The sequence below is a fragment of the Streptomyces sp. NPDC028368 genome (assembly GCF_055565615.1).
In genome coordinates this window covers 1-57,671 of sequence record NZ_JBVHTY010000021.1, presented here as the reverse complement: position 1 = coordinate 57,671, position 57,671 = coordinate 1, and the positions used below count along the sequence as shown (strand labels likewise).

The 57,671-nt window shown below is 72.3% G+C and carries 45 protein-coding genes (1 of these 45 running past the window's edge); 26 read left to right on the top strand and 19 right to left on the bottom strand.

Features of this window, described 5'->3' with window-relative positions:
• Together ACZ4S3_RS35160 and ACZ4S3_RS35155 are read left to right on the top strand one after the other, a co-directional pair.
• Positions 1–148, top strand: partial view of a methyltransferase gene (locus tag ACZ4S3_RS35160; RefSeq protein WP_467941938.1) — the 3' end only. It extends 893 nt beyond the left edge of the window; 148 of the gene's 1,041 nt are visible here — the last part of the coding sequence; the start codon falls outside the window, past its left edge; it ends in the stop codon at positions 146–148.
• Positions 149–331: 183 nt separating this feature from the next.
• The gene (locus ACZ4S3_RS35155) at positions 332–2,158 is read left to right on the top strand and encodes an alkyl/aryl-sulfatase (RefSeq protein ID WP_467941936.1); all 1,827 of its coding nucleotides are present in this window, start codon (positions 332–334) and stop codon (positions 2,156–2,158) included.
• Here ACZ4S3_RS35155 and ACZ4S3_RS35150 read toward each other — a convergent pair.
• On the bottom strand, positions 2,148–3,344 hold the full coding sequence (locus tag ACZ4S3_RS35150; RefSeq protein ID WP_467941933.1) for an MFS transporter: 1,197 nt from the start codon (positions 3,342–3,344) through the stop codon (positions 2,148–2,150). The two genes, ACZ4S3_RS35155 and ACZ4S3_RS35150, sit on opposite strands and share 11 nt — an antisense overlap.
• A gap of 59 nt (positions 3,345–3,403) precedes the next feature.
• Here ACZ4S3_RS35150 and ACZ4S3_RS35145 point away from each other — a divergent pair, with 59 nt between their 5' ends.
• From ACZ4S3_RS35145 to ACZ4S3_RS35125, 5 genes are all read left to right on the top strand, one after another.
• Positions 3,404–4,399 carry an ArsR/SmtB family transcription factor gene (locus ACZ4S3_RS35145; RefSeq protein ID WP_467941931.1) on the top strand — a complete coding sequence of 332 codons (996 nt, stop codon included), beginning with the start codon at positions 3,404–3,406 and terminating at the stop codon, positions 4,397–4,399.
• Positions 4,400–4,440: 41 nt separating this feature from the next.
• Complete coding sequence (locus ACZ4S3_RS35140; RefSeq protein ID WP_467941929.1) at positions 4,441–5,163, top strand: SDR family NAD(P)-dependent oxidoreductase; 723 nt, start codon at positions 4,441–4,443, stop codon at positions 5,161–5,163.
• An 83-nt stretch (positions 5,164–5,246) separates the two neighbouring features.
• Positions 5,247–6,587: a condensation domain-containing protein gene (locus ACZ4S3_RS35135; protein WP_467941927.1), complete on the top strand. Its 1,341-nt coding sequence runs from the start codon at positions 5,247–5,249 to the stop codon at positions 6,585–6,587.
• 50 nt (positions 6,588–6,637) lie between these two features.
• Positions 6,638–7,723 (top strand): enoyl-CoA hydratase/isomerase family protein, encoded by a 1,086-nt coding sequence (locus ACZ4S3_RS35130; protein ID WP_467941925.1) that lies wholly within the window; start codon positions 6,638–6,640, stop codon positions 7,721–7,723.
• Between the two features lie 120 nt (positions 7,724–7,843).
• Entirely contained in the window at positions 7,844–9,874 is a 2,031-nt protein-coding gene (locus ACZ4S3_RS35125) for an ATP-binding protein (RefSeq protein WP_467941923.1), read from the top strand.
• Here the strand turns inward: ACZ4S3_RS35125 and ACZ4S3_RS35120 are convergent.
• From ACZ4S3_RS35120 to ACZ4S3_RS35100, 5 genes are read right to left on the bottom strand one after another with little or no spacing between them, the layout of a single operon-like run.
• Entirely contained in the window at positions 9,871–10,923 is a 1,053-nt protein-coding gene (locus ACZ4S3_RS35120; protein WP_467941921.1) for a serine hydrolase domain-containing protein, read from the bottom strand. The two genes, ACZ4S3_RS35125 and ACZ4S3_RS35120, sit on opposite strands and share 4 nt — an antisense overlap.
• Complete coding sequence (locus ACZ4S3_RS35115) at positions 10,920–11,846, bottom strand: DUF6895 family protein (protein ID WP_467941919.1); 927 nt, start codon at positions 11,844–11,846, stop codon at positions 10,920–10,922. Before ACZ4S3_RS35115 ends, ACZ4S3_RS35120 begins: the two co-directional genes overlap by 4 nt.
• Positions 11,846–12,802 carry a DUF6895 family protein gene (locus ACZ4S3_RS35110; RefSeq protein WP_467941917.1) on the bottom strand — a complete coding sequence of 319 codons (957 nt, stop codon included), beginning with the start codon at positions 12,800–12,802 and terminating at the stop codon, positions 11,846–11,848. The genes ACZ4S3_RS35115 and ACZ4S3_RS35110 overlap by 1 nt, the downstream gene beginning before the upstream one ends.
• Positions 12,799–13,497, bottom strand: coding sequence for a hypothetical protein (locus ACZ4S3_RS35105; RefSeq protein WP_467941915.1), 699 nt, complete (start codon positions 13,495–13,497; stop codon positions 12,799–12,801). Before ACZ4S3_RS35105 ends, ACZ4S3_RS35110 begins: the two co-directional genes overlap by 4 nt.
• Before the next feature lie 12 nt (positions 13,498–13,509).
• Positions 13,510–13,695 (bottom strand): hypothetical protein, encoded by a 186-nt coding sequence (locus ACZ4S3_RS35100; RefSeq protein ID WP_467941913.1) that lies wholly within the window; start codon positions 13,693–13,695, stop codon positions 13,510–13,512.
• A 703-nt stretch (positions 13,696–14,398) separates the two neighbouring features.
• Between ACZ4S3_RS35100 and ACZ4S3_RS35095 the strand changes: the two genes are divergently transcribed.
• Positions 14,399–14,806, top strand: coding sequence for a TOBE domain-containing protein (locus ACZ4S3_RS35095; protein WP_467941911.1), 408 nt, complete (start codon positions 14,399–14,401; stop codon positions 14,804–14,806).
• A 78-nt stretch (positions 14,807–14,884) separates the two neighbouring features.
• Here the strand turns inward: ACZ4S3_RS35095 and ACZ4S3_RS35090 are convergent, their stop codons facing one another.
• Positions 14,885–16,405: a PucR family transcriptional regulator gene (locus ACZ4S3_RS35090; RefSeq protein WP_467941909.1), complete on the bottom strand. Its 1,521-nt coding sequence runs from the start codon at positions 16,403–16,405 to the stop codon at positions 14,885–14,887.
• 214 nt (positions 16,406–16,619) lie between these two features.
• Here ACZ4S3_RS35090 and ACZ4S3_RS35085 point away from each other — a divergent pair, with 214 nt between their 5' ends.
• The 3 genes from ACZ4S3_RS35085 (at position 16,620) to ACZ4S3_RS35075 (ending at position 21,044) form a co-directional block, all read left to right on the top strand.
• Positions 16,620–17,444: an FAD binding domain-containing protein gene (locus tag ACZ4S3_RS35085; protein ID WP_467941907.1), complete on the top strand. Its 825-nt coding sequence runs from the start codon at positions 16,620–16,622 to the stop codon at positions 17,442–17,444.
• Positions 17,441–20,320: a molybdopterin-dependent oxidoreductase gene (locus ACZ4S3_RS35080; protein ID WP_467941905.1), complete on the top strand. Its 2,880-nt coding sequence runs from the start codon at positions 17,441–17,443 to the stop codon at positions 20,318–20,320. Before ACZ4S3_RS35085 ends, ACZ4S3_RS35080 begins: the two co-directional genes overlap by 4 nt.
• Positions 20,321–20,507: 187 nt before the next feature.
• Positions 20,508–21,044, top strand: a complete 537-nt coding sequence (locus ACZ4S3_RS35075; protein ID WP_467941903.1) for a molybdopterin-dependent oxidoreductase — start codon at positions 20,508–20,510, stop codon at positions 21,042–21,044.
• A 46-nt stretch (positions 21,045–21,090) separates the two neighbouring features.
• On the opposite strand, the gene ACZ4S3_RS35070 is transcribed toward ACZ4S3_RS35075, so the two are convergent.
• Complete coding sequence (locus ACZ4S3_RS35070) at positions 21,091–21,510, bottom strand: TOBE domain-containing protein (protein WP_467941901.1); 420 nt, start codon at positions 21,508–21,510, stop codon at positions 21,091–21,093.
• 266 nt (positions 21,511–21,776) lie between these two features.
• Between ACZ4S3_RS35070 and ACZ4S3_RS35065 the strand changes: the two genes are divergently transcribed.
• The 3 genes from ACZ4S3_RS35065 (at position 21,777) to ACZ4S3_RS35055 (ending at position 25,261) form a co-directional block, all read left to right on the top strand.
• Positions 21,777–22,172 (top strand): TOBE domain-containing protein, encoded by a 396-nt coding sequence (locus tag ACZ4S3_RS35065; RefSeq protein ID WP_083109474.1) that lies wholly within the window; start codon positions 21,777–21,779, stop codon positions 22,170–22,172.
• A 195-nt stretch (positions 22,173–22,367) separates the two neighbouring features.
• Positions 22,368–23,168 (top strand): molybdate ABC transporter substrate-binding protein, encoded by an 801-nt coding sequence (modA, locus tag ACZ4S3_RS35060; protein WP_467941899.1) that lies wholly within the window; start codon positions 22,368–22,370, stop codon positions 23,166–23,168.
• 107 nt (positions 23,169–23,275) lie between these two features.
• On the top strand, positions 23,276–25,261 hold the full coding sequence (locus tag ACZ4S3_RS35055) for an ABC transporter permease (protein ID WP_467941897.1): 1,986 nt from the start codon (positions 23,276–23,278) through the stop codon (positions 25,259–25,261).
• Between the two features lie 48 nt (positions 25,262–25,309).
• Here the strand turns inward: ACZ4S3_RS35055 and ACZ4S3_RS35050 are convergent, their stop codons facing one another.
• The 4 genes from ACZ4S3_RS35050 to ACZ4S3_RS35035 all read right to left on the bottom strand — a co-directional run bounded on the left by ACZ4S3_RS35050 (position 25,310) and on the right by ACZ4S3_RS35035 (position 28,635).
• Positions 25,310–25,756 carry a nitroreductase family deazaflavin-dependent oxidoreductase gene (locus tag ACZ4S3_RS35050; RefSeq protein ID WP_467941895.1) on the bottom strand — a complete coding sequence of 149 codons (447 nt, stop codon included), beginning with the start codon at positions 25,754–25,756 and terminating at the stop codon, positions 25,310–25,312.
• Positions 25,757–26,019: 263 nt separating this feature from the next.
• Positions 26,020–27,477: a SulP family inorganic anion transporter gene (locus ACZ4S3_RS35045; RefSeq protein WP_467941893.1), complete on the bottom strand. Its 1,458-nt coding sequence runs from the start codon at positions 27,475–27,477 to the stop codon at positions 26,020–26,022.
• Between the two features lie 14 nt (positions 27,478–27,491).
• Positions 27,492–28,094: a carbonic anhydrase gene (locus ACZ4S3_RS35040; protein ID WP_467941891.1), complete on the bottom strand. Its 603-nt coding sequence runs from the start codon at positions 28,092–28,094 to the stop codon at positions 27,492–27,494.
• Positions 28,095–28,182: 88 nt separating this feature from the next.
• Positions 28,183–28,635 carry a hypothetical protein gene (locus ACZ4S3_RS35035; protein WP_467941889.1) on the bottom strand — a complete coding sequence of 151 codons (453 nt, stop codon included), beginning with the start codon at positions 28,633–28,635 and terminating at the stop codon, positions 28,183–28,185.
• A 318-nt stretch (positions 28,636–28,953) separates the two neighbouring features.
• On the opposite strand from ACZ4S3_RS35035, the gene ACZ4S3_RS35030 reads away from it, so the two are divergent.
• The gene (locus ACZ4S3_RS35030; protein ID WP_467941887.1) at positions 28,954–30,657 is read left to right on the top strand and encodes a hydrogenase maturation protein; all 1,704 of its coding nucleotides are present in this window, start codon (positions 28,954–28,956) and stop codon (positions 30,655–30,657) included.
• Positions 30,658–30,908: 251 nt separating this feature from the next.
• Positions 30,909–31,088, top strand: coding sequence for a hypothetical protein (locus tag ACZ4S3_RS35025; protein WP_467941886.1), 180 nt, complete (start codon positions 30,909–30,911; stop codon positions 31,086–31,088).
• A gap of 136 nt (positions 31,089–31,224) precedes the next feature.
• Here ACZ4S3_RS35025 and ACZ4S3_RS35020 read toward each other — a convergent pair whose 3' ends face one another.
• Positions 31,225–31,764: a winged helix-turn-helix domain-containing protein gene (locus ACZ4S3_RS35020; RefSeq protein ID WP_467941884.1), complete on the bottom strand. Its 540-nt coding sequence runs from the start codon at positions 31,762–31,764 to the stop codon at positions 31,225–31,227.
• A 1,006-nt stretch (positions 31,765–32,770) separates the two neighbouring features.
• Between ACZ4S3_RS35020 and ACZ4S3_RS35015 the strand changes: the two genes are divergently transcribed.
• Together ACZ4S3_RS35015 and ACZ4S3_RS35010 are read left to right on the top strand one after the other, a co-directional pair.
• A complete protein-coding gene (locus ACZ4S3_RS35015; RefSeq protein ID WP_467941882.1) occupies positions 32,771–33,775 on the top strand; it encodes an alpha/beta hydrolase in 1,005 nt (334 codons plus the stop codon).
• A 68-nt stretch (positions 33,776–33,843) separates the two neighbouring features.
• Positions 33,844–34,860: a helix-turn-helix domain-containing protein gene (locus ACZ4S3_RS35010; protein WP_467941880.1), complete on the top strand. Its 1,017-nt coding sequence runs from the start codon at positions 33,844–33,846 to the stop codon at positions 34,858–34,860.
• A 96-nt stretch (positions 34,861–34,956) separates the two neighbouring features.
• On the opposite strand, the gene ACZ4S3_RS35005 is transcribed toward ACZ4S3_RS35010, so the two are convergent.
• From ACZ4S3_RS35005 to ACZ4S3_RS34990, 4 genes are all read right to left on the bottom strand, one after another.
• Positions 34,957–35,232, bottom strand: coding sequence for a hypothetical protein (locus tag ACZ4S3_RS35005; protein ID WP_467941878.1), 276 nt, complete (start codon positions 35,230–35,232; stop codon positions 34,957–34,959).
• A gap of 564 nt (positions 35,233–35,796) precedes the next feature.
• The gene (locus ACZ4S3_RS35000) at positions 35,797–36,303 is read right to left on the bottom strand and encodes a DinB family protein (protein ID WP_467941876.1); all 507 of its coding nucleotides are present in this window, start codon (positions 36,301–36,303) and stop codon (positions 35,797–35,799) included.
• A 135-nt stretch (positions 36,304–36,438) separates the two neighbouring features.
• Complete coding sequence (locus ACZ4S3_RS34995; protein ID WP_467941874.1) at positions 36,439–36,630, bottom strand: hypothetical protein; 192 nt, start codon at positions 36,628–36,630, stop codon at positions 36,439–36,441.
• Between the two features lie 110 nt (positions 36,631–36,740).
• Positions 36,741–39,149, bottom strand: coding sequence for a SpoIIE family protein phosphatase (locus ACZ4S3_RS34990; protein WP_467941872.1), 2,409 nt, complete (start codon positions 39,147–39,149; stop codon positions 36,741–36,743).
• A 285-nt stretch (positions 39,150–39,434) separates the two neighbouring features.
• Between ACZ4S3_RS34990 and ACZ4S3_RS34985 the strand changes: the two genes are divergently transcribed.
• Positions 39,435–40,229, top strand: a complete 795-nt coding sequence (locus ACZ4S3_RS34985) for a VOC family protein (RefSeq protein ID WP_467941870.1) — start codon at positions 39,435–39,437, stop codon at positions 40,227–40,229.
• A 45-nt stretch (positions 40,230–40,274) separates the two neighbouring features.
• Here the strand turns inward: ACZ4S3_RS34985 and ACZ4S3_RS34980 are convergent, their stop codons facing one another.
• Positions 40,275–43,076 carry an ABC transporter substrate-binding protein gene (locus ACZ4S3_RS34980; RefSeq protein WP_467941868.1) on the bottom strand — a complete coding sequence of 934 codons (2,802 nt, stop codon included), beginning with the start codon at positions 43,074–43,076 and terminating at the stop codon, positions 40,275–40,277.
• 127 nt (positions 43,077–43,203) lie between these two features.
• On the opposite strand from ACZ4S3_RS34980, the gene hemC reads away from it, so the two are divergent.
• Positions 43,204–44,139, top strand: a complete 936-nt coding sequence (gene hemC / locus ACZ4S3_RS34975) for a hydroxymethylbilane synthase (RefSeq protein WP_467941866.1) — start codon at positions 43,204–43,206, stop codon at positions 44,137–44,139.
• 105 nt (positions 44,140–44,244) lie between these two features.
• Here hemC and ACZ4S3_RS34970 read toward each other — a convergent pair whose 3' ends face one another.
• Positions 44,245–45,801 (bottom strand): S1 family peptidase, encoded by a 1,557-nt coding sequence (locus ACZ4S3_RS34970; protein WP_467941864.1) that lies wholly within the window; start codon positions 45,799–45,801, stop codon positions 44,245–44,247.
• Between the two features lie 180 nt (positions 45,802–45,981).
• Here ACZ4S3_RS34970 and ACZ4S3_RS34965 point away from each other — a divergent pair, with 180 nt between their 5' ends.
• The 6 genes from ACZ4S3_RS34965 (at position 45,982) to ACZ4S3_RS34940 (ending at position 56,845) form a co-directional block, all read left to right on the top strand.
• Entirely contained in the window at positions 45,982–50,649 is a 4,668-nt protein-coding gene (locus ACZ4S3_RS34965; protein WP_467941862.1) for a hypothetical protein, read from the top strand.
• A 164-nt stretch (positions 50,650–50,813) separates the two neighbouring features.
• Positions 50,814–51,785, top strand: a complete 972-nt coding sequence (locus tag ACZ4S3_RS34960; RefSeq protein WP_467941860.1) for a nucleoside hydrolase — start codon at positions 50,814–50,816, stop codon at positions 51,783–51,785.
• Between the two features lie 189 nt (positions 51,786–51,974).
• Complete coding sequence (gene tdh, locus ACZ4S3_RS34955) at positions 51,975–53,003, top strand: L-threonine 3-dehydrogenase (protein ID WP_467941858.1); 1,029 nt, start codon at positions 51,975–51,977, stop codon at positions 53,001–53,003.
• Positions 53,004–53,058: 55 nt separating this feature from the next.
• Positions 53,059–54,297: a glycine C-acetyltransferase gene (locus ACZ4S3_RS34950; RefSeq protein ID WP_467941856.1), complete on the top strand. Its 1,239-nt coding sequence runs from the start codon at positions 53,059–53,061 to the stop codon at positions 54,295–54,297.
• A gap of 35 nt (positions 54,298–54,332) precedes the next feature.
• Positions 54,333–55,241 (top strand): LysR family transcriptional regulator, encoded by a 909-nt coding sequence (locus tag ACZ4S3_RS34945; protein ID WP_467941854.1) that lies wholly within the window; start codon positions 54,333–54,335, stop codon positions 55,239–55,241.
• 263 nt (positions 55,242–55,504) lie between these two features.
• The gene (locus tag ACZ4S3_RS34940; RefSeq protein WP_467941852.1) at positions 55,505–56,845 is read left to right on the top strand and encodes a chloride channel protein; all 1,341 of its coding nucleotides are present in this window, start codon (positions 55,505–55,507) and stop codon (positions 56,843–56,845) included.
• Positions 56,846–57,671 lie beyond the last annotated feature (826 nt).

Here is a 57,671-nt window from a genome sequence, read left to right as displayed (position 1 = left end):
CCTCAACATGCTGGTCAATGTCGGGGGCCGGGAGCGCACCCACGAAGACTTCGAGCGGCTGTTGCGGGGTGCGGGCTTCGCCCTGCGGTCCGTGACGCCGCTACCGAAGCCCAACCGCTTCTCCCTGATAGCGGCCGAGCCGGTGTGATGTCCGGGCGGGCGGGGCGTGGGGGCGGTCGCCGTCGGCGGGCACCCTCGCATATGCGGCATGCGGGCGGATTGGGTTAAATCGATACTGTGGGTCGCGGATTCCCAGGGCCGCGGATTCCCTGGGGCGCGGCCCGCCGGACGACCGTCCCGCCGTCCCGCCCGCCCGGAGAGGGAGTGCACGGTGACCGTTCCGCCCGTCGATGACCACGAAGACTTCGCCGATGCCGACCGTGGCTTCATCGCCGCCCTCTACCCGCCCCAGGTCGCCACGGAGGACGGCCGCGTGGTCTGGGACGCCGAGGCGTACGGCTTCCTGGCCGGCAACTGCCCCGACACGGCGAACGAGAGCCTGTGGCGGCAGGGCCGGCTGGTCAGCCGCCAGGGCCTGTACGAGGTCACGGAGGGCATCTACCAGGTCCGAGGTCTGGACCTGTCCACCATGACGCTGGTCGAGGGCGACCACGGGGTTCTCGTGATCGACCCGCTTCTCTCCGCCGAGACCGCGGCCGCGGCGCTGGAGCTCTACCGCAAGCACCGCGGCGACCGGCCGGTCACCGGGATGATCTACACCCACTCGCACACGGACCACTTCGGCGGCGGGCGCGGCGTGCTGCCGCACGGCCACGACACCGTGCCGGTCCTCGCGCCCGCCGGCTTCCTGGAGCACGCCGTCAGCGAGATCGTCTACGCGGGTACGGCGATGACCCGGCGCGCCGTCTACATGTACGGCTCCGCCCTCCCCAAGGGTCCGGCCGGCCAGATCGGCTGCGGCCTCGGCGCCGCCGCCTCCACGGGCACCGTCACCCTCATCCCGCCGACCGTGGACATCACCCGCACCGGGCAGGAGGAGATCGTCGACGGGGTGCGGATCGTCTTCCAGCTCACCCCGGGGACCGAAGCACCCGCCGAGATGAACTTCTACCTCCCGGCCCACGAGGCACTGTGCATGGCCGAGAACGCCACCCACACGATGCACAACATCCTGACCCTGCGCGGCGCGGCCGTCCGCGACGCCCGCACCTGGGCGCGCCATCTCAACGAGGCGCTCGCCCTGTTCGGTGCCGACGCGGCCATCGCCTTCGCCTCCCACCACTGGCCGACCTGGGGCAACGACCGGGTCCGCAGCCTGCTGGCGAACCAGCGCGACCTCTACGCGTATCTGCACGACCAGACGCTGCGGCTGCTCAACCGGGGCCTGACCGGCATCGAGATCGCCGAGGAGCTGCGGCTGCCCCCGAGCCTGGAGCGGGTCTGGGCCGGACACGGCTACTACGGCTCGGTCAGCCACAACGTCAAGGCGATCTATCAGCGCTATCTGGGCTGGTTCGACGGGAACCCCGCGCACCTGTGGGAGCATCCGCCGGCCGAGCAGGCGAAGCGGTACGTCGATGCCCTGGGCGGCGTGGACGCGACGATCGAGAAGGCCAAGCGGTACGCGGAGGACGGCGACCTCCGCTTCGCCGCCACCCTCCTCAACCACGCCGTCTTCGCCGAACCCGGCCACACCGCCGCCCGGCAGGAGCTGGCCGCCGTCTACGACCGGCTGGGCCACGGCTGCGAGAACGCCACCTGGCGCAACTTCTATCTGACCGGTGCCATGGAACTGCGCGGCACCCCGGCCGGGGTACGGGCGACGGCCGCCAACCCCGAGTTGACCGCGGCGCTGAGCGTCGACCGGCTCATCGACTCGCTCGCCATCCGTATCGACGGCCCCCGGGCCTGGGCGGCCGCCCTCTCCTTCGACTGGTACCTCCCCGACGAGGGCCACACCTGGCATCTGACGCTGTCCAACGGGGCGCTCACCTACCTGAGTTCGCCCGGCCCGCCGAACGCCTCCGCCGAGCGCCGCCCGGATCTGACCCTCACCCTCACCAAGCCCCAGCTGCTGGACCTCCTCGCGGGGCGGGGCGCGGCCGGGGTGACGCAGGAGGGCGAGGCCGGGGCACTGAACGAACTCCTCGGGCTGCTCGGCGACGCGGATCCCCGCTTCCCCGTCGTTACGCCCTGACCGGCGGCTGTGGCTGCCGAGACGGCAGGAGGCCGGACCGCAGCCCGGGGGCGAGCGCGAGGGTGACCGCGACCGATGCCGCCGCCATCGCCGCCATCCCCGTGGCGGGCGAGGTGCGCTCGGCGACGGCACCCGCCAGGGCGGCGCCGATGCCCTGCCAGGTCAGCATGCCGCAGGAGTGCAGACCGAGGGCGTGCCCGCTCAACTCCGGTGGGGTGAGCGCCATCAGACGCTCCTGGAGCAGCAGCCCCGCCGAGTAGCCGACGGTGGCGAGCACCACCGCCGCCATCGCCGGCGGCAGGGACGGATGCAGGGCGAAGAGCAGATACGGTGCGGCGAGCAGCAGACAGAGCGGGACGGCGAGCCTCTCGCGCCAACGCCGCGGCACGAACCGGCCGGTCACCGTGTCCCCGGCCAGCATGCCGAGCGCGCCGCAGGCGAAGAGCAGCCCCGCGTGCCGGGGCGTGTAGGGCACGTACAGGGACTCGCAGCCGACGATCAGCCCGTTGGGCACCCACAGGGCGAGGTAGACATGGCGGCGGGGGCCGGCGGACCAGAGCCGGGCGTTGGCCCGCCAGGTCTCGGTGAGCGACGGCCGCCCGGTGGCGCGGGGCGGCCGGCGGCTCAGGCCGAAGCGGGCGGCGGCCGCGGTGGCGAGGTACAGCCCGGCGCCGGTGAGCAGGGTGCCGCGCGGCGACAAGGCGGTCACCAGCACGCCGCCGGCCGCGAACCCGGCGATCTGGAGTACGCCGACGGACATGTTGAGCACCGAGCGGCCGAGCAGATACCCCTCCCTCGGGAGGATCTCGTGGAGCAGCCCGTAGCGCACCCCGCCGGCCGGCGAGGCGAGGATCCCGAGGCCCAGGAGGACGGCGAAGACGGCTCCTACGGGGAGGCCGGGGAGTGCTTGGACGGCGGTACCGAGCCCGAAGAGCAGCGCAAAGCCGGTCAGGGCGGCGCGCGGCGGCAGCCGGTCGGCCGCCGACAGCAGGGTGGCCGCGCCGATCACCTGGGAGAGGGAGGGGCCGAACATGGCGAGGGCGGAGAGAAGGGGGGAGCCGGTCGACGCGTAGACCAGCGTGCCGAGCGCCAGGCCCGTCACCGTCTGGGCCGCCACCTGCCCTGCGGATGCCAGGAACAGCGGGGTGAACTCCGGTGTTCTGAAGAGTTGTTGATAGGTGCGCATGGCCGGAGTCTCGGAGGCCGCGCGAGCCGGGCGTTAATGTTTCGCGGGGAGGCGAAACGATGGGCTGGTGGCAGGTCAGCGCGGACACCCTCGCGGGCAGCCGGTTCGTGGTCTCTCCCTTGGCGGAGGCCCTCGCGAGCCTGAAGACCCTGGAGCGGGGGACCGCCGCCCACCCGGGCGAACGCGGCTGGCTCGACGCCCACCTGCCCGCCTACCGCCGGCGCCTGGCCGACGACCCGCTCACCGCCCTCCTCATCCGTGCCGCGCTGGGCCGCACATGGAACGCGACCTACCTGACTCCCGTACCAGCCGACGATCTCCCGGGTCAACACCCGGATTTCCCGGTGGAGTTGGCGCGCATCCGGGAAACGCCGCCCGACGCCGCGCGCGCCGACCTGACCCGATCGCTGTGCGGGCCGCTTCCCGGCCGGCTGCACCGCGATGACCTGCCGGAGCGCACCGCCGACCTCCTGGAATGGGTCTGGACGCAGACGGTGCTCCCCGACTGGCCGCGGCGCCGGCGCGTTCTCGAGGCCGATGTTCTCGCGCGTACCGCGCAGTTGAGCCGGCACGGCTGGGCCGCGGCGCTGGGCGAGATGCGCCCGGGGATGCGGTGGCTGGGGGAGAACCGCCTGCAGATCACCACGTACGACCATCCCGCGCGGGAGCTGTCCGGGGCCCGGCTGATGTTCGTCCCTGTGACGCCGAGCCAGAGCTGGGTCGCGTGGGACGCGCGCCGTTACGCCGTGGTGTACCCGTGTGCGGGCGCGCTGGCCGAAGCGGGCGGCCCGGCGTCGGCGCCCTCGGCGCTGGGCAGGCTGCTCGGCCCGGCGCGGGCGGCCGTCCTTGTGCTGCTCGACACCCCGAAGAGCACCACGCAGCTGGTGGCGCTCACCGGCCAGGGTCTGGGATCGGTGGGCCGCCATATCAGGGTGCTGCTGGATGCCCGCCTGGTCGGACGGCGGCGTGCCGGGCGGTCCGTGCTCTATTACCGGACGGATGCCGGCGAGGTTGTGGTGAGGGCCCAGCGGGAGGAGACCCCCGTCGCGTCTTAGGTTAGGCTTGCCTAAGTTGAAGTGAGGCGAGGGGATACGGCGTGTGGGATTCCGAGCTTTCCGGGCGGACGGCGCTGGTCACCGGCGCCGGGCGCGGCATCGGCGAAGCCGTGGCGCGGCTGCTGGCCGAGGAAGGCGCGCGGGTGATCGCCGTGGACCAGGACGCGCAGGCCATAGCGGCGCTGGAGGCTGCGTACGGGGGCGCGCGGATCACCGCCCGCGCCGTCGACATCACCGACCGCACGGCCGTCGACGGCCTGGTGGACGAGGCCGAACGCACCGTCGGCCCGCTGGACATCCTCGTCAACGTGGCCGGTGTGCTGCGTACCGCGCCGGTCGTCGACCTCACCGATCAGGACTGGGACGACACCTTCGCCGTCAACACCACCGGCGTCTTCCGGATCTCCCGCGCCGTCGCCCGCAGAATGACCGCCCGCCGGACCGGCAGCATCATCACCGTGGGCTCCCATGCGGCGGGTGTACCGCGGGCCGGGCTGGCCGCCTATGCCGCGTCCAAGGCCGCCGCCACCCTCTTCACCAAATCCCTCGGCCTGGAACTGGCCGGCAGCGGGGTGCGCTGCAACGTGGTGTCGCCCGGCTGCACCTACGGGGACCTGCAGGCCCCGCACCTCGGCACCCCCCTCGGCCGGATCGCCGAACCCCTCGATATCGCCGAGGCCGTCGCCTTTCTCGTCTCGGACCGCGCCCGCCACATCACCATGCACGACCTCTACGTCGACGGCGGCGCGACGCAGTACGCCTGAGCGCTCTCGGCGGGCCGGTGTGTACCACCGACTGCCCTGCTCCCCGCTTCCCGTCGCCTCCCGTCCCAGCGAAAGGCCCCGTCATGGCGCGCCCCCTCCTCGCTCCGCTCACCGCCGCCCAGCTCGCCCTCTGGCACACGCAGGTCCGGGACCCGGACAGCCCCGCCCACACCACGGCCGCCTGCGTCGAGATCCACGGCCCGCTCGACCCCGTGCTCTTCGCCGAGGCGCTGCACCGGACCGTCGGCGAGAGTGACGCGCTGCGCGTACGTATCGAGGAAACACCGGACGGGCCACGTCAGTTCCCGCTCGAGATCGAGCCACCGGGGCACGGCTTCGCGCTGCACGCCGCCGACCTCCTCGACCAGGGCGATCCGGACGCGGTGGCCGGCGCCTGGATGCGCGACGACCTCACCCGCCCCTTCGGTCTCGCCACCGGACCGCTCTTCCGCAACGCCCTGTTCCAGGTCGGCGAGCGCCGCTGGCTCTGGTACCAGCGGGTGCACCACATCGTCCTGGACACCTACGGCTTCGCGCTGGTCGTCCGCCGCGTCGCCGAGGTCTACAGCACCCTCGCCGCCGGGAAGGAGGCGGGCCCCAGCCCCTTCGGACGGCTCGGCGATCTCGCGGCCGAGGAGGCGGCATACCGGGCGAGCGAGGCGTACGACGCCGACCGCACCCACTGGCGCCACACCTTCGCCGACCGCCCCCAGGCCCCCATCCTCGCCGGGCACACCGCCCCCGCCTCGCGCACCGCGCTGCGCACCACCGCCTGGATCGGCACCGAACTCACCGAGCGGATCGACGCACTGGCCGGCGCCGTCCGCGCCACCTGGCCCGAAGTCCTCATCGCCACCCAGGCGTGGCACCTCGCGCACACCACCCGCTGCAGCGACGTCGTCCTCGGCCTCCCGATGCGGGGCCGGATGGATGCCGCCGCGCTCCGGGTCCCCGGCACCGTACGCAACGTCCTGCCGCTGCGTCTGTCCGTACCGCCGAAGGCGACCTTCGCCGACCTCACCCGGCAGGTGGCCCTCGGCATCCGCGCCGCCCGCCGCCACCAGCGCTACCGCCACGAGGATCTCCGCCGCGATCTCGGCCTGCCCGATGCGGGGCGCCCGCTGTTCGGCCTCCTGGTCAACCTCATGCTCTGCGACGACGCGCCCGCGTTCGCCGGAGCGCCCTCCGCCATCCAGCACCTCGCTACCGGAGCCGTCGACGACCTGACCCTCACCCTTCACCGCCGGGACGACGACGGCGGGCTGCGCATCGACCACGACGCCAACCCCGCCCTGTACGAGGCGCGGGAACTCGCCGCCCACCAGGACCGGTTCCTGGACCTGCTGGGACGTATCGCGGACGCCGATCCGCACCGCTGCCTCGTCACCCCGGACCGCGCCGACGCGGGGGCTCGAGCCGTCTGATGGACTGGCGCCCGAGACCAGCGCCCACGCGGGAAGGGACCCACGAGACGATGCACGACAGCGACGACTCCGTACTGGTGCACACCGACGGCCGGGCCGGCTACCTCACCCTCAACCGGCCGCGGGCTCTCAACGCCCTCACCCACGCCATGGTGCGCCGGATCGACGACGCCCTCGACACCTGGGAGCGGGATCCGGCGGTGACCACCGTGGTGATCAGCGGAGCCGGCGGTCGCGGGCTGTGTGCCGGTGGCGATATCCGCGCCATCCATGACGACGCCCGCGCCGGCGGTGGCGCCGCGTCGCGGGCCTTCTGGCGGGACGAATACCGGCTCAACGTACGGATCGCCCGCTGGCCCAAGACGTATGTCGCCCTGATGGACGGCATCGTGATGGGCGGCGGCGTCGGCATCTCGGCGCACGGCGGCGTACGGATCGTCACCGAGCGCTCCCGGATCGCCATGCCGGAGACCGGAATCGGCTTCGTACCCGATGTGGGCGGGACCTTCCTGCTGTCCCGTACGCCCGGTGAGCTGGGCACCCATCTGGCGCTCACCGGCGCAGCGGTGGGCGCGGCCGACGCCCTGGTCTGCGGCCTCGCCGACCGCTTCCTGCCCGCCGACCGCCTGCCGGAATTCGCCGCCGCGACCGCCGGCACCGACGTGGCCGAGGCGCTGGCCCGGTACGCCGCCCCGGCACCCGAAGGCGAACTGGCCCGGCACCGCACCTGGATCGACACCTGCTACGCCGCCGACTCGGTCGAGGAGATCATCGAGCGGCTGGAGGACAGCGGCGAACAGGAGGCGAAGCAGGCCGCGCAGACCCTCATGAGCCGGTCACCCACCGCCCTCAAGGTCACCCTCGCCGCGCTGCGCAGGGCCCGGACGCTCGGGTCCCTGGAGCAGGTCCTGGACCAGGAGTACCGGGTCTCGTGCGCCGCGCTCGGCGGGCCCGATCTGGTCGAGGGGGTCCGTGCGCAGATCATCGACAAGGACCGCAGCCCGCGCTGGTCCCCGGCCCGGCTGGAGGAGGTGTCCGAGGGCGAAGTCGCCCGGCACTTCCGGATGTTGGGCGACGAGGAACTCGGTCTGGCCGCCAGGCGGACGTCAACCTCGTCACAACAAACCATCGGGTGACACCACGCCCCACGGGCACCACCGCACCGCACCGTGACACTACGGTCCCCGGACGGCGCGGGTGGCTGAACGGTTCTGCCACCGGCCCCGTCTTGCCGCCGGGTGGGGCAAACTGGGCCGGTGTCGAGCAATATTCCCGAAGAATCCACCAGTTTCGTCGGGCGTAGGGACGAACTGCGCAGACTGAACATCGAGTTGGCGCAGCACCGGCTGATCACCCTGACCGGCCCCGGCGGGGTCGGCAAGACCCGGATCGCGATGCGGGCGGCGAACGCTGCGGTGCCCCGCCATCCGGACGGGGTGCGCTGGGCCGATCTGTGGCCCCTGCAAGGCGACCGGCTGCTGTCGGCCACCGTCTGTGACGCCGTGGGGCTGTCCGACCACACGGCGCGCATGCCGGTGGCGGCGCTGTGCGACTGGCTCTCCGACAAGCGGATACTGCTCGTCCTGGACTCCTGTGAGCACCTCGTCGACGCCTGCCGGGACCTGATCGGTGATCTGCTGACGGCCGCCCCGCTGGTCACCGTACTGATCACCAGCCGGCAGCCGCTGGACGTGGTCGGCGAGTGGATCACCGAGGTCGAGCCGCTGCCGGTCGAGGGCGACAGCGACGCACTGACCCTCTTCCGCGAACGGGCCGGCGCCGCAGCCCCCGGCATCCGGCTCACCGACGCCCACAACGCCGCCGCCGCGACCGCCATCTGCCGGCGCCTCGAAGGCATCCCGCTGGCCCTGGAACTGGCCGGCGCCCAGCTCGCCAACAGCTCCGCCGAACGGGTCGCCGAACGGCTCAACTCCCGCTTCGACGCCCTCGAAAGCGACCACACGGCCCGGCCCCCGCGGCACCGGACCCTGCGCACCGCCATCGGCTGGAGCCATGAGCTGTGCGAGCCGCTGGAGCGGCTGCTGTGGGCGCGGCTTTCCGTCTTCCGCGGCACCTTCGACGAGGAGTCCGCACGGTCGGTCTGCGCCGGCGGCCCGCTGACCGGGCAGGGCGTGGGCACCGCACTGCAAGGACTGGCCGCCAAGTCGGTGATCAGCCGTGAGGGCCGGCGCTACCGGATGCTCGACACGCTGCGCGAGTACGGCCGGCTGTGGCTGCAGGAACTGGGCGAGGTGACGGCGCTCGCCGACCGCCATGCCGCGCACTTCGTCGGCTTCGGCCGCCGGGCCGAGACCGGCTGGCTGAGCCCGGACCAGGTCAGATGGTACGGACGGGTCGCCGAAGCCCATGTCGACCTGTGCACCGCGCTCGACCACCTCCTGGTCGCCGACCCCGAACGCGCCCAGGAACTGAGCGCCTCCATCGGCTTCTTCTGGAGCTGCTGCCGCCATCTGCACGAGGCCCGCGGCTATCTGGAGCGCGCCCTCGCCGCGCACCTGGCCCCGAGCCCGGCCCGTACCCGGGCGCTGTGGATGCTCGGCGTCGCCCTGCTGCTCCAGGGCGACCTCGACACCGCCGACGAACTGGGCCGCCAGTGCTCGCGCGCGGCCCGCGAGGACGGCGACGCGGAGGCGATGCTCGCGGCCGGCTATCTCGTCGGCCTCACCCACCTGATGGCGGGCCGTCCGCTGGCCGCGTACACCGTCGCCGACCATGTGCTCGGCCCGATGCCGGACTTCCCCTTCGACTCCGCCGCCCGGCTGCGCTGCCACATCATCCGGATCTTCGCCCTCACTGGCCTGGGCAAGCTCACCGAGGCGCGGGCCGAGGCCGCCGAACTGCGCCGCGGCTGCGCCGCGCACGGCGAATACTGGGCCCGTTCCTACGCGGACTACCAGCTCTCCCTGATCGCCCTCCTCCAGGGCCGCCCGACGGACTCCGCGGACCACGCCCGCGCCATGCTCACCGCCAAACAGGGCATCGGCGACAACTTCGGCATCGCGCTCGGCCTCGACCTGCTGGCGGCCGCGGTGGCGGCACAGGGCAACGGCGAAAGCGCCGCCGTGGTCTACGGCACCGGCCAGGCCTACTGGCGCACCGTCGGGCATCCGCAGCGCGGTACGCCGGAACTGCGCGCCGTACGCGAGGAGTGCGAGCAGCGGGCGCGCGCGGCCATCGGCGACGAGGCATACGCGGACGCCTTCCGCCGGGGCACGGAGGGACGCCCCGAGGCGTCCCTGGCCAGGGTCCTGTCCGGCGATCTCTAGGAGGCGGGCTCGGACGCGGGGTCGCCGGCCAGCGCGTACAGCAACTCATAAGCGGTGTCCACCATGTGGCAGGTGCGTCCGCGGCGGGTGGCGACCGCCATCAGGCCCGTGCCGGACGCGGGGTGGAAGCCGAGGAACGCCTGCTGGCCGAAGGTCGCCCCGACGTGGAAGAGCAGCGGCCCGCGCGGCGCCGGGTGCTGATACCACGTCAGCGTATGGGTGTGACGGTGCTGCCAGCCGCGGCGCAGCAGGGGGGTCTGGACATCGCGCAGGGCCCCGCTCAGCGGGGTGCCCTCGGGGGAGAGATGCGCTTCCAGGTAGGTGAGCAGATCGCCCGGCGTGGCGTGCACCGCTCCGGCGGCACGGAAGCCGCCCATGTCGGTGCTGGGGACCGGGGTCCGGCCGTTCGTACGGTGTCCGATGGCGTCGGTGCCGGTGGTGCCGGCACCGAGTGTGGCCCCGGTCAGCGCGAGGGGCCGCAGCACCCGGTCGGTGAGCAGGGTGGCGTAGTCGGAGCCCGCGGCGCCCTCCATGGCCGGGCCGAGCAGCGCCAGCCCGAAGTTGGAGTAGCGCCAGCGGGTGCCGGGCAGGTGCCGGGTCCGGGTCCGGGCGAAGGTGCTGAGCAGCTGCTCGGTGTCGTAGCGGGCGTACCCGTTGCGGTACGGGTGCAGCAGCGCGCCGGCCACCAGATCGGCGGGGATCCGGGGCAGTCCGGAGGTGTGCGTGGCCAGGTGCCGCAGCGTGATCCGGCGCGAGGCGGTGTGCGGGAGACGCACGCGCGGGAGGTGGTCGGCCAGCGGGTCGTCGAGGGACAGCACACCGGAGCGGGCCAGCTGGGCGAGCAGCAGCACGGTGAACGTCTTGGAGAGCGAGCCGAGTTCATAGCGCAGCGCGTGGCGGGGCGTGGCCGGCGCGAGGGCGGTGCCGCCGGTGATGACGGTCCGCCGGCCGTGGTGGGTGACGCCCAGAACGGTGTCCGGGGCGTCGATGAGGGTGACCGCCTCCGCGAGACGGTCACCCAGGGCGCCACCGGGGCGGTCGCGGCTCATCCGGCGGCGTCGGCGGACAGCGACCGGGAGGTGGCCATCGCCGAGGCGAACGCGGCCACCAGGGTGGGGTGATGGACGAGGTCGAAGACGTCCTGCGGATCGCCGGCCGGCATCCCGCGCTGAATGGGCATCGCCCCGCCGTCGGACTGCGCGGCGGCATACCGCTCCCACATTTCACCGTCCAGAACGGGCCGCGGCAGACAGGCGTCGACGACGAGGAGTTCGCCGAGCAGATCCCAGTGTTCGAGGTCCGCCCAGTCGTCCATCCAGGCGGGCAGGTACCGCGCGAGATATTCGGCCATGGCCGGCGGGATGCGCTCGGGGGCCTCGCCCCAGTTGGTGACGTGGAAGACGGTGTGCGTGAGGTCGTAGGCGATGTGGTACTGCACCGTCCACGGTTCCGGCAGCTGCCCGAGCCAGGTGGCCGCCAGTGCCTGGTCGAAGTCGGCGCTCGGCGCAAGCTTCATCTTCCGCTCGGCGTTGAGGACACCGAGCCGCCGGTTGGGCACCATCTCCAGCGCCGTCCAGGTGCCGGTGTGCCGGCAGAGCTCCAAGGCCGTCTCCAGTGCGGGATGGCGGTGGCCCAGTTCGTGGAAGGTCGCATAGACCTCCAGCGGTACGGGGGAGAGCGGCTCCTCCTGCTGGAGCGCGGCCAGCACATTGCCGCCGTCCAGCAGCTCCCGCCAGGCGAAGTCCAGCAGCTGCCCGGCGCGGGCGTGCTGCCGCGAACCGGCCACGCCTTCCCGGAACAGCACCTGCATATTGATCGCCAACTCGCCGATCGGCTTGAGCCGTTCGATCAGGGCGCCGCCGGTGGCGCGGTCCTCATCGGTCAGCCGGAAGAAATCGCGGTGGTTGTCGAGCCAGGTCAGGGCCCGGTCGCCGACGCCGTGCAGCAGCGCCGGGGGGGCGGCCGTCACCATCACGGGATTGCCTCGCTTTCGCAGGGGGTCCGCCGGGCCGTCGCGGCCGCCCCGACCGGGGCGATCCGGGCGAGGGTGCCGGCGAATGCGGTCACCAGGGTGGAGTGGTAGCAGGCCGTGAACGCCCCGGCGGGGTCCTCCGGGCGTGGTGCGGTGCCGGTCTCCGGGACGCTGCCGTCGGCCGCCTGGGCACCGGCCAGCCGTTGCCAGGCGACGGGATCGTAGGGAGCCTCGGGCAGGCAAGCGGTCACGGCCAGCAACTCGCCTGCCAGATCCCATAGTTGTTCCTCCAGCCAGTTCTCCAGCCAGGAGGGGAGCCACAGTCGCAGATAGTCGGCGAACTCCTCGGGCAGCCGCCGGGGGGCGCGCCCCCAGTCGGTGAGATGGAAGACGTCGTGGGTCACGCCGTACACCGCCTTGCGGTCCAGCGCCCAGGGCTCCGGCAGCCGGCCCAGTCCGGTGTGCCCCAGGACGGCGTCGAAATCGGCGTGTGGCCGCAGCCCGATCCGCCGCTCCGCGTTGAGCACGCCGAGCGTACGGGTGTGATCGTCGCGCGCCACGCGCCAGCCGCGCAGCCGCGTCGTCGTCGACAGCAGCTCGTCGACGGCCGCATTGCGCAACCCGCCCCGGGCGAAGGTCCCGTAGATCTCCACCGGGTAGGTGGCGTGCGGCTCGCCGCGGATCAGTTCGGCAAACAATTCCCCTTCACGTGTCTGACCCCAGGCGAACGAGAAGAGCCCGTCCGCCGCCTCGCGCAGAGCGGCAAGGGGATGCATCGAAGAGATCAAATGACTCAACTCGGCCAATTCTCCGAGCGGTTTGAGCGTCAGGTTGGGGTCGGCGTCCGTGGTCACGTTCGGGGGCAGGCGAAAGTGCGGCCGCGCCCCGTCCAGCCACCCCAGACTGTCCCCGACCATCCGGTCCAGCAGCCCCGGGTCGCCCCGGCCGCCGGTCACCAACCCCGTCCGTAGAACCGCTGGGCGGCCACCACATGCAGCGCCACGCGGGCGTCGCCACCGCTCATCTGCCGTACGAAGGCGAGCCCGGCGTCGAGCCCCAGGGTCGTCGGCACGTCGGGCATCCGCGCCAGCCAGCGCCCCACGCCGGCCGCCTGCAGCCAGTCGCGGCGGCGTACCGCGCGGACAAATCCGCGTGCCAGGTCGTCGGTACGGGTCATCAGATCCTCGGCGAGGCCCGGCGCAAGCCCGGGGAGGGCGAGCGCGGCCAGCTGTGATGCCCGGTGGGCGAGCTTGGGCCAGGGATCGGCCTTTACCCAGTCGGCTTCGGCCTGTGGTGGCGGCGGCCAGTGCTCCGCGCCGCCGGGCAGATACGAGTGCGAGGCCTCGACCAGGCCCCGATAGCTCCACACCGACACCTCCGAGGCATCGGCTCCCGGCGGGTACGCGGCGAGCGCCTCACGCACCACGGTCTCGTCGTCGCCACCGGGAGGTGCCCGGTGGTCCAGTGCATACGGTGCGAGCGCGTCCGCGCCCAGCACCCGCAGCGCCGCCAGCGATACCGCATCGCCTTGCCGCAGAATGCGCGACAGGGCATAAGGGTCGCCCTCGCCCCGAAGGGCGAGGGCGACCCCGGTTGCGGCATCGGCAATCACAGCGCTCAGTGGGACTGCGCCCTGCGCCTGTTCAGCCAACGCATGCCCCTTTTACCGCGCGTCCGTCTTCGGACGGGGAGTGGGCGGCGAGATCAGCAGAAGGCCCAGAAGCAGCAGGCCTCCTCCACACTCGCGGGTGTCGCGGAACACGCCGTTGGGTTCGGCGGAGTCCAGCAGACCCTCGACTTCGGCGGCCAGAATGGTCGTTTCGGTCGGTGCTGTGCGATCCGTAACCATGTTTTTTCCTCCTTCGGTGCGGCGGACGGGATCCACCTTGGCATCCGCCCAAATCGCCCGCAATCCGAAAAAACCGGACTTCTCGCCTTCTTCGGTGTCCGGCCCGGATTCCGCCCTCCGTGGCATGTCGCCCGCCGACCGGCCGCTCCACGCCCCAACTCCCTTGCAAGGGCGAGTCGTTGGGGGCATACGGGTGGCCGTCGAATGGCGTACGCAGTGGCCCGTTCGGGGGTGTCCGGCACCGGAGCGCACTGCTCCGTTCGGGCGTACTACCCGCAAGTACGGGGCGGTCGCGGCGACATGGCTACCTCCAAGTAACGGACGACTACCCCCAAGTACGGGACGGCGCGGGCCGTTCCGGACCGGCGCGCCGGCCTGATCAGCCTCAACGGCGACGGGCACAAGCTGCTGGGTTCCGTACGGCGGGAGACCGCCGGCATCCTCGCCGCCGAAATAGCCCTCCTGCCGCCCGACCGGCAGCATCTGCTGCACGACGCGCTCCCGGCACTGGAAGAGCTCGCCGAGCGCGCCCAGCGGCCCCGCCCCCGGAAACCGGCCCCCGGCCCCGGTGGCCCGGAGAACTGACGCTTCCGACATTGACGCTTCCGGCATTTGTGACGCTTCGTCGGCGACCGCTGCCCCGCCGCCGCGGCCGGCCCGAGGCGGTGCGGGGCGGACGGCATCGCTGGCCTAGAGTGCGGGGGTGCCGTCGTACAGCATTGGCCAGGCAGCTCGGCTGCTGGGAGTGAGTTCGGAGACCGTCCGCCGCTGGGCCGACGGCGGTCAGCTGCGGATGGACCGGGACGGCTCGGGAAACCGGGTGATCGACGGCGTCAGTCTCGCGGAGTTCGCCAAGGACCGTGGCGCCGGGCTGCACCCGGTGCCCGGTGAGGTCCGCACGTCGGTACGGAACTCCTTCGCCGGGATCGTCACCGCCGTCGTCCTGGACGATGTCGTCGCCCAGGTGGAGATCCAGTCCGGGCCGCACCGGCTGGTGTCGCTGGTCAGCCGGGAGGCGGCCGAGGAACTGGGCATCGAGGTCGGCGTCACCGCCACCGCCCGGATCAAGTCGACCAACGTCCACATCGACCGGCCGGACGACCGCGGGTAATAGCCCCCTCTCCCGCCGGAGGCTCGTCCAGCCGCTACGGGCGATCGACGGGCAGGCGACGGCACCCGAAGGCATTCCCTAGCGGCACAACAGCGCGGCATGCAGGTCGAGTTTGTGGTCGAGCCGGGACAGGTCACGACCGGTGAGGGACTCGATGCGCTGGATGCGGTAGTGGACGGTGTTGACGTGCAGATGCAGGATCTCGGCCGTACGGGCCCAGGAGCCGTGCTGGGCGAGGAAGACCTCCAGCGTCTCCAGGAGCATCCGGTGTGAGGTGCTGCCGCCGTGGGCCAGCGGGCCCAGGACCCGGGTGCTGAAGGCCGTACGGACCTCGGCGGGGACCCCGGCGAGCAGGGTGCCCAGTGTGGTGAGGTCTTCGACCGAGGTCACCCCGGCCGCCTTCGGGGCGTCGGTGCGGGCCGCGGCCAGTGCGTAACGCGCTTGGGACAGCGCGGAGTTGAGAGCATCGGGGGTGGTCGCGAGGGAGCTGACACCGGCGTGCAGCGGGGTCTGCGGACGGCAGGCGTGGAGGGTGGGCCACAGTTCGCTCAGCGCCGTGGAGGTCTCGCCGGCGGGGTCCGCGTGGATCACGGCGACGGCCTCACCGCCCGGGAGGCGGCCGGTCACGAACGGTTCGGCGGGGAAGTGCCGCAGCGCCTCGGTCAGTGCGCCGACCGCCAGGCCGCTGTCGTCCCCGCCCAGTGCGGCCACCACCACGCGGTAGGGACCGGAGGTGGGCAGGCCGGCGGCGTTCAGGGCCGACTCCAGTGCCGCGCCGTCGGCCCGGTCCGTGCCCACCAGCGCCGTCAGCGCGTCCGCGGCCCGCTGCGCGGCCGCCTGCCCGCGGTCGACGTGATGGCGGTACTGGGCGACGACCTCGGCTATCTCGTGCAGCACGCGCGGCGGGGCATCGGCCGCGCCGCGCAGATGCAGATGCCAGCTGTCGTACGGGCCGAAGTCCCCGTCGATCCGCAGACTGGTGCCGACCGCCCCCTGGAGATCGCGGGCGGCCTGCTGTGCGGGCAGGAACGGGGCCGCCGGAGTGCGGGCGATCATCCGCCCGGTGGCGGTCAGGAGATAACAGGCGGGCCCGCCCAGGTGCGCGAATGCGCGGTCGAGCAGCGCGTCCGGCGCGGCGTCCCCGGCGAGCAGGCCGGCGAGTTCCGTGCGGACGTTCTCCGGCAGCGCGTAGTGGTCGGTGGGGCGCCGGCTCAGATCTCCCCACTGGCGCAGATACACCGCCTCCGTGATGGCCCGGAAAGAGGTGTGCGCGGGCACCGCGATCAGGGCGATGCGGTGCTCGCGGCAGGACTCGACGAGGACCTCGGGCACCGAGCCATGGGTCTCCTCGCCGGCCATCAGCGCCGCGGCCCCGGCCGAATGCAGCGCGGAGACAAAGCGGTCGACCTTCGCGCGGCTGTCACCGGGCGTCCACCAGACCAGCCCGCTGAGCACCAGCTCGCCCGGTTGCAGAAACCGCGCCGGGTCCTCCAGATCGGTGGCGGTCACCCCGCTGACTTCCCGGGCGAGCAGGGCGCTCTCACCCCACAGGAGGGTCAGATCGAGCGAATCGAGCGGGAGGAGATCTTCGACGTGCATGTGCTGGCTCCTAGGGCGGCTGCCGGGAGAGGGACGGTGAGGGGCCCGGCATCTCACATTCACGAGGCTAATGCGAGTGGTTGCATCGTAAATGCCAGCCGCATCGACGGAAACACCTCTTGGTTGATCATCCAGATCCGGGCCGTCGCGCTCGTGTTTTTCCGTGGTGCGCACCAGTCGTGCCGGGCACCGCCGCGTTGCTTCACTCGGCAGCATGGATCTCAACACGGTGCTGGAGGTGCGAGACGCCCGGCAGCGCGCCCCGTGGCGCAAGGGCGACGCCTGGCTGGGCGGCGGCACCTACCTCTTCTCCGAGCCGCAGCCGCACATCCGGCGCCTGGTGGACCTGAGCCGGATGGGCTGGGAGCCGCTGCGCCGGCTGCCGGACGGCTCGCTGGAGATCGCGGCGACCTGCACCATCGCCCAGCTCTCCCGCTTCGCGCGCACCTACGACGTCCCGGCGGCACCGCTGTTCGAACAGTGCTGCCGTGCCTTCCTGGCCTCGTTCAAGATCTGGAACATGGCGACCGTCGGCGGCAACCTCTGCAACGGCCTGCCCGCAGGACCGATGATCTCGCTGACCGCCGCCCTCGACGGCAGCGCCCTGCTCCAGGCCCAGGACGGCTCCCTGCGCCGTACCAAGGTCGCGGACTTCATCACCGGCGCCGGCCGCAAGGACCTCGCCGAGGGCGAGCTGCTGCGCTCGGTCACCCTGCCCGCCCGGTCCCTCGCCGCCCGTACGGCATTCCGCCAGGCGTCGCTCTACGGACTCGGCCGCTCCGGCGCGCTGGTCATCGGCGCCCTCGACCCGCTGGACGGCTCGCTGGCCGTGACCGTCACCGCCGCCACCGTCCGGCCGTTCCGCCTCTGGTTCCCGATGGCGCCGGACGCCAGGGAACTGCGCGAGACGATCGAGTGGACCATCACCGACGGCGACTGGTTCGACGACATTCACGGACTGCCGGCCTGGCGCCGGCACATGGCGCTGCGGCTCTCCGAGGAGATCCGCCAGGAACTGGGCCGGGAGGCCGGGCGATGAGCTTTGAAATCCATGTCAATGAGCGGCCGTTCGAGGCGGAGCCGCGTCCGGGCCAGTGCCTGCGCACCTATCTGCGCGACCGCGGCTGGTTCGGGGTCAAGAAGGGCTGCGACGCCGGGGACTGCGGCGCCTGCACCGTCCATGTCGACGGCGAGCCGGTGCACAGCTGCCTCTACCCGGCGGTCCGCGCCGGGGGCCGCCGGGTCACCACCGTCGAGGGCCTGGCCGGTGCCGACGGCGAACTCCACCCCGTACAGCAGAAGTTCCTGGACGCCCAGGGTTTCCAGTGCGGCTTCTGCACGGCCGGCTTCCTGATGACGACCTCGGCGCTCGTCGCGGAGCAGGGCGGTGAGCACGATGACGGGAAGCTGGACGATCTGCCGCGCGCCCTCAAGGGCAATCTGTGCCGCTGCACCGGCTACCGGGCGATCGAGGACGCCGTGCGCGGGGTCAAGAACGTCGAGGAGCCGTGCCCGGGGCAGGCGGTCGGCCGCAACCTGGGCGCCCCGGCCGGGCCGCTGGTGGTCACCGGCACCGCCCGCTACACCTTCGACATCAACGTCCCCGGCCTGCTGCACATGAAGCTGCTGCGATCCCCGCACCCGCACGCCCGGATCGTCTCCATCGACACCGCCGCCGCGCTCCGGGTCCCCGGCGTGCACGCCGTCTTCACCCATCACGACGCCCCCGAGCGGCTGTTCTCCTCGGCCCGGCACGAGCACCCCACCGAGGACCCCGACGACACCCGGGTGCTGGACGATGTGGTCCGGTTCGTGGGGCAGCGGGTGGCGGCCGTGGTCGCCGACAGCGAGGGGGCCGCCGAGGAGGGCTGCCGCCGGATCGTCGTGGAGTACGAGGAGCTGCCGTATGTCATCGACCCGGAGGAGGCGATGCGGCCCGGCGCGCCGGTGATCCACCCCAAGGGGCCCGAGACACGGATCGCCCGCGCGCAGAACAACGTCGTCGGCGAGGTGCACGGCGAGATCGGCTGCGTCGAGGACGGCTTCGCGGAGGCCGACATCATCTACGAGGAGAGCTTCCGTACCCAGCGGGTGCAGCACGCCAGCCTGGAGACGCACGGCTGCGTCGCCTACTTCGAGAAGACCGGGGAGGCCGGGGAGGCCGAGGAACCCGAGGGAGCCGGGGAGGCCGAGGAGAGCGACGGGGTGCCGGGCATCGGGGAGCGGATCGTGGTCCGGTCCAGCACTCAGGTACCGTTCCTGACCCGCCGGGCCCTGTGCGCGCTCTACGACCTGCCCGAGGACAAGGTCCGGGTGGTCGCGGGCCGGGTCGGCGGCGGGTTCGGCGGCAAGCAGGAGATGCTCACCGAGGACATCGTCGTCCTGGCCGCGATGCGGCTCAAGCGCCCGGTGAAGCTGGAGTTCACCCGGGCCGAGCAGTTCTTCGGGGCGACCACCCGGCACCCGTTCCGCATCGCCCTCAAGGCTGGGGCGAAAAAGGACGGCACGCTGACCGCCCTCCAGCTCCGGGTCGTCTCCAACACCGGCGCGTACGGCAACCACGGCCCCGCCGTGATGTTCCACAGCGTGGGCGAGTCGATGGCGGTCTACCGCGCGCCGCACAAGAAGGTGAACGCGTACTCCGTCTACACCAACTGCGTGCCGGCCGGCGCCTTCCGCGGCTACGGGCTCGGGCAGGTCACCTTCGCCGTGGAGTCGGCGATGGACGAGATCGCCCGCCGCCTGGGCATCGATCCGCTGGTCTTCCGGGAGCGCAACATCATCGGCCCCGGCGAGCACATGATCAGCCCCGGTGGTGAGGAGGAGGACCTGCATATCGCCAGCTACGGCCTGGACCAGTGCCTCAAGGTCGTCCGCGACGCCATCGCCGGGGACCGCAGCGCCGCCGACGCACCCGAGGGCTGGCTGGTCGGGCAGGGCACGGCGATGTCGATGATCGCCACCGGTCCGCCCGGCGGGCACTTCGCCGACGCCACGGTGACGCTGCTGGAGGACGGCACGTACGACATCGCGGTGGGCACCGCGGAGTTCGGCAACGGCACGACCACCGTGCACAAACAGATCACCGCCGGCGCGCTGGGCACCACGGTGGACCGCATTGCCATCCGGCAGTCCGACACCGACGTCGTACGCCATGACACCGGCGCGTTCGGCTCGGCCGGGACGGTCGTCGCGGGCAAGGCCGTGATGAAGGCGGCGAACGGCCTGGCCGAGCAGATCCTGACGTTCGCCGCGGAGCACGTCAGGGTGCCGAGGAGCCTGTGCCGGCTGACGGCGGACTCGGTGGAGTGCGACGGGCGGCTGGTGGCCCTCAAGGAGCTCCACGAGGCGGCGCGCAGCACGGGGGTGGAACTGTCGGCGGCCGGACACTGGGGCGGCTCACCGCGCTCGGTGGCCTTCAACGCCCAGTGGTTCCGGATCGCGGTCGACCCCGGCACCGGCGAGATGAAGATCCTGCGCAGCGTGCACTCGGCCGACGCGGGCAAGGTCATGAACCCCATGCAGTGCCGCGGCCAGGTGGAGGGCGGCGTCGCCCAGGCGCTCGGCGCGACCCTCTTCGAACAGGTCCTCGTCGACGAGGGCGGCAAGGTGGTCACCCCCGCGTTCCGCCGCTACCGGCTGCCCGCCTACGCCGACGTACCGCGCACCGAGGTGCACTTCATGGAGACCTCCGACGCGATCGGCCCGCTGGGCGCCAAGTCGATGAGCGAGAGCCCGTTCAACCCGGTGGCGCCCGCCTTCGCCAATGCGCTGCGCGATGCCACCGGGGTGCGTTTCACGGAGGTGCCACTGCTGCCCGACAAGGTGTGGCAGGCCATGGAGGAGCATCGGGCCGCCGGCGCGGGGGAGGGGTGGCCGGCCACGGCGCATCCGTCGCGCGAAGGGTCGGTGTGAGACGGCCGGACGGCGGAGCGGCACGCATGGCTGGATCGCAACCTCGGACATGCCGCCCGGATCGCGCAAAGTGCCTCACGCTAGCGAGGTAAAAATGCGTATGGGGGTGGCATTCGTGGTTGGCGGGTCCGTCGGTCGGGCATCACAGGGGGCAGTCGCCACGCGAACAGCCTCGAGGGGGACTCGAATGAGCCGACTCAGCCCGCCGCCCCGCCCCACCGTCGTCCGTGCGACGCCGGCGGACGCCGCACCCGCCCGCCCCCGGCGCTTTGTGATCCGCGGCGAGCTGCACCATCCGCTCGCGCTGACCGTCGCGGACCTACGGGAGCGATGGGCCCAGCGGCACGCCGAGGTGGTCTTCGACTGCGCCACCAACGGGCCGCAGCACCACACGTTTGAAGGGCCGCTGCTCCGGGAGGTGCTCGGCGAGGCGGAGCCGGCGTTCGATGCCCGACGGCGCAAGGACCGCTCCCGCTTCCTGCTGGCCGTCACCGGCGGGGACGGGCACCACGCGGTGCTGTCCTGGGCAGAGCTCGACGCGGACTTCGGGGACGCGCCGATTCTGCTGGCCACGGCCATGGACGGACGCGGGCTGGAGGAGGAAGGCAGCCAGCTGGTGGTGCCCTCGGACCGGTGCGGGGCGCGGTACATCAGCGCCATCACCGGGATCTGGGTCGGCAGGTGTGCCGTGCCGGACGAGTGGGCCACCCCGGAACTGCGGTAGGCCCCCGGCGTGCGGGGACCTACGGCGGGTGCGGCGGGCGCCGGGGTCAGGCGGTGGCGAGGGAGATCTCGGTGGACTTGATCAGCGCGGTGACCGGCGAACCGGTGGTCAGGCCCAGGTCGTTGACCGCGTCCTTGGTGATCGCGGCTGTCAGCTCGCCGCCCTCGACGCTGACCTTCACCCCGGCCATCGCGCCACCGGTGGCGACGCCCTCCACGATCCCAGGGATCTGGTTACGGATGCTCAGCCCGTCGACCGCTCCGGTGGCGAGGGCGACCTCGGTGGATTTGATCAGCGTGCGGACCGTCGAGCCTGCCGCGAGACCGAGTTCTTCGGCCGCCTCCAGAGTGATAGCGGCGGTGATGTCCTGGCCGCCTTCCAGCCGGACCTTGACGGTCGCCATGACCTCGCCGGCGGTGACGGCGGTGACGGTGCCGGGAATCTGATTACGGATGCTCAGGCTCATGATGGGCGCCTCAATTGCGGAGTCGAATGTCAGGGTTTTCCTGCTTTGTCTCTTGTTCTTGCACTCTAGCCACACTCTGTGCGGTCGTCCGGATACGCGTTGCGGGCGCCAGGGCGATAGCCGAATACGCCTGGCAAAACAGAGGTACGGCGATAAGGAGACGCAGGTCAAAGGCTTTGGCCCTTCCTCCAATGGCCCTGGCGGCTGCTATAGAGATTCGACTTATGAATTGCAAATGCCAGCCGATACTGCATATCTTGTCGCACATGCAGTCCTATACAATCGGTCAAGCGGCGCGATTGCTGGGCGTCAGCCCGGATACCGCCCGCCGTTGGGCGGATGCCGGCAAGGTCGCGACCCATCGCGACGACAGCGGCCGCCGCCTGATCGACGGCCGGGATCTGGCCGCGTTCTCCATCGAGGTCGCACAGAACGGCACCGGTGAGGACGACGCCTCCTACACCTCGGCCCGTAACGCCTTCCCGGGCATCGTCACCGCCGTCAAACTCGGCGATGTGGCGGCGCAGGTCGAAATCCAGGCAGGGCCGCACCGTCTGGTGTCCCTGCTGACCCGGGAAGCGGTGGAGGAACTGGGACTGGAGGTCGGCATGCAGGCCACCGCCCGCGTGAAGTCCACCAGCGTGCACATCGACCGCACCTGAACCACCGCGTGAGCCGCCGCGCTTGAACCACCGCGCGACACCCCGCTCCTGCTCACGCGCTGACACCACCGAACCGCACCCACCGTCCCCACCGGTCGGCTGCCCCACTCCAGCGGCGTCGCCCGTCCCCGGCGCGACTGGTCCCCATCCGCTCGGGCGGCATCTGTCGCCCCGCGTCTCAAGGAGTCCCGCCCCATGTCTCGTGTCGTCACCCGGCGTCGCACCGCCGCCGCCCTCGTCACCGCCGCCCTGCTCGTTCCCCTTGCCGCCTGCGGCAACGACGACGGCAAGAAGGACAGCGGCGCGAAGGCGAGCGGCGGCGCCCCGAAGGCCGACCTCACCGTGCTGGCCGCCTCGTCGCTGACCGATGCCTTCAACAAGGCCGGTGCGCTCTACGAGAAGGAACACCCGGGCACCAAGGTGAAGTTCTCCTTCGCCGGCTCGCAGGAACTGGCCGCCCAGGTCAGGGAGGGCGCCCCCGCCGACGCCCTGGTCACCGCCGACACCAAGACCATGGACGGGCTGGCGAAGGCGGACATCGGCCACCCGGCCGTCATCGCCAAGAACCGCCTGGTCATCGCGACCGGTGAGGGCAACCCCAAGAAGATCGACAACCTCAAGGACCTCACCGACAGCAAGCTCAAGGTCGTGCTCGCCGCGTCCGAGGTGCCCGTCGGCCGCTACAGCAAGCAGGTCCTGGACGCCCAGAAGCTCACGGTCAAGCCGGTCTCGCAGGAGCCCAACGTGCGCGCCGTCCTCAGCAAGGTGGAGCTCGGTGAGGCCGACGCCGGCCTCGTCTACAAGACGGACGCCGCCACCGCGCCGAAGAAGGTCGACGCCATCGACATCCCCGACGCGCAGAACGCCGTCGCCTCCTACCCGGCCGCGACCCTGACGAGCTCCAAGAACGCCAAGGCGGCGGCCGCGTTCGTGAAGTGGCTGAGCAGCCCCGAGGCGCAGAAGATCCTCCGGGACGCGGGCTTCCAGAAGCCGTAACCGTCCCGAGTGCGGTGCACGGGGCCGTCCGGCTCGGGGGAGTGGACGGCCCCGTGCGCCGCCATCGCCGTACCCCGGCCCGACCCGCTCCGATCCCTGGAACCGCGATGAGACGTCTGCGTACGCTTCCCCGGCCGTCGGCGGCGTCCCGGCCGGGGAAGCCCCACGCGCCCGGCACCCGCACCCCGCCGGCGCTGGGCGTGCCCGCACTGCTCGCGATCGCCTTTTTGCTGATGCCGCTGATCGGCATCATGGCCAACACCTCCTGGGGCGACCTCGGCACCCACCTCACGAGCCCCGGCGTCACCGAAGCGCTCCGCCTGTCGCTGCTGGTCTCCTTCTGGGCGCTGGGGCTCTCCCTGCTCCTGGGCGTGCCGCTGGCCTGGCTGCTGGCCCGGGTCAGCTTCCCCGGCAAGGCGCTGGTGCGCTCGCTCGTCCTGCTGCCGATGGTGCTGCCGCCGACCGTCGGCGGTGTCGCCCTCCTCCTCGGCTTCGGCCGCCGCGGACTGCTCGGCCCCTGGCTGGAGGACACCTTCGGCCTCACCCTGCCCTTCCACACCTCCGGCGCGGTGGTCGCGGCCACCTTCGTCGCCATGCCGTTCCTCGTCATCAGCCTGGAAGGCACCCTCGCCGGACTGCGCCCCCGTTACGAGGAGACGGCGGCCTCCCTCGGCGCCTCACCCGTGCGGGTCTTCCTCACCGTCACCCTCCCCATGGTCGCCCCCGGCCTCGCCGCCGGCGCCGCGCTGACCTGGGCCCGCGCGCTCGGCGAATTCGGTGCCACCATCACCTTCGCCGGCAATCTGCCCGGCACCACCCAGACCCTGCCGCTCCAGGTCTATCTGCTGCTCCAGGGCTCTCCGGAAGCCGCCACCTCCGTCTCGCTGCTGCTGCTGGTCATCGCCATGGCCGTCCTGGTGGCCCTGCGCGGCCGCTGGACCGGCGGTACGGCCGACCGCACGGCCCGCACCGTACGCGTCGCCGACGACAACGACCTGGCGGCCCCGCCCGCCGCGGACCACCGGCACACCGACGACGCGCCGCCCGCCCCCCAGGGACGCTGGCCGCTGCACGCCCAGGTCACCGGCTTCAACCAGCTCACCCTGGACGCCGAACCGGGCACCACCATCGCCGTCGTGGGCCCCAACGGCGCCGGCAAGACCACCCTGCTGCGCGCCCTCCTCGGCCTCACCCCGCGCGCCCGCGCCGCGCTGCGCCTCGGCGACACCGACGTCAGCGCCCTGCCCCCGCACCGCCGCGGCGTCGCCTGGGTCCCGCAGGACGGCGCGCTGTTCCCGCATCTGAGCGCCCTGACCAACACCGCGTACGGGCTGCGCGCCCATGGCACCCCGCGCGCCGAGGCCCGACGTGCCGCCCAGCAGTGGTTGGACCGCCTCGGCGTCGGCCACCTCGCCCACCGCAGACCCGCCCAGCTCTCCGGCGGTCAGGCCCAACGCGTGGCCCTGGCAAGGGCGTTGGCCGCCCGGCCGCGGCTGCTGCTGCTGGACGAGCCGCTGGCCGCCCTCGACCAGACCACCCGCGCCCACGTCCGGCACACCCTGCGCCGCCATCTCGAGGGCTTCGGCGGGGTCTGTCTCATCGTCACTCACGACCCCGTCGAAGCGGTCTCGTTGGCCGACCGGGTCCTCGTGCTGGACGGGGGCCGCTCCCTCCAGGACGCCCCGCCCGCCGAGGTCACCCGCCATCCCCGCTCGCCCTGGGTCGCCCGGATGCTGGGCCGCAACGCCTGGCCCGGCACCGCCACCGCCGACGGCCTCACGCTCGCCGGCGGCGGCCATCTCGTCGTCGCCGACCGCATCACCGACGGAGCCGAGGCGCTGGCGATCATCGCCCCCGAGGCCGTCTCCGTACACGTCGACAAACCCGCGGGCAGCCCCCGCAATGTCTGGCCCGGCACGGTCCGCGAGATCACCTCCGCCGGCAGCCGGCTGCGCATCCTGGTCACCTCACCCCAGGCCCCCGACCTGGTGGCCGAGGTGACCCCCCAGGCCGCCCTCGAACTCGGCCTGACCGACGGCGCCGCCGTCTGGACCAGCGTCAAGGCCACCGAGGTCACGCTCGTCACCCTGTGAGGGTCCGCCCGGTGCACCGCGCCCCGGCGCCGCCGTCGTGCCGCCCGCCTAGTGCCCGGCGGCCGCCGGCTCCAGCACAAACACCGGAATCCGACGCTCCGTCTTCTCCTGGTAGTCGGCGTAGTCGGGGAAGGCCTCGACCGCCCGCGCCCACCACAGCGCCTTCTCCTCGCCCGTCACCTCACGGGCCGTCATGTCCTGGCGCTCCGGGCCGTCCTGGAGCTCCACCCGGGGGTCGGCGATCACGTTGTGGTACCAGACCGGGTGATTAGGGGCGCCGCCCAGGGAAGCCACCACGGCGTACGTGCCGTCGTGGGCCACCCGCATCAGCGGACTCTTACGGAGCTTGCCGCTCTTCGCGCCCCGGGTCGTCAGGATGACGACGGGCATGCCCCGCATGGTCGTCCCCTCCTTGCCGCCGGAGCTCTCGTACAACGCGACCTGATCGCGCACCCACTGCGCCGGGCTCGGCTCGTACTCACCCTGTAGAGGCATGCTGTCCGTCCCTCATCGAAGACTTCTTCCGGCATCGGCCGACGGTGGCAGCTGCGCCGCCCGCGGCAGCCATGACCTTCGCGCAACAACCGCGAGCGGCGCAATCATCCCCGCCGCGCCGCCGTGTCGGCCCCCGCCGCCCCCTTCCCGCGGGCGCGCGACGCCGCGGCCCGCGCGAGTGAACGTCCGGAGCCTCCCGGCCCGCCGGCACCATGCGGGGCCGGCGCGCCAGGAGGCTGACGTAGCGTCAGGCCGGAGCGGTGTCAGGAGACGAGCTCGGCCGACCGCTCGCGGCTACGGCGGTGCTGCTCGGCCCAGTTCGTCAGCGCCGCGCCGCACGCGTGGTCGAGATGACGCAGACCGCTGAGATCGAGCTCGATGTCCCGGTCCGCGGGGAGCGCCTCCAGCTGGTCGAGGAGCTTGGGCAGCCGCAGGAACGTGGCGTTGCCCACGGCCCGTACCACGACGGGTCCGCCGTCATCCGGAACGTCGGTCTCGAGATGGACGTGAGAGGTCTCCCAGGCGGTCTTGGCGACCGCCATCAGCAGCCCGATGAGAACGCCCTCGAACATGTTCACCGTGACGATGGCGAGCGCGGTGACCAGCAAAACGACGGCCTCGCCGCGGTGTTCGCGCCACAGGGGGCGCAGATCGCGCAGCGGGATCAGCTTCCAGCCCGCATGCACGAGTACGCCGGCCAGCGCGGCCACCGGCACCACTCCCAGCGCCGCCGGGAAGGCCGCCGCGAAGAGCAGCAGCCAGACGCCGTGCAGTACGCGGGAGACCTTGGTGCGGGCCCCCGCCTGGACATTGGCGGCACTGCGGACGATCACCGCGGTCATCGGCAGCGCGCCGAGCACCCCGCACACCGCGTTGCCGGCGCCCTGCGCCATCAGCTCCTTGTCGTAGTCCGTACGCGCCCCGTCGTGCAGCCGGTCCACCGCGGCGGCGCTGAACAGCGACTCCGCCGACGCGATCAGCGTGAACGCGAGGACCGTACCGAGCACCCCGGCCTCGGTGAGCCGGCCGAGGTCGGCCAGGCCGGGAGGCTGAATCGCGTCCAGCAGCCCGCTGACCCGTACCCGGGCGACCGGCAGATCCAGCGCCCACACCGCGGTGGTGGCGAGGGCGACGGCGGCCAGCGGCGCCGGCAGGATCCGCGCGGCGCGCCGCCAGCGGGGCCACAGCACCAGGACGGCGACGGTGGTGGCACCGATGGCGAGGGCGGTCAGCGCGGGGCCCGACCCGGCGGTGGCGGTGACCAGGCCGGGCAGCCCGCCGACGTTGGCCAAGCCGCTGCCCGGTGCCTTGGCATCCGTGAGGGCATAGAGCTGGCCGGCGATCAGGACCAGGCCGATACCGGCGAGCATGCCCTGGACCACGGCGACCGAGATGGCCCGGAACCAGCGCCCGAGCTTGAGCGCCCCCATGGCCAGTTGCAGCACACCGGCCGCCAGCACCAGCGCGCCGAGCGCCCCGATGCCGTAGGTCTTGACCGCTTCGAAGACCAGCACGGTCAGCCCGGCGGCCGGGCCGCTGACCTGGAGGCTGCTGCCCGGCAGCAGACCGGTGAGCAGCCCGCCGACGATCCCGGTGACCAGCCCCAGCTCGGCCGGTACGCCGGAGGCGACCGCCACCCCGACACACAGCGGAACGGCCACCAGGAAGACGACGATGGAGGCGGTGAAGTCCGCCCGGTATGAGGTGAGTTGCTTCAGCATGTGACGGCCCGCCTTCACAGGGGGAGGAAGGAGTCGGCGGCGGGCTGATAGGCGGATACCGAGCCGGTGTGCACCTCGTAGAACCAGCCGTGCAGGGTGACCTCGCCGGCTGCCAGGCGCTCCTGTACGCAGGGGTATCCACGCAGCCGGTCGAGCTGTTCCCGGACATGCTGTTGAACCGCGGCGGTGACCGTCGGCTCGGCGTCACCGGGCAGCTCGTCGGACAGCTGCTGCACCAGCCAGTCCCGTACGGCGGGCGCCCCGGCCAGGTCCTCGCCGCGGGCCTTCGCGCCGACCGCTCCGCAGTGCGAGTGACCGCAGACCACGATGTCGGAGACGGCCAGGACACGCATCGCGTACTCGATGGTGGCGGCCTCCGAACTGGCCGTCATCCCCTCCTGGTGGACGGGCACGGCATTTCCGGCCGTGCGGAGTTCGAAGAGTTCGCCGGGCCGGGCCCCGGTGATCAGGGACGGGACGACCCGGGAGTCGGAACAGGTGATGAACAGGGCGAGGGGGGACTGTCCGTCGGCGAGCCGGCCGTAGGCCTCCCGCTCCTCGCTCCGTTCGGCGATCCGGGCCGTCCGGCCGCGGGCATGCTGGATGAAGGTCTCCATGAGGAGGTCTCCTGCTGATGAGTGATGCCACCGTGGGGTGGCGTGAACGTGCGGCGCTCGAGTGGTGGGGCAGGCCACCACGGCTCGCTCAGCAGCGGAAGACGCTGTGCAGTACCGGGAGTTGGAGGGGTCTGGACGCGGCGGCGGCCCGGGTCGGCCCCCAGCCCGTCGGGGGACCGGAGGCGAGGGCCGGCGCGGAGGTCGGGTCGGTGCGGCACGGCGGGAGCGGTCGTCCCGTCAGATGCGGAACGCCGGTCGAGGTCCGCACGGCGCGGCGCGGCTGGCCGTGCCCGGCGTCGAATTCGGTGCCGCCCTCACCGGTGTCACCGTCGCAGATGACCGGGGCGGTACCGGCGGACTTGAGTGCTACGGCGGCCGGCAGTGCGGGCGTCGGCGTATCGGGCGCGGCGGCCGCACCGGCCAGGAAGAACGCGAGGACGGCGATGAAGAGGGTGAGAGGGATACGGCAGAGGCGGCGGAGCGACCGGACGGGCACGTCGGCTATGCCGGTGGTGCTGGGTATGCCGGTTCCCTTCCGCATCCTCGCCCCCCTGTATCGGCCCTGCGTGCCCTCATAGTGCACCATTCAGGTTTCCAACGTGATAACGGGAAATGGCGCCATGTTTCTCTGATGCGTCGCCGCGGGTGCGCGGTCGTCGGGTACGCCTCCCGGGTATCTGAAAGTAAAGTAATCGCCAAGTTGATGTCCGTCAAAGGCAAAGCGCCGCAGGTCATTGCGCCGCCCGGCGGCGACCGATCGGATGACCCGCCGAGCGGGTCCGGCGGCCGGATCCCACCTCCTGCGGAACGATCGCGACCAGTCATCGGCTCATCGGTATCAGCCCCAGGGGAGTCTGCCGTGCGCATTCTGCTCATCGCCGGCGCGTTCAACAGCCTGACGCAGCGCGTCTTCGCCGAACTCACCGACGGCGGACACCACGTGCGCGTGGAGCTGGTCACCCGGCAGACGCCACTCCTTGCGACCGTGCGCCGCCACGCCCCGGATCTGATCGTCGCGCCGATGCTCAAGACGGCCGTTCCCCGGGAGGTGTGGTCCGCGTACACCTGCCTGATCGTGCACCCCGGGCCCGTCGGGGACCGCGGGCCGTCGTCCGTGGACTGGGCGGTGCACCTGGGCGCGGACCGCTGGGGCGTCACGGTCCTGCAGGCCAATGACGAGATGGACGCGGGGGACGTATGGGCCGACGCCACCTGCCCCGTCCCGGGCGTCGGCAAGAGCGATCTGTACCGCAACGAGATCGCGGATGCGGCGGTCGCGGCGGTCCGCACCGCGGTCGAGCGGTTCGCCGCCGGCGACTGCCGCCCGCGGCCGCAGGACTCGATCCCCGCCACCGGGAAACCGGGCCGTCCCCGGCCGCCCCTGCGCCAGGACGACCGCCGCATCGACTGGCGTACGGACCCGGCCGAGACCGTCGTACGCACCCTGCGCGCCGCCGACTCGCAGCCGGGGGTACGCGATGAACTGCTCGGCGCGACCTGGTTTCTGCACGGCGGCCACCCCGAGGACACGCTGAAGGGCGAGCCGGGCACCGTGATCGCCACCTGTTGCGGAGCCATCTGCCGGGCAACCGTCGACGGCGCGGTGTGGATCCCGGAACTGCGGGCGCCGCGCACCCCGGGGCAGCCGGCCACGTTCAAGCTGCCCGCGACCCTGGCCCTGGGCGGCCGGCTGCCGTCCGTACCCGAGATCCCGGCACCGCCGGAGCCGGGCGCGGGCCCCCGTGACCAGGCGGCCGGCTCGCGCACCTGGGCCGATATCCGCTACCGCGAGGACGGCGCCGCCGGATTCCTGCGCTTCTCTTTCCCCGGCGGGGCGATGAGCACCGACCACTGCCGGCGCCTGCTCGCCGCCTACCGGCACGCCTGCTCCCGGCCGACCTCCGTGCTGGTCCTCGGCGGCTGCCGGGACTTCTTCTCCAACGGCATCCACCTCAACGTCATCGAGGCCGCCCCGGATCCCGCCGAGGAGTCCTGGGCCAACATCAACGCCATGGACGACCTCGTACACGCCGTCCTGACGACGACCGACCGGCTGGTGGTCGCGGCGCTCGGCGGCAACGCCGCGGCCGGCGGGGTGATGCTGGCGCTCGCCGCCGACGAGGTCTGGTGCCGCTCGGCCGTGGTGCTCAACCCCCACTACCGGCTGATGGGCCTGTACGGATCCGAGTTCTGGACCTACACCCTGCCCGGCCGGGCAGGCCTCGAGGCGGCCGCGCGGCTCATGGAGCGGGCGCTGCCGATCACCGCCGCCACGGGGCAGCGCCTGGGACTGGTGGACCGGCTCCTCGACTGCGCCCCGCAGGACTTCGCCGCACAGACCGCGCAGCTGGCCGCCCGGCTGGCCGCGGCGCCCGCCTGCGGGGCGCGGATCGCCGCCAAGAAGGCCAACCGGGAACGGGACGAGGCACACCGGCCGCTCGCCGCCTACCGGTCCGACGAACTGGCCCGGATGCACACCAACTTCTTCGGCCCGAACCAGCCCTACCACGCGCTGCGGCGCGCCTTCGTACGCAAGGAACCCGCCCCGCACCCGGCGACCTGACCGGCGCCCGCTCAGCCGATGGCCACGCCCGGCCGCAGCAGCAACGCGACATCGACCGCCGCGACGACGACCGCCCCGACGAACGGCGCCGCGGGCCGAGGTCCATGTCACCCCGGTCGGCGACGAGTTGACCGGGGTCGCCGTCCTCAGTACGACACGGCGCAGTTTCGATGCCCATCTGGCCGGATTCCTTCGCCTGGCCGCGCTGCTGGACGGGCCGTCGGCCGGTGCCGTGCGGGGGGGCTGGTCCGTTGCGGCACGGCCGGCCGCAGGCGTACGAGCGGGAGTGGCGGCGGCTGTCGCGGCGGCACCGGCTGCTGACCGAGGCGCTGGTCCGGCTGGGCGGTCGCGCGGCCACCGCTGGGCTGATCGTCCCGGCGGCGGCCAGGATGCCGTCGGCCTTCGCCGCGGCGGTGCATGCCCTCGAGTGAGACGAGGAGAGACGAGGAGAAGAAGACGACGAGAGGGAGAGGCCATGCCCGGCTCCTGCACCGGCGTACGGGGGGCGCCGGTGCAGGAGGCCGGGTAAGGCCGAAGAACGACTCTGCTGGTGACAGAACCCGCCGTCTACGGGGTGGGCAGGTACTTGTAACCGATGCCGAACACGGTGCTGATCGAGTCGCGTCGGCTCGGCCCCAGGCGTCGGCGCAGGCGGGCGATGTGGACATCGACGGTGCGGGCGCTGGACTGGCAGGTGGGCCAGAGGGCGTCCATCAGCTGCTGCCGGGTGAAGGCGCGCTGTGGGTGCAGCACGAGATGGGCGAGCAGGTCGAATTCCAGCCGGGGGAGGCTTAGTTGGCGCCCCTCGATGGATACGGTGCGGGCGGCGGTATCGATCTGTATCGGGTCCGGTGGTGTCACCGTATGGTGCGCGGGCGTATTCGCAGAGGTGGGGCGGGGTGGTTCCTCGCAGGAGGGCGCCAAGATGATGTGCACCTCGTCCGGGAGTCGGTGAACTGATACGGGTTCGAGGTCGTGCAGGGTGAGTTGCCACTTGCCGTCGGGAAGCCGGTCGACCGCCAGGGGAGGCCCGTCGTCGGGGTCGGCGTCGGCCGGGAGGCCGAACTCTGACTCTGGTCGTGAGACAAGGGTCGTCGAGGAGTTCATAAACATGATCTGGGCCCATTCCTCTTGCAAAGCAGGCGTGTACGGACAGAGACATGGCGGTGCTCGACGTTCGGTGTGCGGAGGTACTGCGGGACGAGCGCGACGCGGTCCCGATGCGGGTTGGCCAACCGGCACTTGTGGTGCGGTTGTGGTCAGCGGGGCTATAGCTCCATCCGTGCCGGAAGCGTGCGCGCGCCCAGGCCCGTAGTTCAGCCGTGACGTGGTGCGAAGCCACGGCTCAGGTCCAGTCGAACGCTACATGTGATCACATGCTTCCGGAAAGTAGCGTCCGCTAATCACGGTAGGTCTTTAGTCGTTTTCACGCTGATCTGGCGGACCGTCAGATAGCGCTGAGGAGTGTCTTTTTGGTGTACGGGACATGATGGTTAGGCAAACACATCAGGAACGTGTCAGGAATGCATCAGGAGCGCATTCGGAGCGCGGGGAAAGTGACGCGCTCGGGTGCGGGGGGTGGCCGAAACGGCACCCTGTCCCGCCATGGACCTTCGGAAAGTCGCCGATCGGCATGGCTGAAAAATCGTCCTGAATTGGCCGACATTTACGAATAGTTGAGGGATGAACGGGGGGCGAAAGGCGTCATGATCGGCTCGGCGCCGCCCGCCCGCCCGCCCGGCCCGGTGGCGGCGCACCGCGTCGCGACGGGCGCAGACGGGGGGAGCCGGCAGCGCTACCGTCCGGCCCGCCTGAAATCAGCATAGGCGTAGCCGTATTCGGTCAGGGTGCGGCGGCCGGGCCGGTGCATGCCCAGGCCCGTGAGGTGCGGTGCGGTGCCGGCACCGGCGATCGCGCGCGGCACCCCGGCCGGGCTCCGGTCGTCCTCGCGGCACCCGCCGCCCGGCGGGCCATCTCCGCCATGTGGCGTGGCCTCCGGGCGGCCGTTCCACGGCAGGATGGTCGCAGTTGACCACGAGGGCGTCCTGGACGCGGCTCGATGTATGGCGATGCCGAGAGGTCACGCCCCGGGAAAGATCACGTAGGAGAACCGATGACCGAAACCCCGCCCGCCGACGCGCAGTCCGTGCCCGTCGGGCCGCCGCCGCCGTTCGACCCCGAGCTGGCGGCCTCCCTCGAGGTCATAGGAAAGGACCTGCCGAGCGCCCTGCTGCCCGACATGATCCCCACACTGCGCCAGTCGCCCCTCATGGAACTGCCCTCGGACGAGACCTTGAGCCTGGGCGGCGCCTTCGAGATCGAGGACCGCACGGTGCCGGGGCCGCAGGGCGCGCCGGACATCTCGCTGCTCATCCTGCGTCCGGCCGGGGAGCGGGCGCCGCTGCCCGCCCTGTACGTGATGCACGGCGGCGGCATGATCGTCGGGGAGCGCCGCAGCGGCTCCCTGGGCTTTCTGGCGCTGGCGCGGGAACTGCGTACGGTCGTGGTGTCGGTCGAATACCGGCTCGCCCCCGAGCACCCGCATCCCGCGCCGGTGGAGGACTGCTACGCGGGTCTGCTCTGGACGGCCGCCCACGCCGCCGAGATCGGCGTCGACCCCGGCCGGATCGTGCTCGCGGGCGCCAGCGCCGGCGGCGGTCTCGCCGCGGCCGTCGCCCTGATGGCACGCGACCGGGGCGGCCCGGCGCTCGCCGGCCAGCTGCTGCTCTGCCCGATGCTCGATGACCGGAACGACACACCCTCCAGCCACCAGATGGCGGGTCTCGGCGTCTGGGACCGTACGGCCAACAACACTGGCTGGACCGCCCTGCTGGGGGACGCGCGGGGCGGCCCGGATGTCTCGCCGTACGCCGCGCCCGCCCGCGCCGAGGACCTGTCGGGGCTGCCGCCGGCATTCATCGACGTCGGCTCGGCCGAGACCTTCCGGGACGAGGACATCGCCTACGCCACCCGGCTGTGGCAGGCCGGGGGCCGGGCCGAACTCCATGTGTGGCCCGGTGGGTTCCACGGGTTCACGGGCTTCGCGCCGCAGGCCGCGCTGTCTCAGGATGCCGCGGCGGCACCGCTGCACTGGCTGCGCAGGCTGCTCGCGAACTGACCGTTGCCCCGAACCCGCCCGCCGGAAGCGAGTTGGCAGCCGCCGCGGGAGACAGCAGGATTGCGGGCGTGAAGGATCTGGCGGGGAAACTGGCCGCGTACGGTGCCGATGTGCGCAGCGCACTGGACGTGATCGCGTACTTCGACCGGCTGGTCGAGGAGCGTGCGGGCCTGGAGGCGGTGGTGCGCGGCGCGGCCGTGCTGTCCGGCGTGCCCGCCCGGCTGGTGGACGACGACCGCGGACTGCACATCCGGGTCGAGGCCGGCGGGCGGCGCGGTGGCGGAGGGCCGGTCGACCTGCAGTGGCTGCGGACCGAACCCGCGGCGGCGGGCGGCGCGGCGGCCGTATGGCTGGAGCGGCACGGCCCGCCCGACGGGGTCCAGGCCATGGTGCTGGAGCGGGCCGCGGTCGCCGCCGGCGTCGTCCTGGACCGCACCCGCGGCCGGTTCGCGGCTCCGGGGCCGGTCACCGACCCCGCGTCCGTGGAGGTGCTGCTGGACGCCGGCGCCCCCGAGCACGCCCGGTGGCAGGCGGCCGGCCGCCTGGGCCTGCGGAATGCGGCGCCGGCCCGCGCCATCGCACCGGCCGGCGGCCCGCCCGAGATCGAGGCGGTACCCGCGGAGGGCGGACGGCGGCCCGATGGCGGCCGCCGGGCGGGCATCGGCCCCGCCGTACCCCCGCTCGACCTGCCCGCCTCCTATGCGGCCGCACGCACCGCCCTGCGGTTCACTGCCGAGGGCACCGAGCGGGACCCCGGCCCCAGGACGGTGTACGCCGACGACCTCGGCGGCCTGGCCCTGCTGGCGACCACCGTCGGCCCCGGCACCGAACCGCACCCCGACGTCCGCGCCCTGACCCGCGCCGCCGCGGTGGCACCCTGGGCGGCGGCCACCTTGTACACCGTCTCCGTGAGCGTCAGCCTGCGCGCCGCCGCCACCGCGCTGAACGTGCACCACTCGACCCTGCAGAGCCGCCTCACCCAGGCCGAACACCGGCTCGGCTGGCCGGTGCACACCCCGCACGGGCGGCTGCGCCTGCAACTCGCCCTGGCGCTGGGGCGGTTGCATCGCAACCCGCCCGGGTGAGCCCGGAGGGCTCCGCAACGCGCGCGGCAGGGGACCGGCCCGTGAGGGCAGGTCCCCTTCGGTAGGTGGATTTCGGGAGCCGCGTGGCCCGGATGATCAGCCGACGTAGACAAGAACGGCGAATCCGTAGTCGCCGTAGCCGAATCCGTAGTCGTCGTGGTGGAAGCCGCCATAGCCGTAACCGCCGTCGTAGCAGTCCGAGCCCCGGCCCCAGTCATCGTTGCAGCCCCATCCATGGGTGGCGGCGTGGGAAGGTGCGGCTGCCGGTGCGGCGGCGGGAGCCGCGCTTGCGGCGCCGGCCCCGGCCAGTACAAGGAAGGGCACTGCGCACAGTGCTGCCGCTATACGGTGGGTCCTGGTCTTCGCGCGCATGATCGTCCCCTCTCGGGGTTGATGCGTTGCCGATTCATCGGCGAATCTATGTGGAGTTCTCCTGGCCTCACCGCAGTGCACCGGGAACGCACGAGGCCCCGGCGCACCGGGCGGGGGCGAATGGGCGGGACTCCGACCAGCGCTGTTGAACGTCATCGACATTGAACGTCATCGACCTGCAGTGACGTCGTTGTTGCAATCTCAATCAGACGTCACTTCCGAGCGTAGGCACGGCGCCCCCGGGCGGTCAAACACCTGCTCCCCGCATACGCCCGGCCACACGGCGGGGCATATGCCCCGCCGTGTGGCCGGCCCTCACCTGCGGAGCCGCCCGGCTCCGCCGCGATCAGGCCGGGCGGCGGTTGACCACACTCGTGGTCACTACACCTAGGGCCTGTCGCCCTAGGGCCTGTCGTTTGGATCAGGTCGGGCTCGCGGGGTCTGGCACGCGCATCTGCGGCGTTGTCGTCAATCAGCAACGCTCCGCGTTGCCTCAATCCTCCGCCTTGCAGCTGCACGCACCAGACCCCGCTCCCTGATCCGACCTGATCCAAACGACAGGCCCTAGGCGCCCACCACCCCGTCGATTCCCTCGCGCAGGAAGTCCGCATGGCCGTTGTGCCGGGCGTACTCATGAATCATGTGCAGCATCACCATCCGCAGCGAGACATCCTCGCCCCACCGGGCCTGATAGCCCCTCACCTCGAGGGACTCCGCAGCCCGCTCGATCCGCCGGGCGTGCTCCACCTCGGTCTGCCAGGCGTCGAACGCTTCCGTACGGGTGGCCGTACGCGCGTCGTACGCCACCTGGAAGTCGCCCTCGGCCGACCACACGAGCGGCACGTCCTCGGCATTGATCACCCGCCGGAACCAGGCGCGCTCCACCTCCGCCATATGCCGCACCAGGCCGAGCAGTGAGAGCGTGGACGGCGGCATGGAGCACCGCCGCAGCTCCTCGTCGCCGAGACCGTCAATCTTCATGGCGAGCGTCGCGCGGTGGAAGTCGAGGTAGGCGCGGAGCGTCTCCCGCTCACCTGCGAACCGCGGCGGATCGATGCGTTCGATGGTCATCGGCCCACAGTAGTCCGGTGGCCTTCGCCTCGAACAGCAGCCGGCAGTGGCACCCGCCACTCCCGCCGCCGCGGCCCGCGCGGCGGCCGTACGGCCCCGCCCCACCGCGGCAGGACGGTCAGGATGATCAGGACGTCACGGTAGATACCGCTCGATGGCGGCGGCGCCTTCCTCGTCGATCAGCCGCCTCGCCCACTCCAGGCTCGAGGGCGTCGGCTCCCGGCCGGACGCCTTCACCAGGTCCTCCGGGTCGAAGGGCCGCTCGCCACCCGTGTACAGCTCCGTCGGCCGGTGCTCGGCCGCGCTCTGACTGCCATTGCTCGTCACAGGTCCTCCTTGTTCCGCGCCCGCCGAGTCCCAGGGCGGATGCTTGACTCCATCATCGGTCCGCCTGCGGCCACCCGCACGGCGTACCGCGCGCGGGCGCCGGAGAGGCCTCAGCCGACCGGGCGCGGCGCCCCCGGATAGTGCGGCGGGAAAGCCTGCTCGGTCCAGATCGTCTTGCCGTACGGCGTGTAGCGCGTCCCCCAGCGCTGGACCAGCTGCGCGACGATGAACAGCCCGCGCCCGCCCTCGTCGTCGCTCGCGCTGTGCCGCAGGTGGGGCGAGGTGTGACCGGTGTCCGAGACCTCGGTGAGCAGCGTCAGATCGCGCAGCAGCCGCAGATGCAGCGGCCCGGACGCGTGCCGCACGGCATTGGTGACCAGCTCGCTGACCGCGAGCTCGGTGGCGTACGACAGCTCCTCCAGGCCCCAGTCCCGCAGCTGCCCGGTGGCCAGCTCGCGGGCCCGGCCCACCGCCTCCGGCTCGGCGGGCAGCTCCCAGGCCGCGACCTGCCCCGCGTCCAGCTCGCGGGTCCGCACCAGCAGCAGCGCCGAGTCGTCCGTCGCCGTGCCGGTGGGCAACAGCTCGGCCACCACCCGGTCGCACAGCTCGTCCAGCGGTCTCCGGTGGTCGACCAGCACCTGGCCCAAGGCCTCCAGCCCCGCCTCGATGTCCCGGTCGCGCCCCTCGACCAGACCGTCGGTGAACAGCGCCAGCAGACTGCCCACGGGCAGCTCGGTCTCCAGCGACTCGAACGGCAGGCCCCCCAGCCCCAGCGGCGGCCCCGCCGGCAGATCCGGGAAGGACAGCACACCCTGGGGATCGACGATCGCCGGCGGCAGATGCCCGGCCCGCGCCATGGTGCAGCGCCGCGACACCGGGTCGTAGATGGCGTAGAGGCAGGTCACCCCGGTGGCCACATCGTCGTCCGTGTCGGTGCCCGGCGTGCTGCTCCGGTCGTCCGCCGTCTGCCCCACCAGGTCGTCCAGCCGGCTCAGCAGCTCGTCGGGGGACAGATCCAGCTGGGCCAGCGCCCGCACCGTCGTCCGCATCCGCCCCATCGTGGCCGCCGCCTGCAGGCCATGGCCCACCACATCCCCCACCACCAGCCCGACCCGGCTCCCGGACAGCCCGATGACATCGAACCAGTCGCCGCCCACCCCGGCCTGGTTGTCACTGGGCAGGTAGCGGTAGGCCAGATCGGTCGCGGACTGCGGGGCCAGATGCTGCGGCAGCAGATTGCGCTGGAGGGTGAGGGCGGCGGAGTGCTCGCGGGCGTAGCGGCGGGCGTTGTCCAGACAGACCGCGGTACGGGTGACCAGCTCGTCGGCCAGCTCGATCTCGCCGCTGTCGAAGACGGACGGATGCTCGCCGCGGACGAAGGTGACCAGGCCCAGCGGTCTGCCGCCGGCGCGCAGCGGCACCACCATGGTGCTGTCCACCAGCACCATGCCGCCGGAGGACAGGCTGCGGTACTGCGGCGAGCCCGGCGGATAGACGATGCGGTGCGCGCTGCCGGGCTCCCCGCCCGTCGTCTCGCCGTCCGACCGCGCCACGACCCGTACGAGCGGGGGCAGCCCGACGCCGGGCGCCGGCTCATCGCCCTCCAGCACCGCCTGCACCAGGTCGACGGTGACCGCGGCGGCGAATGTCGGCACCGCCACCTCGGCGATCTCCCGGGCGGTGCGGGTCATGTCGAGGGTGGTGCCGATCCGGGCGCCCGCGTCCACCAGGAGGTTCAGCCGGCGCTGGGCCCGATAGCGCTCGGTGATGTCGAAGGCGTCCTCGCACACCCCCAGCACCCGGCCGTCGGCGTCCTGAAGGCGGTAGTAGGAGCAGGACCACACATGGTCGGTCCCCGGATCGGTGGGCAGCTCCCCGACGAAGTGCACATCGAGGATCGGCTCGCCGGTGTCCAGGACGCGTCCCATCACCGCGTGGGTGGAGCTCGGATACCCCTCCGTGACGAACTCACCCCGCGGATACAGCTCATCGGCCCGCTTGCCGAGGAAGTCCCGCAGCGGCAGCCCGATCTCCCGCCCGTACGTGGCGTTGAACCAGCTCAGCCGCAGGTCGATGTCGTAGATCGCCAGGCCCAGCGGCGACTGGGTGGCCAGCCCGTGCAGCATGGCCTGCCGCACCTCCCACTCCCGCAGGCCGTCCAGCTCGGCCGCCACGAGGACCCGGGCGGGCGCTCCACCGGCATCGCCGCCGGTAGCGGCCAGCGGGCAGATCGAGGTTGCCACCGACAGCAGCCGGCCGTCACGGTGCCGTGCCGTACGGGCCACGCTGCCGATCATCTGGGCCAGCGGCGATTCCCCGGAGGCACCCTTCCCCACGGACGGCAGCAGGGTCTCCAGAGGGCGCCCGATGATGGCGTCCGCCGGATACCCGAACAGCCGCTCGGCCGTCGGGCTCCACCCGATGACCAGGTTGCGGGCGTCGAGCACCGCTGTGGCCGCCCTGGTGACGTCGAGGGGACCACGGAAGTCGGCGCTCTCGACCGCATTCCATGTGTTCATGGCATCAACCCAGCCCGGTTAAGTACCTACAGCATCGAGCCTGATCAAGACGGGCACAACCGCTCTGGCACCCCGCGACGTGGCCGGCCGGGGCGGGGGCCGTTGGTGGTTGGGCCGGGTGGGGTAGAGGTTCGGCGCTACCGCTCTGGCACCCCGCGGCGTGGCGGGCCGGGGCGGGGGCCGTTGGTGGTTGGGCCGGGTGGGGGTATCGGCCTCGCGGTCGCCGCCGCTGCGGGTCGCTGGCACAGTGGGAGAAGGGCGGTGAGCACGAGGAGGCAGATTTTTATGTCCCCCCAAACCCTGTCCCCCCGAGCCCCCATCGTTCCCGTGCGTGGCGCTCCGTGCTGGGTCAGCCTGATGGCCCGTGATCTCAAGGCCGCGCAGGAGTTCTACTCGGCGGTACTCGGCTGGCGCTTCCGGCCGGCCAGCCTGGGCGAGGAGTTCTCCGTCGCGGTGTCCGACGGGGAGCCGGTCGCCGGCATCGGGGCGCTCGCCCCCAGCTACCAGATAGCGGTGGCCTGGACCTCGTACTTCGCGGTGACCGACGCGGACGGCACCGCGGCCCGCATCCGCGAACGCGGCGCAACGGTCGCCGTCGGACCGCTCAAAATCGGCCCCGGACGCGCCGCCCTCGCCGCCGACCGCGACGGCGCCACCTTCGGCTTCTGGGAGGGCCAGACCATGGCCTGGTCGGTGGGGCACGGCAGCGCCCCGGTCTGCCTGGAACTGCGCACCCGTGACGCCTTCGACGCCGCCATCTTCTACGCGGAAGTCTTCGACTGGGCCTCCGGCGAGCCGGGCGGCTGCGAGGTGACCTACGAAGACGATCAGGTGATCGTGAGCGACGGCACGCACATGGTCGCCGCGCTGCGCGGCGGCGCCGTCGAGGCCGCCCCGGATCCGCGGGTGCGCCCCCGATGGCATGTCTACTTCCCGGTCCGCGACATCGAGGCGGTGACGGCGGCGGCGGTGGCCGCGGGCGGCACCGCCACCCCCATCGCCCCGAGCCCGGACGGCAACGGGGTCCAGTCCGTCATCCGTGACCCCGACGGCGGCCTGTTCACCGTCACGGCCTCGTAACCGGCGGGACCGGACAACTCTCCACACCCTTGGGGGAGTTGGTGGTCATCTGCCTTTCTCCGGCTCCAGCGCGGGGCACCACGACGCCTGCCGACGCCCGCCGACCCGGCCGCAGAATCCGGCCTGGGCGGGCCTGCCCGCCATATCGATGTGCTGGATCGACAGCAGCTTGTCCAGCGGCACCTGGCGGTCCACATCGCCGCCGAAGCTGATGATCCCGCTCTGGCCGTCCAGCGCCTCGTCCCCGTGCACCCCACTGATCGCATGCCACACCGCGGGCGGCGTCAGCGGCATGCCCGTGGCCTCCTCCCGCAGCTGCTTGACCGCGTTGACATAGAGCTTGACCGCGTCGAAACCGAGCGCCGCATGGCCGTCGAGCGACGAACTGGGGACCTTCGCACACTCCTTGGGGAAGAGCCGGCTCATCTCCGCATACAGCTCGCTGGTGCCGTCGCAGCGCGCCGAGCCGAGCGTGAAGTCCAGGAAGTCGTACGGGATACCGGGATAGTGCGTACGACGCTCCGCATCGGCCGCGAGCCGGGCCACATCGTCGCCGCCGATGAGCGTGGGCGGCGACGAATTGCAGGACTCGTTGATCCCGCTGAGCAACGTCTCGAAGTCCTCCGAACGCCCGGCGAAGAACACCAGCCCGGGATAGGAACAGGTCCGCCGGCCCACCGCCCCCGCACCGGGCGCATCCGAGACCGGCTCACCGCCGGGCACCGGAGGCGGGGTGTAGGAGACCTCCTCGACCGTGAACCCGCGCGCCCGGAACCGCTTGGCGACATCGTCGCTCAGGCTCTTGCTGTACGTGTCACTCGGGTCGGCGGAGCCGATCACCCGGATCTGCTTCTTCTTGTTCTTCCCCGTGGACTTCACGACATGATCGGCGTACGCCGCCGCGACATCCGCCTCCCGGGCATTCTGCGGCGACACCTGGAAATACATCGGCGACTGCCGCACCAGGGAATCCGCGGACAACGTGGTGGCCACCATCGGCAGCCCCACCTCGGTCAGCTTCCGTATCGTCAGGTTGGTCGCCCGCCGGCTCTGGTCCAGCCCGGTGACCCCGACGATCGACGGATCCTGCCGCTTGAGCCCCTCCAGCATCTCCACCACCCGGGTGCCGAAGCGCATCCCGGACCCGGCGTTCGCGGGAAAGATCCGCAGGATCGGCTCCGAGCTGCCCGTGCTGCGCAACTGCCGGGCCTGCGCGCTCGCCGCGCCCTGCAGCGCCTCGCGCCCATAGGCGAGCTGGGCGGAGGACTTGCCCGTACTGCTCAGCAGCGCGGACAGATGGATCAGCGTCACGAAAGGGCGTTCCGGCGCTGCCTGGTGCGCGGCCTCGGCGCGGCTGTTCTGCTCGGAGATCTTCGCGAGGGTGTCGTTGAGCGCCTGGTCGGGGGAGTGGAAGGTGAAACCGTGCCGGGACACCCCGATGCACTCCCCGGTCTCCGCCGTACGCAAGGTCTCCGCGTCGTCCTCGAACCGGTTCAGACCGCAGTGCGCCTGCCGGTACGCGCTCTCGCCGCGCAGCACCAGACCGCCCGCCCCCAGCAGCGCGACGGTCACACAGCACGCGACCACCACCGACACCGTCCGGCGCGCCCACAGCGGCGGTTCGGGGATCCGCAGCCGGGCGTCCTGGCCCACCTCCAGCCGCCGGGTCAGCTCGTACTGCGCCCGCGGCTCCGGCTCCTCCGACGGCGGCATCAGCTCCGGCACGGACACCGGCAGATACCACGGCGCCCGGTTACGGGCCCGGCCGGTGTGCAAAAAGGTGTCCCGCCAGCCGCAGTAGAGCCGGTCGGTGAGCTCCCACAGCGAGTGGTGACCCCAGTCCGCGCGTACCTGCGAGTCGGCCGCGGGCGGCCGCGCACCGCAGCTGATGACCAGCAGCGGGTCGAACGCCCCGGTCTCGTTACGTACGTCGATGATCGCCTGCAGCAGGGCATAGCCGCAGTTCCCGGCGCCCGTACCGTCGAGCAGCGCCACACAGTAGGCGGTCCGCCGGGCCGTCCGCGGCCGCCATATGCGCCGCCGGAACGCCACCCGCAGGTCTTCCAGGAAGGCGTTGACCATCAGCTTGCGTAACTGCTCCGGGTCTTCCACCTGGTTGTGCGGCGCGGTCAGCCGCTCGGCGAACCCGATGAAGGTGCCCGGGTCGCGGGGCGCCAGATAGGGCTGGTTCAGCAACCACCGGTATTCGCGGCCGAGCCCGCGGCGCACCCGGAACCACGCGAGCGGGAAGACATGCACCGCGAACAGCCACACCCACCACGGCACCTTGCCCTCCACCGCCAGCTCGGTCTCCGGCGACCGCAGCAGCCCGAACAGCCGCCGCCGCCGGAACTCCCGCTCGCGTAGCCCCTGCAGCAGGGTGTGGTCATTGCCCTCCATGCCGCCGCCCGCATAGCCGGGGCCGCCGTCCGCGCTCGACTGCGCCAGCCAGTTGACGAGCCCGAACCTGCGGAACCGCACCCGGCCGTCGCTGCCGTTGACACTGAGGGCGAAGCCCCGTGCCAGCCGCTCCAGAGTGCACCGCACCGCCTCGACGGACTCCGGGTCCGACGGCTCGCCGTCGAGGTCGTGCAGGACGTGCGGAACCCGCCGCGGGTCGGCGTGGCTGAGGAAGTAGCTGATGCCCTTGGCGAGTTGGGTGTGGCCCTCGCCGTTGACCAGACACACCACGGGAAGGCCTTCCCGGCCCTGCGCCACGCCCCGGTGCCGGACCGGTTCGGGACACTCGCGGCGCCGTGGCCGGCGCACCAGATCGGCTGTCAGACGCAGCAGATGTCCCGCTCCGCGGAACACCGGTATATGGGAATCGAGTTCGTTCGACACCATGGATGCCCCGAGGGATGGTCGGGAGTAGGGCGGACATTCTGACACCGCACCGCCGGTCCCGGAAGGCTCTGCGCCACGGACGCGGGCCCACCCGAGATCCTCGCGCCGGACGGTCTATCGTGGCGGCATGTCCGCCCCAGAGCTGATCCGTATCGTCTCCCGTGACTCGCCCATGGCCCTGGCCCAGGTGGAGCGCGTCCGCGCCGAACTCCGCGAGCTGCACCCCGGCACCGCCACGGAGGTCATCCCGGTCAAGACCACCGGTGACCGCTGGATGGGCGCGCTGTCCCAGGTCGAGGGGAAGGGCGCGTTCACCAAGGAGGTCGACGCCGCGCTGCTCGCCGGTGAGGCGGACCTCGCGGTGCACTGCGTCAAGGACATCCCCGGCGACCGCCCGCTGCCCGCCGGTACGACCTTCGCGGCATTCCTCAAGCGCGACGACGTCCGCGACGCACTGATCCACCCGGGCGGACTCACCCTCGACGAACTGCCCGCCGGTACCCGGATCGGCACCTCCTCCGTACGGCGCATCGCCCAGCTCGCCGCCTCCCATCCGCACCTTCAGTGCGTCCCGATGCGCGGCAACGCCAACCGCCGGATGGAGAAGCTGGCCGCGGGCGAGGCGGATGCGCTGCTGCTGGCGGTCTCCGGGCTCGAGCGCATCGGCCGCCCGGATGTGATCAGCGAGATCCTGTCGGTGGAGACGATGTGCCCGCCCATCGGCGCGGGCGTGCTGGCCCTCCAGTGCCGCGAGGACGACACCGCCACCATCGACGCCGTCAGCGGCCTCGGCGACCCCGCGACCTTCCGCGAGACCACCGCCGAGCGCATGCTGCTGCATGTCCTCCAGGGCCACTGCAACAGCCCGATCGCGGGCTATGCGACGGCCGACCGGCGGGGTGAACTCGCCCTGCGGGCCTGCGTGTTCACTCCGGACGGGAAAACGGTCCTCAATGCCCACGAGTGGGCCGGGCCGCTCAACCCCGAGACGCTCGGGACGTCGGTGGCCGTGGCCCTGCTGCGGCAGGGCGCGCGCGAGCTGATCGACAACATCGCGCACTGAGCGATCGCGCACTGAGCGAGCGACGCCCTCGCGCACCGGGACCGGAGAGGGCCCCGCACCGTTCGCCACGGTGCGGGGCCCTTGACCCGGGATCGGCGGTTGGGTTCAGTTCACGGCATCACCGCCGCCCGCAGCGCCGGCACCGCCACCGTTGTCGCCCCCACCCGCACCGATTTCCGCGCCGGTGGCCTTGAGCGCGGCGGTGACCGGCTGGAAGAACGTCTCGCCGCCCTGGGTGCAGTCGCCGCTGCCCCCGGAGGTCAGCCCGACGGCCGAGTCGCCGGAGAACATCGAGCCGCCGCTGTCGCCGGGTTCGGCGCACACATCGGTCTGTATCAGGCCGTTGACGATGTCGCCGTTGCCGTAGTTCACGGTGGCGTCGAGTCCGGTGACGGTGCCGTCGGTGACACCGGTGGTGCTGCCCGAGCGCTGCACCTTCATCCCTACGGCGGCCTCCGCGGCCTTGGCGATCGGCTGGGTCTTGCCGCCTCCGAGGTCGACCGCGCTCTGCGGCTGCGCGCTCGTGTCGTCGTAGGTGACCAGCGCGAAGTCGGTCTTGGGGAACTGCGAGTCGGTCACGGTGCCCAGCGGCTGGCTGCCACCCTGATCGGCGGACCAGGTCTTGGAATCGTTGCCGCAGTGGCCCGCGGTGAGGAAGGCCGGAGCGCCCTTCACGGTGACGTTGAAGCCGAGGGAACAGCGGGCGTTGCCACCGAAGATGGCACTGCCGCCTATTGGCGCGGCGGCCGCGCCACCGCCGCCTCCTGCACCTCCTGCACCTCCGGCGTCTCCTGCACCTCCGGCGTCTCCTGCACCTCCGGCGTCTCCTGCACCTCCGGCGGCATTCGCGCCGCCGTCAGCTCCTGAGCCACCTGCGTCGCCCGCGCCACCTGCGTCGCCTGAGCCACCTGCGTCGCCTGAGCCACCTGCGTCGCCTGAGCCACCTGCGTCGCCCGCGCCTCCGGCGCCACCGATCGCCCCGGCACCGCCATCTCCGCCGGCACCGCCAACCGCTCCGGCACCGCCATCTCCGCCGGCACCGCCAACCGCGCCCGACCCGTCATCCCCGCCTGTCCCACCGGCCCCTTGCTGCCCGTCCCCCATGCCCCCGCCGTCGTACCGCTTGAACTCACCGGCCGACCGCTTGACGGTCACCATGGCGCCCATTGCCCCGGTGGCCTTGGCCAGGGTGGCCATCTTCTGACCGGTGACCGTCCTGTCGGCGAGCACCACGATTCTGTTCGTCCGCGGATCGATCGACCATGCGGTGCCCGGCACCGACGCCGAATCGCGCAGCGTCCGCGCGCCCGCCTTCAGCGCGGCCATGCTGTGACGTACGACCTTGGCGACCGCACCCTTGGATGCGACGCGCGCGGCGTCGTCCTCCGCCAGCACATTCATCACCAGGTGACCGGTCGCACCGTCCAGATACCAGCCGGCCGACTTGTCCCCGAGATCCGCGTTCAGGGACGCCGCGAGCCGGGCCGCCGACGGTGCGGAGAAGGTCCGCGGGGCGGGCGGCTGTTCCGTACTGGCATGGGCGTTGGGGAGCAGGATCGCCGCCGCCGCGATGGCGACGGCGGAGGCGCCCACGATGGCGCCGGTCCGCTTGTTCACATGGCGGTGGCCCGCTTGCCGCCGGGCATCCTGTCGGGGACTCATTCACTGACCTCCAGCTGGGGTGCACTGCTGTCACCCAGTCCTACGCAGCCGGCTCATCGCGGTCTCAGGGCCACTCAAGGTGCGATGAATTCCACCGAGTTCGACGCCGGGACCCCTACACTCCCCGGCCGCGGACCGCTCCCCGGCCGATTGTCAGTGCGGCATGCCAAGATTTCTTCCATGTCTGCACTGCCCGTGATGCCGCCCGCCGATCCGAAGAATTCGACCGTCTTCCTGGACTGGGTGCGGTTGCATGCCCCGGAGGGGGAAGGCTCCGCGCATGACCTCATCGCGGCGATGAAGGACGGGCTGGGCCGTGCGCTGAACAAACCGGGCCGTTTTCTGGACGAGTTGAAGCACCGTGCCGCCAAGCTCCCGGCGGCGCACCTGCCGTGGTTCTGGGACACCGTCGGCCACCGGACAGGCCCGTGGATGCCCCGCCATGCCGGGACCGCATACGCACTGGCCCGCCAGGCGGAGGAGCAGCACGGCCTGCCGGTCGACGAGGCGTACCACCGCGCGAACGTCCTGCTCTACGCCCGTCTCGGCGCGCTGCCCGCCAAGGAGATCGCCGTACACCAGCGGCGGCTGCACAGCACGCTCGAAGCGGGCTCCGCCCACCAGGAGTTCGTACGTTTCCTGCTGGACTTCGCGGCCGGTGGCGGTGCGCCCGCGAAGGATCTGCACCGCAGGGTGCAGGCGTCGGCCAAGGCGGCGGGGCTCGGGGTGACGGAGAGCGCGCAGGCACTGGGCGACCTCATCGTGGCGTCGAAGGGCCGGCCGCTGCCGGACGGTCTGCTGGAGGGCGTCGGCCAGGTCTTCGCCCAAGTGCCGCCCCCGGCGCCGGTGCGCCAGGCCCTGGCGGAGCTGTTCCCGACCTCGGTCACCGACGGCGGCGCCTGGCTGCGGCTGCTGGCGGCCACCGGAGTCGACGATGCCATGGCGGAGGGCCGGATCGTCCCGGGCGGCGGGCTCGGCCACTGGCTCGGTCAGTTCACGTTCCACTACTCCTACCGAGGATCCAACTCCGGGGTCAGGCGGCAGGCGATGCCCGACGAGCTGTACACCTTGGTGCCCCGCCTCGCCGCGCGGATCAGGGCGGAGAACACCACGGTCAGCCTGCACACCTCACGCTTCCGGCACACCCTCTTCGACGCCGATCTCGTCGACCTGTGCCTGGCCAACGGGATCACCGTGGCGGACCCCGGTGCGCGCGTGGGGCTGACGTACTGGGGCGCGGACGCCCGGCGGGACTATCGGGCGCTGGCCGCCGACCCGGTGCTGGGGGTGCGGCTGGCGGGCACGGCGTACGCGCCGCGCGAGCCGCGTGCCGGTGCCCCGCGGCTGCCGCTCGGCGAAGGGACCGACGCGGCGCTGCACGAACGGGTGACCCGGCTGCTGGATGTGGTCGCGGACGGCGGACTGGGCGCGGCGACGGAGGCCGTGGCCAAGCTGGACGCGGTCCTCGACCCGCCGACGATCGCCGCGCTCGACGGCATCGACGCCGCGCTGGACGCCCTCGACGGCGTCGGGCCACTGCTGCGTACGCTGCGTGCCGGCCTGCCGGAGGAGCTGTGCTGGCCCGCGCTGGAGGAGGCCGTACGGCAGCTGGGCGGCGGCGCCGTGGTCGCCGGAGTCACCTGCACCTGGCCGGTGCTGACCGTCTTCACCCGGGACCGGGCGATCGCCGTCGACCACAGCGGAGAGCGCGGCTCCTGCTCGTTCGCCCTCCCCGAGGAAGCCTCGGCCCCTTCGGTGTTCTTCGTCGGCGGCAGCTTTCTGGTCGGCTGGAGCAGCGGCCGGGGACACAGCAGGCTGGCGGAGAAGGCGTTCTGGGCCGACCGCCCCGAGGACGAGTTCGCGCCCGAGGACACGCTCGGCCTGGTCGCCTACGGTGGCAGCACGGACGGCGCGCTCGGCTATCAGTTCGCCACCCCCGACGGCGGCGGCCGGTATGACGGCACCCGGGTGCTCCGGCCGGGCGGCCGCCACGGCATCGCTTCCTACGAGCAGCAGCTCAGCGACGGCGCCCGGCTGTGGACTTCACGCCTCTTCGGGAGCAAGTACGGCAGCGAGGACGGCATCTGGCGCGAGACCGACCCGGCGACCGGGCACCGCACCGACCACACCGCCCTGCCGGCCTTCCTCGCCGCCGACCCGCCCAAGGGCCTGTTCCGCACGCACGACCTGCAGACCCTCGCCCCGCTGCCGCCCGGCGCCCCCGCTTCCCCGCTGGGACAGGTGGACGGCGTCTCCGGCTGTCGCGTGCTGCACTGGGAGTACAGCGGCAACGCCCCGGTGCGCTATCTGCTGGAGGGCAACGACGGGCGGCGGGCCGAATTCCGGATCACGCACCCCGGGGAGGACCCCTGGGGCATCATCCGGCTGCCCGAAGGCGGCGCCGACGCCGTCCTGACCGACCACACCCCGATGCGCTGCTACGCCGCCGCCGACAACTCCCTGCTGTGGGAGGCCCGTGGCTTCCCGCACACCAAATGGTCCGGCAAGGGATCCGACTTCGCCGACGGCCGGCCGATGCTCCCGCCGCCCGCCTTCTGGCACTTCCTGACCCCGCGGGACGCCGAGTCCTCCAAGGCGCTGCGTACGGCGGACGCGGAGGCGGCGACGTCCCTCCTGGCGGCGGCGGGTGCCGGGGACGACGAAGCGGTCCGCGCCGAGGCCGCCCGGGTGCTGCCCGGCGTGACGGATCCCGGAGTCCTGGACGGCGTGGTGCGAGCCGTACGCACCGCCGCAGGGGTCCTGGACCGCCGCCGAGCCCTCTCGGCACGGGCCGCGCTGATCATTTCCGGTGCCCGGGTCCGCCCCGCCGGGGAGACCACCGACCGTGCGCTGGTCGACGCCCTGCACAACCTGCTCGAGGTGTCCCTCGCCTACAACGCCCCCAAGATCGCCGATCAGCCGGCCACCGTCACCGCGATCGCCGCCGACGGAGCGTTCCTGACCGGCCGGATCGATGACGATGCCCGGCGGATCAGCCCGCCGGCCCGGCCGCGTGACTGGGCGGTCCTGCTGGGGGACGGGATCGAGGCCGCCGCTTGGCGGTGCGTCACGCAGACCACGACGCAGGAGGACCGGACCGCGCTGGGCGCCCTGCTCAGCACCTGGGCCGCGTCCCCGTTCGCCGAGCCCGGCAGCTGGCGGCTCGGCCGCGCCTCGGCCGAGGCGCTGCGCCCCCTGTGCGACACCGGCCGGGCGGTGGCCACCGGGATGGGCGACGGCAGTCAGGGCGTCGCCCCCGAGCCCACCACAGCGCTCAAGCCCACGGGCACCTACCGCTTCATCCAGCCCGAGTCCGCCCCCGCACCCCAGGGCGCCACCGAGATCCGTACGGTCACGATCACCCGCGACGACGCGGCCCGCCTCACCCGCCTGCTGGAACTGCTCACCGAACAGGGGCCGTTGCACATCACCCCCGAGGCCGTCGCGGCGTTTGTCGCACGCAGCGGTGTGCGCCGGGCGGTGGCCGTGCACGCCCTCGCCGGGCTGCCCACGAAGCCGGGATTCGACGACACCCGGCGGATGCTGCGCGGCAAGCCGTTCCAGGCCACGCCCACGGTCGCACGCGAGGCCGAGTCCCTGGTCGGCCGCCTCGGCAGGGCGGGCCGGACGCGCGTCCTGGCGGCCGGACTGCCCGACGACCCCGCGGAGCTCTGGACGACTCAGGGGCTGGTGGCGGCCGCCGAGCGGATGGCCGCGGCATGGGCGTCGATTCTTGGTCAACAGACGTCGGTCGACGAGGAGTTGACCGCCGAACTGGAACGGGAACTGGACCTCGGCGAGTCCATGGCGGCGGCACTCGGCGATCCCCAGGGCGGCGGCCTGCTCACCGAAGACCTGCGGCGGGTCATCGTCGCCAACAAATACGGCTCGCTCCACGTCCATCCGATAGCGGCCGACGGCTCCCCGGGCGAGCGGCCGAGCTACGACACCCCGTATCTCGCCATGGCGTCCGCCCTGTCCTGGGTGCTGACCGACCGCCCCGTCGGCGACCCCGCCACCGCCGGAGTGCAGGCGCTCTGCGCACGCCTGGCCGAGCGCCTGGACGCCCCGGAGCTGTTCGTCCGGCTGCGGAGCTACCGCTTTTCGCTCGACCAGGCCCGTATGACCGCCCTGTTCGGCCCGGAAATGTACCCGGTGGCGGCCATCGAGCCACCCATCAGCGACCGGGCGCGCCCACCGATGTACTACGACCAGGGCCTGCTCCTCGTGCAGGCGGCCGGCGGCTGGAGTTCGGTGTTTCTGCGCCCCGCGGGATTCGGCCGCCGCGGGGCGTACGAAGCGATGACGCGGCTCTGCACGGACCTGGGCATGACCGAGCTGCGCAGCGAGATCGAACGGATACGTGTGCTGCGCGACGGCGTCGCCGAGCTGGCCGCACGGGCCGCCAACACCCCCGTACCGATCGGCGGATACGAGGCGAACCCCCTGCTGAGCGTGCCGGAACTGGTCGACGAGGTGGCCGGGGCACTGGGCGTCGGCCCGGACGCCGCCGCGCTCCACCTCCAGCTGTGTACCCTCGCCCGCCCCACCGACCGCAACGTACGCCGCTGGAACGACTGGACCCCCGCCCGGCACCGCACCGTACAGGCCGAACTGGCCGCCACCGGCGCCATCGTGACGGAAAAGCGCAGCCGCGCCGGCCGCAGCGCATTCCTCCCCGGCGGCTGGACCGACCTCAAAGCACCCCATCTGCCGCTGGAGACCGCCAAGCTCGACGCCTATCTGGCCACCGCCACCGAAAAACGCGAGGTGGAGGGCCCGTTCACCCGCCTGCTGCCGCCCCGTCCGCTGCACCGGATGTTCGCCGGCGCCTGGGCCGGACGCTGAGGCGACCGTCCCAGGCATACGGCCCGGTGCCCCAACCCGACCTGTCTGCGTCCCGCTTCAGGCATCACCGCAACGCACCCCCAGACGCCCGCCACCAGACGCCCGCCACCAAACGCCCGCCCCAGTCACCCGCCCCCAGCCGCCCGCCTCCCGGAAGAGATGCGATGACCTCAAAACTCCCGCTGCTGATGGACTGCGACACCGGCGTGGACGACGCCCTCGCACTGCTCTATCTCGCCCTGACCCCGGCGGCCGATCTCCGCGCGGTCACCACCGTGGCCGGCAACACCGACGCGCGGCAGGCGGCCAGGAACACGCTCCAGGTGCTCGAGCTGGTCGGCCGCCGCGACATCCCGGTGGCGGCGGGCGCCGAAACGACGCTGCGCGGGCGGACACCGGAGCCGGCGACGCATGTGCACGGCGACAACGGCCTGGGCAATGTGCGGCTGCCGGAACCGTCCGGCTCCCCGGTGCCGCAGGACGCGCCGGACCTGATCATCGAGACCGCTCGGGCCGCGGGCGGCGAACTGTCGATCCTGGCGACCGCGCCGCTGACCAATCTCGCCCTGGCCCTCCGGCGCGAGCCCCGCCTGCCCGAACTCGTCCGCACCCTCACGGTGATGGGCGGCGCGGTGCACCACCCGGGCAACATCTCCGCGGTAGCCGAGGCCAACATCGGCAACGACCCCGAGGCGGCCGCGGCGGTGCTGGCCGCGGGCTGGCGCGAGCTGACGATCGTGCCGCTGGACGCCACCATGCGCGAGGTCCTCACCGAGCACCACCGGGAGCGGCTGCTGACGCATGGCACCGCCCTGACCCGCTTCGTGGGCGAGTCGCTGGACGTCTACTACGCGTTCCATGCGGCAGACACGTTCCCGTTCCGCGGCGCGGCCTGCCATGACCCTCTGGCCGCAGCCGTCGCCGTGGGCGAGGTCGTTCCGCTCCAGGCACCACGCGTCCACGCCGCCGTGGACACCGGGGACTCGGCGGGCCGCGGCGCCCTGATTGCCGACACCCGCGGCATCCACCTCGGCTACCCCGAGCGGGCCGACGCCACCGCGCGGGTGGTCCTGGAGACCGACGGCACCTTCCCCGAGCTGCTGGTCGACCGGCTCTGCAGGGCCCCGGTGACGTGACACCCGCCGGGGGCACCGCGCCGGAGGCCCCGTGAGGGCCGGTGCTCCCGGGGCGTAAAGGGCAGCTGTGACCGCGCTTAAGAAAACCTCGATGGACCAGGCGGCCGACGTACGGAAGATTTCCTGACGGAGATCGGGCGGCCGCGGCGTGCCCCCGGCAGGTCACTTTTACGTACGGGAGCCGTTGCGGTGAAGGCACTGGTCAAGCAGAAGGCGGAGCCCGGACTGTGGCTCATGGACGTGCCGGAGCCGGCCGTCGGCGCGGGCGACGTACTGATCAAGGTGCTGCGCACCGGCATCTGCGGCACCGATCTGCACATCCGCTCCTGGGACGGCTGGGCCCAGCAGTCGATCAGCACGCCGCTGACCGTCGGCCATGAGTTCGTCGGCGAGGTCGTGGAGACCGGGCGCGACGTGGCCGACATCAAGGCCGGTGATCTCGTCAGCGGTGAGGGGCACCTGGTCTGCGGCAAGTGCCGCAACTGTCTGGCCGGCCGCCGGCACCTGTGCCGCGCCACGGTCGGCCTCGGCGTCGGCCGGGACGGCGCGTTCGCCGAGTACGTGGCACTGCCCGCGGCCAATGTGTGGGTGCACCGGGTCCCGGTCGACCTCGATATCGCCGCCGTCTTCGACCCGTTCGGCAACGCCGTGCACACCGTGCTGTCGTTCCCGCTGGTCGGCGAGGACGTGCTGATCACCGGCGCCGGACCGATCGGCATCATGGCCGCGGCCGTCGCCCGGCACGCGGGCGCCCGCAATGTCGTGATCACCGACGTCAGCGCACCGCGCCTGGAGCTGGCCCGGAAAGTCGGCGTCAGCCTGGCGCTCAACGTCGCCGAAACCTCCATCGCGGACGGCCAGCGCGCGCTGGGCCTGCGCGAGGGCTTCGACATCGGCCTGGAGATGTCCGGCCGGCCCGAGGCGATGCGCGACATGATCGACAACATGACGCACGGCGGCCGGATCGCCATGCTGGGCCTGCCCGCCCAGGAATTCCCCGTCGACTGGTCCCGGATCGTCACCTCCATGATCACGATCAAGGGCATCTACGGCCGGGAGATGTTCGAGACCTGGTACGCGATGTCCGTACTGCTCGAAGGCGGCCTCGACCTCGCGCCCGTGATCACCGGCCGCTACCCGTACCAGGACTTCGACGCCGCCTTCGACGATGCCGCGAGCGGGCGCAGCGGCAAGATCATCCTCGACTGGACCGCCTGACCGCCTGACCGCTCCCGTACCCGTCCGTCACCCTCAACTCCTGGAGAAATCCCCGATGTTCGACTCCGTACGCGACGAACTGCGCGGCACCCTCGACGAGATCCGCGCCGCCGGCCTGCACAAGCCCGAGCGGGTGATCGGCACCCCGCAGTCCGCCACCGTCAAGGTCACCGCAATGGGGTCTCCCCTGCTCGAGCGAAGCCGAGAGCTTGGGGAAGGCCGTCCCGGCGAGGTCCTCAACTTCTGCGCCAACAACTACCTCGGCCTCGCCGACCACCCCGACGTCGTCGCGGCCGCCCACGAGGCGCTCGACCGCTGGGGCTACGGTCTCGCCTCGGTCCGCTTCATCTGCGGCACCCAGGAGGTCCACAAGGAACTGGAGCGGCGGATCTCCGGCTTCCTCGGCCAGGAAGACACCATCCTCTACTCCTCCTGCTTCGACGCCAACGGCGGCGTCTTCGAGACCCTGCTCGGCCCGGACGACGCGGTCATCTCCGACGCCCTCAACCACGCCTCCATCATCGACGGCATCCGGCTCTCCAAGGCCCGCCGCTTCCGCTACGCCAACCGCGACATGGCCGATCTGGAACGGCAGTTGAAGGAGGCCTCCGAAGGGGGCGCGGGCCGCAAGCTCATCGTCACCGACGGCGTGTTCTCCATGGACGGCTACCTCGCGCCGCTGGCCGAGATCTGCGACCTCGCCGACCGCTACGGCGCCATGGTGATGGTCGACGACTCGCACGCGGTGGGCTTCGTCGGCCCCGGCGGCCGCGGCACCCCCGAGCTGCACGACGTGATGGACCGCGTCGACATCATCACCGGCACCCTCGGCAAGGCCCTCGGCGGCGCCTCCGGCGGCTATGTCGCCGCCCGCGCCGAGATCGTCGCCCTGCTGCGCCAGCGCTCGCGCCCCTACCTCTTCTCCAACTCGCTCGCCCCGGTGATCGCGGCCGCCTCGCTGAAGGTGCTCGACCTGCTGGAGTCGGCCGGTGACCTGCGCGAACGGCTCAACGCCAACACCGCGCTGTTCCGCTCCCGGATGACCGAGGAGGGCTTCGACGTCCTGCCCGGCGAGCACGCCATCGCCCCCGTCATGATCGGCGACGCGGCCGAGGCGGCCCGGATGGCGGAGCTGCTGCTGGAGCGCGGCGTCTACGTCATCGGCTTCTCCTACCCGGTCGTCCCGCAGGGCCAGGCGCGAATCCGCGTTCAGCTCTCCGCCGCCCACTCGACCGAAGACGTCAACCGCGCGGTCGACGCGTTCATCGATGCGAGGGCCGCTCTGGGGGAGTGACCCGACCCGAGGGCCGCTCCTGCGAAACTGGAATCATGATCGAAGCACGGCGGCTGCACATCCTGCGCGCGGTGGCCGACCACCGGACGGTCACCGCCGCGGCCGCCGCGCTCTATCTCACGCCCTCGGCGGTCTCCCAGCAGCTGGCCGCCCTGGAACAGGAGACCGGCCACCGCCTGGTGGAGCGCAGCGCCCGCGGCGTCCGCCTGACCGCCGCGGGCGAAATCCTGCTCACCCACGCCAACGCCGTGCTGGCGCAGCTCGAGCGCGCCGAGTCGGAACTGGCCGCATACGGCTCCGGCGAGTCGGGCGTGGTGACCGTCGCGGCCTTCGCCACCGGCATCTCGCTGGTCGTCGCGCCCGCGATCACCGAGCTCGCCGTCTCCTCGCCCGGCATCCGGGTCCGTGTCCAGGACGCCGAGGGCGACGCCAGCCTGGTCATGGTCCTCGACCGGCAGGTCGATGTGGCCGTCGCCGTCGAGTACCGGGGCGCGCCGCGCGCGGACGACCCGCGGCTGACCCGCGTCCCCCTGTACGCCGAGCCGTTCGACGCCGTACTCCCGGTCGGCCATCGCCTCGCCGGCGCGGCGCGGGTGGCGGTCGCCGACCTCGCCCAGGACCCGTGGATCGGCCCGTACCCCGGCAATCCCTGCCATGACGTGGTCGTCCTGGCCTGCGAGTACGCCGGATTCGAGCCGCGGCTGGAACACTCCTCCGACGACTTCCGCGCGGTGGTCTCACTGGCGTCGGCCGCGGCCGGCGTGGCCCTCGTACCGCGGTCGGCCCTGGCCGACATGGACCTCGCGGGAGTGGTGGTCCGGCCGGTCGACGGGGCGGCGCCCACCCGGCGGGTCTTCGCGGCGGTGCGCCAGGGCGCGGGGGACCATCCGCTGCTGCGCCCGGTGCTGGCGGCCCTCGAGGCGGCGGCGGTCCCGCAGGGCTGACGCCGGGCGGGGCCGAAGCCGGGAGGGGCTGACACCGGACCGGACTGACATCGGATGGGGCCGGCGCCGGACGGGGCTGACATCGGACCGGGCCGGCGTCGGATGAGGACTGACGCCGGGCGGGGCTGACATCGGATCAGCCTGCGAGCACACCGTCACCCGGCCGCGTCCTCCGAGCCTGCCCGGCGTACCCGTGGCAGGCTCGGCACGGCGGCGGCCAGGGCGGCGCCGGAGGCAATCCCGGCTCCGAGGAGGCGAGGCGGATGTCGGTCGGCCGGTCCGGACCGGCGGGCGGCGCACCGGCCACGGCGCCGTCGGATCCATTCGCACTGCTGCGCAGCCGCGCTTACCTCAAGCTCCTGGTGCTTGCCGCACTGGTCGGCCTGCCGATCTGCGCCGTGGCCTTCGGCTTTCTCGCGCTCGTCCATGAGCTGGAGCCGCTGATCTACACGGACCTGCCGCGCGCTCTGGGATTCACCGGCACACCGATGTGGTGGCCGCTGCCCATGCTCGCGGTCGGCGGGGTGCTGGTCGCGCTGGTCATCCGTTATCTCCCGGGCAAGGGAGGCCATGAACCGGCCGACGGGTTCGCGGTCGGCGGCGCCCCCACTGTTTCCGCGCTCCCCGGGATCGTGCTGGCGGCGCTGGCCACGCTCGCTTTCGGCGCGGTACTCGGCCCTGAGGCCCCGCTCATCGCGCTCGGCAGTGGGCTGGCCGTCGCCGCCGTCCGCCTGCTGCGACGGGAGGTGCCGGAACAGACCGCCGCCGCGGTGGCCGCCGCCGGCAGCTTCGCGGCGGTCAGTGCGCTGCTGGGCTCCCCGCTGCTGGGGGCGTTCCTGCTGATGGAGGCCTCGGGGCTGGGGGGTGCGCTGCTCGGCGTGGTGCTGGTGCCCGGACTGCTCGCGGCCGGCATCGGCGCGCTCATCTTCACAGGTCTGGCGGACTGGACCGGACTCGGTCCGTTCTCGCTCACGCTGCACGACGTCCCCCGGGCCGCCGACCCGGCCGTCTCGGAATTCGGCTGGGCACTCGTCATCGGCGTCCTCTGCGCCCTAGCCGGGTCCGGCGTACGACGGCTCTCCCTCTTCCTCAAGGACCGCGTCGCCGCGCACCGGCTCCCGGCTACGGTGGCGATGGGTCTCGTGGTCGGCGCCCTGGCGATCGCCTTCGCCCAGGGCACCGGCAAACCAACGTCCGAGCTCCTGTATTCGGGACAGTCGGCGCTGGGCTCCTTGCTCGACGACACCGCCGGCTCTTCGGTGGCGGTGCTGGTGCTGCTGGTCGTCTGCAAGGCCCTGGCGTACTGCGCGTCGCTGAGCTGCTTCCGGGGTGGCCCCATTTTCCCGGCGATGTTCATCGGCGCGGGGTGCGGCATCGCCCTGTCCCACCTTCCCGGCCTCACGGAAACCGCTGCCTTCGCCATGGGCATCGGCGCCATGACGGTCGCGATGCTCCGCCTCCCCATGACCTCGGTGCTGATGGCCACGCTGCTGCTGGGCCGCTCCGGGCTCACCGTCATGCCGCTGGTGATCGTCGCCGTGGTCGTCGCGTACGTCCTGACGGCGCGGCTGGCCACCCCTTCCCGGGGCGGCGCTGCGACCTAGGGGGCGGGCGAACAGATCCCGTAGGGGATGCATGCGCCCCCTGCGGGGCCACAACGCGGCGGGCCCACGGCGGTATTCCCGTAGCGCGCCATGTGGAGTGCGTGGCGATCCTGGAGCGGGCGGCGAGGAAGGGGGCCTGACCTGCAGTTTTCCCCTGCTTTCCCGTGCGCGTCTGTGCGGTGTGGGCGTTACAGGCGATGGCTTGACGCTGAAATGATGCTCGTGTCGCTCATTTGACGCTCGCCCTGATGACTCGTCCCCTCGCTGATCCTGCAGGTCGCGCACGGCGGATGGTCCGGTTCCCGGGGTCTGGCTTCGCGGAGACCCGGCAGAGCGCCGCCCGCAGCCGTCGCCGTGGTGAGCGCGCCGCAGTGCCCTCGCCCGCCTGCTCCGGCTCTTCCGACGGGACCGCCGAGATCGTCGAGGCCCTGTTGGTCGCTGTCGCAACGGCGGCGCTCGCGCTCGGCGCACCCCCTGGACAGCGGCGAAACCGTCAGCGGAGCGGGAGGACAGCACCAACGCTCAATGCGTCCATCACCGTCCCCCCTCGCAGGCGGCCCGCCACTGAGAGTGTGCCGTCTTTGGACAAACCATCGGAATACGCCTGCCTTGTGGGTGTCCCGGTGACCAGGTGGTCCGGCGACCCAGCGGTGCGGGATAGTTCGAACCACCGCGGACGTGCCCCCAAGTCGTGCCGCACCCATAGGATCGTGTAAGTTCTACGAGTTGCTACGGAGCCCATCAAGCCCCAGGCAGCCATCCCGCCGCTTCGCGGCACACCACTACTGCACGGCCCCTCAACGGGAGCGATTTCGGCATGCCGAAA

Excerpts from the sequence above, each read along its gene's own strand:
- ACZ4S3_RS35150 (WP_467941933.1), bottom strand. The coding sequence starts at position 3,344 with ATGCGCACCTATCAACAACTCTTCAGAACACCGGAGTTCACCCCGCTG.
- ACZ4S3_RS35145 (WP_467941931.1), top strand. The coding sequence starts at position 3,404 with ATGGGCTGGTGGCAGGTCAGCGCGGACACCCTCGCGGGCAGCCGGTTC.
- ACZ4S3_RS35135 (WP_467941927.1), top strand. The coding sequence starts at position 5,247 with ATGGCGCGCCCCCTCCTCGCTCCGCTCACCGCCGCCCAGCTCGCCCTC.
- ACZ4S3_RS35130 (WP_467941925.1), top strand. The coding sequence starts at position 6,638 with ATGCACGACAGCGACGACTCCGTACTGGTGCACACCGACGGCCGGGCC.
- ACZ4S3_RS35120 (WP_467941921.1), bottom strand. The coding sequence starts at position 10,923 with ATGAGCCGCGACCGCCCCGGTGGCGCCCTGGGTGACCGTCTCGCGGAG.
- ACZ4S3_RS35115 (WP_467941919.1), bottom strand. The coding sequence starts at position 11,846 with ATGGTGACGGCCGCCCCCCCGGCGCTGCTGCACGGCGTCGGCGACCGG.
- ACZ4S3_RS35100 (WP_467941913.1), bottom strand. The coding sequence starts at position 13,695 with ATGGTTACGGATCGCACAGCACCGACCGAAACGACCATTCTGGCCGCC.
- ACZ4S3_RS35090 (WP_467941909.1), bottom strand. The coding sequence starts at position 16,405 with ATGCACGTCGAAGATCTCCTCCCGCTCGATTCGCTCGATCTGACCCTC.
- ACZ4S3_RS35085 (WP_467941907.1), top strand. The coding sequence starts at position 16,620 with ATGGATCTCAACACGGTGCTGGAGGTGCGAGACGCCCGGCAGCGCGCC.
- ACZ4S3_RS35080 (WP_467941905.1), top strand. The coding sequence starts at position 17,441 with ATGAGCTTTGAAATCCATGTCAATGAGCGGCCGTTCGAGGCGGAGCCG.
- ACZ4S3_RS35075 (WP_467941903.1), top strand. The coding sequence starts at position 20,508 with ATGAGCCGACTCAGCCCGCCGCCCCGCCCCACCGTCGTCCGTGCGACG.
- ACZ4S3_RS35070 (WP_467941901.1), bottom strand. The coding sequence starts at position 21,510 with ATGAGCCTGAGCATCCGTAATCAGATTCCCGGCACCGTCACCGCCGTC.
- ACZ4S3_RS35065 (WP_083109474.1), top strand. The coding sequence starts at position 21,777 with ATGCAGTCCTATACAATCGGTCAAGCGGCGCGATTGCTGGGCGTCAGC.
- modA (WP_467941899.1), top strand. The coding sequence starts at position 22,368 with ATGTCTCGTGTCGTCACCCGGCGTCGCACCGCCGCCGCCCTCGTCACC.
- ACZ4S3_RS35055 (WP_467941897.1), top strand. The coding sequence starts at position 23,276 with ATGAGACGTCTGCGTACGCTTCCCCGGCCGTCGGCGGCGTCCCGGCCG.
- ACZ4S3_RS35050 (WP_467941895.1), bottom strand. The coding sequence starts at position 25,756 with ATGCCTCTACAGGGTGAGTACGAGCCGAGCCCGGCGCAGTGGGTGCGC.
- ACZ4S3_RS35045 (WP_467941893.1), bottom strand. The coding sequence starts at position 27,477 with ATGCTGAAGCAACTCACCTCATACCGGGCGGACTTCACCGCCTCCATC.
- ACZ4S3_RS35040 (WP_467941891.1), bottom strand. The coding sequence starts at position 28,094 with ATGGAGACCTTCATCCAGCATGCCCGCGGCCGGACGGCCCGGATCGCC.
- ACZ4S3_RS35035 (WP_467941889.1), bottom strand. The coding sequence starts at position 28,635 with ATGCGGAAGGGAACCGGCATACCCAGCACCACCGGCATAGCCGACGTG.
- ACZ4S3_RS35020 (WP_467941884.1), bottom strand. The coding sequence starts at position 31,764 with ATGAACTCCTCGACGACCCTTGTCTCACGACCAGAGTCAGAGTTCGGC.
- ACZ4S3_RS35015 (WP_467941882.1), top strand. The coding sequence starts at position 32,771 with ATGACCGAAACCCCGCCCGCCGACGCGCAGTCCGTGCCCGTCGGGCCG.
- ACZ4S3_RS35005 (WP_467941878.1), bottom strand. The coding sequence starts at position 35,232 with ATGCGCGCGAAGACCAGGACCCACCGTATAGCGGCAGCACTGTGCGCA.
- ACZ4S3_RS35000 (WP_467941876.1), bottom strand. The coding sequence starts at position 36,303 with ATGACCATCGAACGCATCGATCCGCCGCGGTTCGCAGGTGAGCGGGAG.
- ACZ4S3_RS34990 (WP_467941872.1), bottom strand. The coding sequence starts at position 39,149 with ATGAACACATGGAATGCGGTCGAGAGCGCCGACTTCCGTGGTCCCCTC.
- ACZ4S3_RS34985 (WP_467941870.1), top strand. The coding sequence starts at position 39,435 with ATGTCCCCCCAAACCCTGTCCCCCCGAGCCCCCATCGTTCCCGTGCGT.
- ACZ4S3_RS34980 (WP_467941868.1), bottom strand. The coding sequence starts at position 43,076 with ATGGTGTCGAACGAACTCGATTCCCATATACCGGTGTTCCGCGGAGCG.
- hemC (WP_467941866.1), top strand. The coding sequence starts at position 43,204 with ATGTCCGCCCCAGAGCTGATCCGTATCGTCTCCCGTGACTCGCCCATG.
- ACZ4S3_RS34970 (WP_467941864.1), bottom strand. The coding sequence starts at position 45,801 with ATGAGTCCCCGACAGGATGCCCGGCGGCAAGCGGGCCACCGCCATGTG.
- ACZ4S3_RS34965 (WP_467941862.1), top strand. The coding sequence starts at position 45,982 with ATGTCTGCACTGCCCGTGATGCCGCCCGCCGATCCGAAGAATTCGACC.
- ACZ4S3_RS34960 (WP_467941860.1), top strand. The coding sequence starts at position 50,814 with ATGACCTCAAAACTCCCGCTGCTGATGGACTGCGACACCGGCGTGGAC.
- ACZ4S3_RS34950 (WP_467941856.1), top strand. The coding sequence starts at position 53,059 with ATGTTCGACTCCGTACGCGACGAACTGCGCGGCACCCTCGACGAGATC.
- ACZ4S3_RS34945 (WP_467941854.1), top strand. The coding sequence starts at position 54,333 with ATGATCGAAGCACGGCGGCTGCACATCCTGCGCGCGGTGGCCGACCAC.
- ACZ4S3_RS34940 (WP_467941852.1), top strand. The coding sequence starts at position 55,505 with ATGTCGGTCGGCCGGTCCGGACCGGCGGGCGGCGCACCGGCCACGGCG.